General features: G+C 52.7%; 28 protein-coding genes and 1 pseudogene. 16 read left to right on the top strand and 13 right to left on the bottom strand.

Features of this window, described 5'->3' with window-relative positions; translation table 11 throughout:
- The first annotated feature begins 383 nt into the window (after positions 1 to 383).
- Positions 384 to 3,419, top strand: a complete 3,036-nt coding sequence (priA, locus tag MXE41_RS08815) for a primosomal protein N' (RefSeq protein ID WP_247100234.1) — start codon at positions 384 to 386, stop codon at positions 3,417 to 3,419.
- A gap of 200 nt (positions 3,420 to 3,619) precedes the next feature.
- Here priA and MXE41_RS08810 read toward each other — a convergent pair whose 3' ends face one another.
- A complete protein-coding gene (locus tag MXE41_RS08810) occupies positions 3,620 to 4,564 on the bottom strand; it encodes a glycosyltransferase family 2 protein (RefSeq protein ID WP_247100233.1) in 945 nt (314 codons plus the stop codon).
- Between the two features lie 361 nt (positions 4,565 to 4,925).
- Positions 4,926 to 6,002 carry a hypothetical protein gene (locus MXE41_RS08805; RefSeq protein WP_247100232.1) on the bottom strand — a complete coding sequence of 359 codons (1,077 nt, stop codon included), beginning with the start codon at positions 6,000 to 6,002 and terminating at the stop codon, positions 4,926 to 4,928.
- 560 nt (positions 6,003 to 6,562) lie between these two features.
- On the opposite strand from MXE41_RS08805, the gene argS reads away from it, so the two are divergent.
- The 5 genes and pseudogenes from argS (at position 6,563) to MXE41_RS08780 (ending at position 12,651) form a co-directional block, all read left to right on the top strand.
- Positions 6,563 to 8,299 carry an arginine--tRNA ligase gene (gene argS, locus MXE41_RS08800; RefSeq protein WP_246978601.1) on the top strand — a complete coding sequence of 579 codons (1,737 nt, stop codon included), beginning with the start codon at positions 6,563 to 6,565 and terminating at the stop codon, positions 8,297 to 8,299.
- A 318-nt stretch (positions 8,300 to 8,617) separates the two neighbouring features.
- On the top strand, positions 8,618 to 9,310 hold the full coding sequence (locus tag MXE41_RS08795) for an SPOR domain-containing protein (protein ID WP_247100231.1): 693 nt from the start codon (positions 8,618 to 8,620) through the stop codon (positions 9,308 to 9,310).
- Positions 9,311 to 9,851: 541 nt separating this feature from the next.
- Positions 9,852 to 10,379 (top strand): annotated as a pseudogene (gene hslV, locus MXE41_RS08790) (ATP-dependent protease subunit HslV); the annotation flags it as partial.
- An 89-nt stretch (positions 10,380 to 10,468) separates the two neighbouring features.
- On the top strand, positions 10,469 to 11,803 hold the full coding sequence (gene hslU, locus MXE41_RS08785; RefSeq protein WP_246978605.1) for an ATP-dependent protease ATPase subunit HslU: 1,335 nt from the start codon (positions 10,469 to 10,471) through the stop codon (positions 11,801 to 11,803).
- A 590-nt stretch (positions 11,804 to 12,393) separates the two neighbouring features.
- On the top strand, positions 12,394 to 12,651 hold the full coding sequence (locus MXE41_RS08780) for a hypothetical protein (protein ID WP_246978607.1): 258 nt from the start codon (positions 12,394 to 12,396) through the stop codon (positions 12,649 to 12,651).
- Between the two features lie 148 nt (positions 12,652 to 12,799).
- Here the strand turns inward: MXE41_RS08780 and MXE41_RS08775 are convergent, their stop codons facing one another.
- Complete coding sequence (locus MXE41_RS08775; RefSeq protein ID WP_247100230.1) at positions 12,800 to 14,254, bottom strand: AraC family transcriptional regulator N-terminal domain-containing protein; 1,455 nt, start codon at positions 14,252 to 14,254, stop codon at positions 12,800 to 12,802.
- 404 nt (positions 14,255 to 14,658) lie between these two features.
- On the opposite strand from MXE41_RS08775, the gene MXE41_RS08770 reads away from it, so the two are divergent.
- Both MXE41_RS08770 and MXE41_RS08765 read left to right on the top strand, forming a co-directional pair.
- On the top strand, positions 14,659 to 15,969 hold the full coding sequence (locus MXE41_RS08770; RefSeq protein ID WP_247100229.1) for a flavodoxin: 1,311 nt from the start codon (positions 14,659 to 14,661) through the stop codon (positions 15,967 to 15,969).
- A gap of 1,090 nt (positions 15,970 to 17,059) precedes the next feature.
- Positions 17,060 to 18,691, top strand: coding sequence for a flavodoxin (locus tag MXE41_RS08765; RefSeq protein ID WP_247100228.1), 1,632 nt, complete (start codon positions 17,060 to 17,062; stop codon positions 18,689 to 18,691).
- Positions 18,692 to 18,784: 93 nt separating this feature from the next.
- On the opposite strand, the gene MXE41_RS08760 is transcribed toward MXE41_RS08765, so the two are convergent.
- Positions 18,785 to 21,106: a fructose-specific PTS transporter subunit EIIC gene (locus tag MXE41_RS08760; protein ID WP_247100227.1), complete on the bottom strand. Its 2,322-nt coding sequence runs from the start codon at positions 21,104 to 21,106 to the stop codon at positions 18,785 to 18,787.
- 843 nt (positions 21,107 to 21,949) lie between these two features.
- On the bottom strand, positions 21,950 to 23,425 hold the full coding sequence (locus tag MXE41_RS08755; RefSeq protein ID WP_247100226.1) for a cation diffusion facilitator family transporter: 1,476 nt from the start codon (positions 23,423 to 23,425) through the stop codon (positions 21,950 to 21,952).
- A gap of 1,192 nt (positions 23,426 to 24,617) precedes the next feature.
- Here MXE41_RS08755 and plsB point away from each other — a divergent pair.
- Positions 24,618 to 27,269 carry a glycerol-3-phosphate 1-O-acyltransferase PlsB gene (gene plsB / locus MXE41_RS08750; RefSeq protein ID WP_246978613.1) on the top strand — a complete coding sequence of 884 codons (2,652 nt, stop codon included), beginning with the start codon at positions 24,618 to 24,620 and terminating at the stop codon, positions 27,267 to 27,269.
- 485 nt (positions 27,270 to 27,754) lie between these two features.
- Positions 27,755 to 28,225: a flagellar basal body-associated FliL family protein gene (locus MXE41_RS08745; RefSeq protein WP_246978614.1), complete on the top strand. Its 471-nt coding sequence runs from the start codon at positions 27,755 to 27,757 to the stop codon at positions 28,223 to 28,225.
- A gap of 247 nt (positions 28,226 to 28,472) precedes the next feature.
- Here the strand turns inward: MXE41_RS08745 and MXE41_RS08740 are convergent, their stop codons facing one another.
- Together MXE41_RS08740 and rfaD are read right to left on the bottom strand one after the other, a co-directional pair.
- Positions 28,473 to 29,375, bottom strand: a complete 903-nt coding sequence (locus MXE41_RS08740) for a rhomboid family intramembrane serine protease (protein ID WP_247100225.1) — start codon at positions 29,373 to 29,375, stop codon at positions 28,473 to 28,475.
- Positions 29,354 to 30,319, bottom strand: coding sequence for an ADP-glyceromanno-heptose 6-epimerase (gene rfaD, locus MXE41_RS08735; protein ID WP_247100224.1), 966 nt, complete (start codon positions 30,317 to 30,319; stop codon positions 29,354 to 29,356). The genes MXE41_RS08740 and rfaD overlap by 22 nt, the downstream gene beginning before the upstream one ends.
- Positions 30,320 to 30,872: 553 nt before the next feature.
- Here rfaD and waaF point away from each other — a divergent pair.
- Both waaF and MXE41_RS08725 read left to right on the top strand, forming a co-directional pair.
- On the top strand, positions 30,873 to 31,931 hold the full coding sequence (gene waaF, locus MXE41_RS08730) for a lipopolysaccharide heptosyltransferase II (RefSeq protein ID WP_247100223.1): 1,059 nt from the start codon (positions 30,873 to 30,875) through the stop codon (positions 31,929 to 31,931).
- Between the two features lie 252 nt (positions 31,932 to 32,183).
- The gene (locus tag MXE41_RS08725; protein WP_247100222.1) at positions 32,184 to 33,473 is read left to right on the top strand and encodes a 3-deoxy-D-manno-octulosonic acid transferase; all 1,290 of its coding nucleotides are present in this window, start codon (positions 32,184 to 32,186) and stop codon (positions 33,471 to 33,473) included.
- Between the two features lie 2,286 nt (positions 33,474 to 35,759).
- Here MXE41_RS08725 and MXE41_RS08720 read toward each other — a convergent pair.
- From MXE41_RS08720 to MXE41_RS08705, 4 genes are all read right to left on the bottom strand, one after another.
- Positions 35,760 to 36,299, bottom strand: coding sequence for an NAD(P)H-dependent oxidoreductase (locus MXE41_RS08720; protein ID WP_246976865.1), 540 nt, complete (start codon positions 36,297 to 36,299; stop codon positions 35,760 to 35,762).
- An 805-nt stretch (positions 36,300 to 37,104) separates the two neighbouring features.
- A complete protein-coding gene (locus MXE41_RS08715) occupies positions 37,105 to 38,763 on the bottom strand; it encodes a 3-deoxy-D-manno-octulosonic acid kinase (protein WP_247100221.1) in 1,659 nt (552 codons plus the stop codon).
- Between the two features lie 17 nt (positions 38,764 to 38,780).
- Positions 38,781 to 40,763 (bottom strand): hypothetical protein, encoded by a 1,983-nt coding sequence (locus MXE41_RS08710; protein ID WP_247100220.1) that lies wholly within the window; start codon positions 40,761 to 40,763, stop codon positions 38,781 to 38,783.
- A gap of 786 nt (positions 40,764 to 41,549) precedes the next feature.
- On the bottom strand, positions 41,550 to 43,580 hold the full coding sequence (locus tag MXE41_RS08705) for a sulfatase-like hydrolase/transferase (RefSeq protein WP_247100219.1): 2,031 nt from the start codon (positions 43,578 to 43,580) through the stop codon (positions 41,550 to 41,552).
- Positions 43,581 to 44,412: 832 nt separating this feature from the next.
- On the opposite strand from MXE41_RS08705, the gene MXE41_RS08700 reads away from it, so the two are divergent.
- Entirely contained in the window at positions 44,413 to 45,474 is a 1,062-nt protein-coding gene (locus MXE41_RS08700; RefSeq protein ID WP_247100218.1) for a glycosyltransferase family 9 protein, read from the top strand.
- Between the two features lie 165 nt (positions 45,475 to 45,639).
- Positions 45,640 to 46,113, top strand: a complete 474-nt coding sequence (coaD, locus tag MXE41_RS08695) for a pantetheine-phosphate adenylyltransferase (protein WP_246976880.1) — start codon at positions 45,640 to 45,642, stop codon at positions 46,111 to 46,113.
- 249 nt (positions 46,114 to 46,362) lie between these two features.
- Here coaD and mutM read toward each other — a convergent pair whose 3' ends face one another.
- Positions 46,363 to 47,181, bottom strand: coding sequence for a bifunctional DNA-formamidopyrimidine glycosylase/DNA-(apurinic or apyrimidinic site) lyase (gene mutM, locus MXE41_RS08690; protein ID WP_246976883.1), 819 nt, complete (start codon positions 47,179 to 47,181; stop codon positions 46,363 to 46,365).
- A 1,402-nt stretch (positions 47,182 to 48,583) separates the two neighbouring features.
- Here mutM and MXE41_RS08685 point away from each other — a divergent pair.
- Together MXE41_RS08685 and ygjK are read left to right on the top strand one after the other, a co-directional pair.
- A complete protein-coding gene (locus tag MXE41_RS08685; protein WP_247100217.1) occupies positions 48,584 to 49,720 on the top strand; it encodes a hypothetical protein in 1,137 nt (378 codons plus the stop codon).
- 211 nt (positions 49,721 to 49,931) lie between these two features.
- Positions 49,932 to 53,294 (top strand): alpha-glucosidase, encoded by a 3,363-nt coding sequence (gene ygjK, locus MXE41_RS08680; protein ID WP_247100216.1) that lies wholly within the window; start codon positions 49,932 to 49,934, stop codon positions 53,292 to 53,294.
- Between the two features lie 1,100 nt (positions 53,295 to 54,394).
- Here ygjK and MXE41_RS08675 read toward each other — a convergent pair.
- Positions 54,395 to 57,671 (bottom strand): transposase (locus tag MXE41_RS08675; RefSeq protein ID WP_247100215.1); only part of this gene is annotated, 3,277 nt, incomplete at its 5' end.

Raw genomic sequence — 57,671 nt, 5'->3', positions numbered from 1 at the left:
TTAAATTTGACAGAAAGGCAACATATTCATTCACTAAGACTTAACTTTTATCTGGCAGCAGTTGCGCCTCATATTTACCGGCTGCATGCCGCGCCTGGCTCTGCAGCATGGAATGGCAGCGCCAGCTCCTGCAGCTCCGCCCTGGTGGTGCCTGGCCGGGCCTTACTGTCCCGTACGTCATCCGGGGCGGGACTGCAGATTAGCTGTCGGCGGGCTGAGCACAATGCGATCGGATAAATCATGTCCCAATATGTTAAAAGGACCATTACAATTAGCATCCAGAAAATTCTCTGTACCGATCTGGTTTGCTATAACTGAAGACAGCTGGTGCCGCTCACAGTGAGCCGCGCTTTCCTTTCCCACAGCTTGATAAGGAGTTGTCTATGACCGGTCAGAATAATGATTCCCCTGCCGCAGCACCGGGCAGCAATACTCTCCGTCACTTCGGTCAGACCAGTATGGACCGTGAAATTGCCGAGATTTCTGAGGCAATGAAGGATCTCAGTTCTGACGAGGCCATGATGCGTGAGGCTGTAGGCAAGGGCAGCGAACTGGAACTGCGCGTAGCTGAAGCACTTAAGACTCAAAAAGTGCCTCTGCCCAAAGCCGCTCCTGCCGGCAGGGGCCGTCGCCGGAGCCGTGCGGCCGTTACAGGCGCTGCAGCAGCCCAGACTGAGCTTAAGGATCCTCAAGGACGTTCACTTATGACCACTAATGACAGCAAGGACAAGACTGCCTCAGCCCATGGCAAGGCTGCAGCTGACATCACGGCCGTTCCGGCAGCCGGTCGATCTGCCGGTGGCTCTGATGCAGCAGGTACAGACAGCAGTGCTGCTGCATGCGCTGCCACCGGTGCGTCTGCTGATGAGAGCAGCGCTGCTGCCGGCAGCAGCACCGGTCGTGCTCGTCGTGGCACAACGAGCGGCTCACAGACTGCTGCAGGTAAAGGCAGGGGGCGCAGGAAAAAAGATGCTGATGCCGGTGCTGTTGAAGCTGCCAGGGCTTTGGGCATGGACGAGGAAGATGAGGACAGTTTTACCCTGACCCCTCAGAGCGCCCGCCCGGCTCAGACCGGCAAGACCAGGAAAAAAGGCGCGCGCGCATCCGGACGTATATCTGTGACCACCACTGTCGAAGAGGACTTTGATGAAAGTGAGTGGACTGTAGTTCAGGTTGCTATTAACCGCGCCCTGTACCAGACCTATGACTACCGCATGTATGGCAGATACGGCAATGAGATCATAGGCTGCCGCGTCCATGTGAGCTTTGGCTATGCCAAAGGCAATAAAGAGGTAGGTGTAATTACCGCAACAGGCGCCATGTCAGGCATGCCGGTCAGGTCACTCAAGGAATGCTCACTTATTGATGCAAAGCCTGTGATTGTGCCTGATGTGATGCAGACCCTGCTCTATGCGGCCGCCTACTATCACTACCCTGTAGGTCAGACTGTTCCTGTGGGACTGCCAGCAATTTTGCGAGATGGCGGCCATGCCTCCTATCGTGAGATCCCGGGACTTGCTTTAACTGTACCTGAAGATGAACTTGAAGATGCTCTTAAAAAGCTGCGCTCTGTCGGTCAGAAAGAGCTCCTGATGGCATTGCGTAACGGTCCGCGCAAGAATACCGATCTGCGTGAGCAGGGCTGGACCTCAGCTCAGGGCAAGGCCCTGATCAAAAAGGGCATGGCCCGGGCCATAGACTTTGCCCATGATCTGCAGCCCTATGACCTTGAGGCTGAAGCTGCAGCTGACAATATCATTGCTGACAAGCCTTTTATCCTCAATGATGAGCAGCAGGCCGTGCTTGAAGCCATTAACTCCCAGCAGGGCTATGGCGTCTTCCTGCTCAATGGTGTTACCGGTTCAGGTAAGACCGAGGTCTATCTGCAGGCTATTGAGCACACCTTGAGACAGGGCAAAAGAGCTCTGGTAATGGTGCCGGAAATTGCTCTTACCCCTCAGACTTTCAAGCGCTTCTACCAGCGTTTTAAAGTACCTGTAGCCACCATTCACTCAGGACTTAGCGACCGTGAGCGTCTTGATGCTTTCCTCGACATGTACACCAGCAGAGCAGCCATTCTCATTGGCACCCGCTCCGCCCTGTTTACGCCGGTGAACAATCTTGGGCTGATTGTCATTGACGAAGAGCACGACAGCTCATTCAAGCAGGGTGACGGTCTGCGCTATCATGCCCGCACCCTGGCTGTATACCGTGCCCGTCTTAACAACTGTGTGCTGCTTCTGGGCTCTGCTACTCCATCACTTGAGTCAGTCCACTACTGTCAGCTGGGCTTTTTCCGCAGACTTGATCTGGTAAGACGAGCTCAGAAGGCAAGGCTGCCGCGCATGCACCTTATTGATTTGCGCGCCGATGAGCTCAATGAAAATGTGCTGGCCGGTGTGGGCGAGGTGGTGGAAAAGGCCGTAGGCATTGCTACTGCACAGCACCAGCAGGCACTGCTCTTCCTTAACCGCCGTGGCTTTTCCAGCGCACTGATCTGCCCGCACTGCGGCTATGTGGTCATGTGCCCAAAGTGCGATGTTGCCCTTACCGTGCATAAGGAAAAGCATCAGATGTGCTGTCACGTCTGCAACTCGTTTTTCCAGCTGGTAAAGCACTGTCCATACTGCCGCGCCAAGACAGGACATCTGTACCCACTTATTGAGATAGGCGTTGGTACCGAACAGGTGGCCGGATATCTGAGCGAGCGTTTTATGGACGTGGGCATTGAGCGTATCGACCGCGATGTCATTACCTCAAAGGAGGGACTTGATCAGAGTCTGCAGCGTATCCTGCAACATGAGAGCGAAATCATTGTAGGAACCCAGATGCTGGCCAAAGGTCATGACTTTCCAGATGTGACCGTGGTAGGCATTCTTGATGTTGACGGAGGTCTGTTCTGCGATGACTTCCGTGGCTATGAGTACACAGCTCAGCTTGTTACCCAGGTAGCCGGACGTGCCGGACGAGCTGACAAGGAGGGTGATGTCTATATTCAGACCCGCCATCCTGATCACCTGCTGCTGCAGTCACTGGTAGATCCGTCCTTTAACTACCTGCGTCTTGCCTGCGAGCTGCTGACCATACGCAAGGACAAAATGCTGCCTCCTTATACTTTCCAGGCCATAGTCATGGTCAACTCCACCGACCGTGACCTTGCTTTCTACACTCTGCGCGACATCATGACCACGTTTGAAAACCGTACCGACGGTGTGCTCAATGAGGTAAGGCCAAGCATTATCTTCTCAGACCGTACTGAAAAGCGCTTTAACCGCTTCCATTTCCACTGCAATATCATTGCGCACAGCCGCAGTGCCCTCGACCGTGTTCTTGATGAAATCACCACCGTTTACAGCGGCATGAAAAACCTCAAGGACCTGCGCTTTGCCATCGATGTCGACCCGGTATCTTCAGTCTAGCGCCCGGCCAGCACTGCCCTTGCCTGCCTGACTGTCCGCCATGCAGGAACCATGACAAAGGCAGGAGCTGCGCCCGCCCATAACCTGAGCATGATTCTGCAGCCAGATCGGCCGCCATGGCTGCATGGCCTGCAAAGCAAAAGCCCCCGTATTTCTGCGGTGGCTTTTGCTGTGGAGCTGTTGCCATGTCAGCTTCGGACTCAGTCAGATCCTTTGTCCTTGCAGGCATCTACTGCTGACTGAGGAGCATTGGACCTGTTGATGTGAACTTCCATTGGATTGTCTTTGAGCCTGAGGCCTGCCTCCCACAGGAAGTAATATTTGAGCAGGGTATACATGAATGCTGACTGAGCAGCCAGATAGCCTGCACGGCCATCAAGAAAACCAAGCTTGATAAAGTACAGTTTGATGAAGCTGAACACAGGGCTGAAGATGATCTTCATCAGTGAGGCTTTCTTGCCTTTGACCATATAGCTCTGAGCTGACATGCGGGCATAACGTATTGTGCGGCGGAAGTGGTCATCAATATCACGGTAGGAATAGTGAATGATGAAACCATTGAGGCGCTTTACCGGGACATCAGAGACCAGAGCCTCATGAACAATTTCACCTTCCCAGCGCGGATTGCTGTCACGGCGCACCAGACGCAGACGGTAGTTTGGCTGCCATGCATGATCTAGAAGCTTTCCCAGATAGTGGGTCTTGCGGTTCATCTCAAAGCCGGCCAGCTCATTGGCCTCAATAACACGGATGATGTCATTGCGCAGATCGTCATTAAGTACTTCGTCAGCATCAAGAAAGAGAATCCAGTCCTGGGTGCACTTGGGAATAAGAGAGTTTTTCTGCTCCACATACCCCTTGAACTCCTCGGTATAGACCCTGGCACCAAATGCCCTGGCCACATCAATGGTGCGGTCAGTGGATACCGAGTTTATCACCACAATCTCAGAGGCCAGATCAGCTGCAGCTGCCAGAGTTGCAGGCAAACGGTCCTCCTCATTATGAGCAATGATGGCAATGGTCAGCGGCAGTCTGCCACCTGGCAGCGGAGCGCTGCCGTCAGCTGTAACTCCAGGCGCAGCCTCATGCTCAATAACCTGAGATGTAGCAGCTGCGGTTAAATCATTTTGCTGTGTACCTGGCATGTCCGGGCCTCTTGTTTCGTTGCTGTTCTGTGGTTGTTCTGATGATTATATATACCTGCAGTCCTCATCGGACCATGCGTGACCTGCAGGGGCATATCCCGGTAATGGGGCCATACCTCATGCATGGGCCCAGATCTCCGTCATGGGGCCATGCCTCATGCATGGGTCCAGATCTCCGTCATGGGGCCATGCCTCGTGCATGGGCCCAGATCTCCGTCATGGAGCCATGCCTCGTGCATTGAGCCATATGTCAGCATGGGGCCGCAGGTCGGGCATGAGCCATGAGGCCAAGGCTTGAACCGGGGCTGCCGGCGCTGGTGACGGAGCCGGGACTGCCAGGCAGCGCCGCTCGTCATGACCTTCATGAAAGCAGGCTCTTAAGTGCGCTCATGGCCGGGGCTACAATCTGCTGCTTAATCTCTGGGGTCATGGTAATGAGCTTTTTGGTCTCAGGGTGAAGATCTTCAAGCCTGAGGGTCACAGGGTGCTCATCCCTGTCGCCATAAAGGGCCCAGCGAGTATGGGAGTTGGAGATGCGGGTAGAGTAAAAGCAGATACAGGCCTTGCGGTAATTGCCTGCAATCTGGGTGATGCCTGTGCTTGGTCCAATAAAGAATGTACAGCGATCCACCATGGCAGCTGCCACCATAAGACTTGCACTGTTGATAAACAGATAGACCCTTGATCTGGCCTGCTCATCAAGACCAGCCACCATCTGCTCCATACTCTGAGCGTTTTGCTCCATGCCCATGATAATCACATCAAAGGCGTGATCGGCAGTATTGATGCCTGCATCCTGAGCCGTCCTGGGATCAAGCAGAGTGGCAATTACCTGAGCATAGTGCTCATCGTTGATATTAGAGCCCGAGCCACCGGTAAAAGGATTGATCAGAATGAAAGGTCGCGAACCGGCGCCCTGCTTTTTGAGCCAGCTGTCGACCAATGCAGCATCATCTTCACTGTAGTGTATGCGTGAGGCCTGAATACCCACCTCATCAAAGCGTGCCGGATCGAGCGAACGCACCAGATCAAGATTGTACTCAGCCTCACTCTTTATGCTCCGGGAGCGACGCTGTCTTACCCCTCTGTTGTAATGGAAAAACGACATCATCTTTGAGTATGGGCCGATACGAATCGGGGCGCCGCTCTTTTTAGCCAGCGCGGAAATCTCGTTATTTGATACCAGGGCCACAAATACATCAGGCTCAAGAGCCCTGATGGCAGCAAGAAGCTGATCTTTGTCCGCGTAATCATCTATATTCACACAGTGATCGATACAGTCGACATTGCGGGCAATGATGTGATTGTTTTTGCTCACCAGAGCGATGATGCGGGCCTGAGGATACATGGCCTTCATGGTGGCGTAGGAAGGTATTGAGACGACAAAATCGCCTATCTTGTCGGTTCGGGAAATAATGATATTGCGATACTGTGCCATTAATTACTCTTCCTGTGGCTTGAATCCATATTTGCAGCCAGCGCCGCCAGCAGCGCCTTACCCGGCCGCTCAGGCGCCATAGCCTTGCCTGGGTCTGATCCGGGCATGGATATCGGGAATGGACCTTGGGCATGGAACTCGGGCTATGGCCCCGGGCCTGCAGCGCTGTGGTATGACAGGCAGGTCTCAGGGTGGGCCCCATGCTATGCATCAGGGGCGTCATAAAGCATGAATAAATCGGATCTGTTAGCGCTGTGCTTCAGTCTTGCCGGCTGTTTTGCTGCAGGTAAAAGCGCCATATGAGCGCATGGTGCTATGTTATAATATGATATTTTGGTTCTGACGGTAATCACAAGCCTCATACACCCTGCAAAGCTGATAAACATGCATTTATCAGTCTGGTTTGCATTCTGGTAACAGGCGCTGCTGTCAGCACTGCGAGTGCCCCGTATGTCAGGCTGCTTTTGTCGGCCTCACCGGGGGAATAACATCCTGTTGTGCCCAGTATAGGAGACCTGCAGGCTTATATGGCAACCACCATATCCGGCCTGCGATTTTTTATGAAAGATATTGTTGCTTCTTCAGTTCTTGCAAGTCTTAACAGCTTAAAAGCAGATTTTGCCATCCCTGATGATGTTGAGAGCAAAATCCGAATTGACCGAACCAAGGACAAGAGCCATGGCGACTTTGCTACCAATATCGCCATGATGCTGGCTAAGCCACTGGGCAAAAATCCCCGCGAACTGGCTCAGCTCATTGTAGATAATCTCCCTGACGACAGCCGTATTGCCAAAACCGAGATCGCAGGTCCAGGCTTTATCAATTTCTTTGTCAACTCAAGCCACACAGCCTCCCAGCTTGAGGCCATGCTCGCCGATGAGCGCCTTGGTGTAGCAGTTGCTGAACAGCCTCAGAACATTGTAGTTGACTACTCAGCTCCAAACGTTGCCAAGGAAATGGCCGTTCACCATATCCGTTCTACTGTGATTGGAGATGCCGTAGTACGCGTTCTGGAGTTTCTGGGCAATAACGTTATCCGAGCCAACCATGTTGGTGACTGGGGCACCCAGTTTGGCATGCTCATCGCCTACCTTGAAAAGTGTGAAAAGGAAAACGATGATGCCCTAAATCTCAGCGACTTTGAGGCTTTCTACCGTGAAGCCAAGCGCTGCTATGACGAAGATGAGGAATTTGCTGTCAAGGCCCGCTCCTATGTAGTACGTCTGCAGGGCGGTGACAGCTACTGTCACGAAATGTGGCAGAAGCTGGTCAAAATCACCATGGATCAGAACCAGCTTATCTACGATCGCCTGAATGTAACTCTGACCCAGAAAGACATGATGGGTGAAAGTATCTACAACGACATGCTCCCTGAGGTGGTTACAGACCTGCTCTCACGCGGCATTGCTGTTGAGGATAAGGGCGCTGTAGTTGTTTATCTTGATGAATACAAAAACAAGGAAGGCGAGCCACTGGGCATTATCATCCGCAAGAGTGATGGCGGCTTCCTGTATGCCACTACCGATCTGGCCTGCGTCAAGTACCGTGTTGAAAAGTTCAATGCCAACCGTCTGATGTACTTTACTGACTCCCGCCAGCATCAGCACCTTGAATCTGTGTGGCAGATTGCCCGTATCGCCGGCTACCTGCCTGAGAATGTAAGCTGCGAACACGAAGCCTTTGGCATGATGCTGGGCAAGGATGGCAAGCCGTTCAAGACCAGAACCGGCGGCACCGTAAAGCTCAAGGATCTGCTCGATGAGGCCGAAAAGCGCGTTGACGCCATGCTTACCGAGCGTGGCTCTGTCTACGAGCCAGGTGAGCGAGAGCGTGTGATTCATGATATTGCCATTGGCGCCGTCAAGTATGCTGACCTGTCCAAGAACCGTCTTACCGACTATATCTTTGACTGGGACATGATGCTCTCCTTTGAGGGCAACACTGCTCCATATCTGCAGTATGCTTACAGCCGTATTCAGTCCATCTTCCGCAAGACCGACAGAACTCCAGGTCAAATCGTGATTAATGAAGAGGCTGAAGAGGCACTGGCTACCCGTCTGCTGGCTTTCTCTGATACCGTAAACTCAGTAGCTGCCAAGGCCATGCCGCACCTGCTGTGTACTTATCTCTTTGAGCTTTCCGGTACCTTCATGCGCTTCTACGAGGCCTGCCCGGTTCTCAAGGAAGGCGTTGACGAGCAGACCAGCCGCTCCCGTCTTGCTCTGTGCGCTCTGACCGCACGTGTGCTCAGGCAGGGCCTTAACCTGCTGGGCATCCAGGTAATGGAAAAAATGTAATACTCCCTGATTTCAAGGAGTTTCACGCCTTTATCAGCACTGACAGCCAGAGCATGAGCCTGCGTTACAGGCAGCCTGTACTGGCTGAGAAGCTGCTGTGCAGCTGCAGTAATTCCGGCCTGCCAGCAGGTTCAGCCTGTACCGGTTACCTGGCTGAGAGCGGCATTGCTGCAGCGCTGATAACGACTGGCACTGGTCCCTTATGGGATGATTGAGGCCCACTGCCGGCGAAAGTAACATTGAACTGCCTTGTGCAGCCATCATGACCAGATTTCTGCAGGCTGAGCCTGACAGATGGTCATCATTGAGGATAGAAAGGTGAAACTGATCGACAATCTGCTCAATGGCAAGGAAATGCCACCTCAGAAAAAGCGCGTACTTGCACTGGGCGGCATAGCCTTTATCGTTCTGCTGTTTGTAAGCTTCCTGCTGTCTCTTACTGAAGATGACAGCAAAACCCCGGCTGACAACGGCTCAGGCAATGTAGTCGAGCAGGTTCCTGCCAGTGGCCAGGACGGCAGTCTGAAGCTGCCAAGCTCACAGCGCTATGATTTTGAAAATGACGGCAATCATGTGGGCGGCGGTCTTGAAAGCCTGCTCAACGATGCTCCTGCCAGTCCATCAGATCAGGGCATGAACAATGATCCTTTTGCCGGCATGAAGGGCGATTACTCCAATGAGTCTACCGTTCCTGGACCTGCTCCTCTGCCAACAGAGGACGACTATGACGAAACCACTCTTGCAGCCCCTCAGGGCCAGAGTGCTCCTCAGACCCGTCCTGTTGCTGAAAAGACCATGCTCTTTTGCGACAGCTACACTACTGTAGCAGCAGCTGAAAGCCAGAAGGCTGTACTTGCTTTCCAGGGCATCAGCGCCAGCGTCATCAAGAATCAGGATGGCAGCCATGGCCTGCAGATTGGTCCTTTTGACAAGGCTGAAGAGGCCCGCAAGACTTTCAATGATCTGGCCAACAAAGGCCTGCTGCAGCGCTGCGCTCTTATCAAGCAGTAACCCGCTCCGGGATTTCATGCGCTGTTTACCTGCAGCGCACATAATAAGAGCCGGTCCCCGCAAGAGGACCGGCTCTTATTTATTTGCAACCCTGCACTCAGCCCCAGGCCCGCCCTGCCAGGCATACCGGACAACAGCAGCGCTGCTGCCGGCATGCTCGACCTGCCCTGACACTGGCGGCGCGGCTGCCCGGCATATCCTGGTTGCCCTGACACCGGCGGCGCGGCTGCCCTGCATATCCTGGTTGCCCTGACACCGGCGGCGCGGCTGCCCGGCTGCCTTATTGCCAGGTGGCCAGGCCTGCGAGGCTTTTGGGGCATTCTGGGTCTTTCCCAGGCAAGATGCACTATGCTCAATAAAGTACTGCAGCTGTCGAAGTCAAAGCCATATGTTTGCTTTTTGATGGTCATTGCAATGGTGCTTTTGCATCTGACCTTGATATTCGGGCAGTGCGCCCCCACTTAGTTAAAGATATTATTGCCAGATCAGAGTACTGACGGGCATTGAACTAAGGCTCAGCCTAAATTGGAATTATATTGCTATGACAACTATTGTTTCCGTACGCAGAAATGGTGTGGTTGCTGTCGGTGGTGACGGTCAGGTTACCATGGGACAGAGCACCGTCTTAAAGGACAATGCCCGTAAAATCCGCCGTCTTTTCAAGGGCCGTGTAATTACCGGCTTTGCCGGCTCCACTGCCGATGCCTTTACCCTGCTTGACCTCTTTGAAAAGAAGCTTGAGGCCCATCAGGGTATTTTAGAGCGCGCCTGCGTTGCTCTGGTCAAGGACTGGCGTACCGACAAAATGCTGCGCAAGCTCGAAGCTATCCTGATCGTGGCTGACAAGGAAAGCAGCTTCCTCATTTCAGGCTCGGGTGATGTTGTGCGCATGGATGATGACATCCTGGCAACAGGTTCAGGCGGCAACTATGCCCTGTCAGCAGCACGTGCTCTGGCGCGCAATACTGATCTCAGTGCTGAGGAAATTGTCCGCCAGTCTCTGAAGATTGCAGGCGAGATCTGTGTCTTTACCAACCAGAATCACATCATCGAAACCATTGATTTCAATGAGGGTGCTGAAAACAAAGACAGCAGCACAAGTGAAAGCAAGCCTCAGGAGTCCGGCTCCTGGAGCGCCGATTAATAAGGATCGACACCATGTCAGAATTAACCCCACGTGAGATTGTCAGCGAGCTCGATCGCTATATTATCGGCCAGAGCGAAGCCAAGCGTGCCGTAGCTATTGCCATGCGTAACCGCTGGCGCCGCATGCAGCTTGATCCCAAGATTCGTCAGGAAATCTACCCTAAGAACATACTGATGATCGGACCTACCGGTGTGGGCAAGACTGAAATTGCCCGCCGTCTGGCAACCCTTGCCAAAGCTCCTTTTATCAAGGTTGAAGCCACCAAGTACACTGAAGTGGGCTACGTAGGCAAGGAAGTTGACTCCATTATCCGTGAGCTCATGGAAGTTGCCATGAAGCTGGTCAAGGAAGAGGCTTTCAAGCGCAACAACACCCGTGCCCAGGAAGCTGCCGAGGAGCGCATTCTCGACGCCCTGCTGCCTAATCCTTCAGCTACCGAAGACGAGAAAATGTCCAATCACACCCGTCAGATCTTCCGCAAGAAGCTGCGTGAGGGTGAGCTTGATGACCGTGAGATTGAAATCCGCACCCAGGAAAAGACTCAGGGCTTCAGCCTGATTGGTGGCGGCAGCTCTCCTATGGATGACATGAGCAATCAGCTCCAGTCCCTGTTTGATACCCTATCTCAGGGCCGCAGTGTCACCAAGAAAATGAAGATCAAGGATGCTTTCAAAGAAGTCTGCCAGGAAGAGGCTGAAAAGCTCACCTCCTCAGATGATCTGCGTGCCGAGGCCGTAAAGCTCTGTGAAAACCAGGGCATTGTCTTTATCGACGAAATCGACAAGATCTGCGGTGGCGACAGCAGCAGCGGCGGCTCCCGTGGAGAAGTGTCACGCCAGGGCGTACAGCGCGATCTGCTGCCTTTAATCGAAGGCTGTCAGGTCAACACCAAGTACGGCATGGTACGTACCGACCATATTCTCTTTGTAGCCTCAGGTGCTTTCCAGATTGCCAAGCCTTCTGATCTCATACCTGAGCTGCAGGGACGTCTGCCAATACGTGTTGAGTTAAAGCCATTAACCGCTGAAGACTTTGTACGTATTCTCAAGGAGCCACATGCCTCTCTTACCAAGCAGTATGAGTACCTGCTGGCCACTGAAGATGTAAAGGTTACCTTTACTGAAGATGCCATCAGACGCATTGCCGAAGATGCTTTCACCGTCAATGAAAAGACTGAGAACATCGGCGCCCGCCGTCTGCACACTCTTATGGAGAAGCTGCTCGACAGCATTTCCTTTGAGGCCCCTGACATGCCAGGCACAGCTGTTGAGATTGACGCCGAATACGTCAACAGGCACCTGAGCGACATTGTCCAGGACGAGGACCTGTCCCGCTACATTCTCTAAAGTCCCCCAAAAAGACCTCCGCTCGCGCCGCCACTGCCGCCCGCGCCCCTCAGGCACGACCCCGCCCGGGGCGCCCGCGCAGCCGGCCTCTGCCCCAGGCTGCCATCAATGGCAGCCATGGGCGGCCTGACGGTCTGGCCTGACGGTCTGGCCTGCCATGCCCTGCCCGACTGTCTGTCCTGCCAGGCCATGACGGACTGTCTCCTGCCCGGGACTCAAACTCTGCTGTTTCCATTCAGACAGCAGAGTTTTTTTATGCCCGCATACGGGGCACAGATGAGAGCTGGCATACAAAAGTAAGCTCTAATTTGACTTTGAACGTACGCGTTCGGCCTGAAAATGCTACTATTACAATGTCTCAGTCCGTGCCTGGTCGCCGCTGAGTCCGATCTGTCATAATGTCCGCCCTCATAGCTGACATGCCACTGTGCAGGTGACAGTGATTCATCTGTCTGCTGCAATTGAGGATCTGTATTTTCAGAGCACCATTTCACAGAGCACAGGCAGTTAAGAAGAACCTTATTAACGCAACAGCGCAGGGAGACCGCCCGGCTGACTGAAATCACAGGCAGTACCGGCGCCGCAATTTTATGAATAACCGTGAACAACTGAGCCTCAGAGAGCTTGAGATGATTCAGGAGCTTACTGAGATTGCTGCCAAGACTGAAAACATGAATGACAGCCTTGATGAAAAATTCCGCAGCCTCGATCAGAAGGATATGGAAATAGCAGCACTCAAAAGAGAGCTCGAAGAATACAAGCAGGAAAATGCACGTCTGTTTGAGATTATCCAGACCTGGCGTTCCCGCATGGACAAGGTGCTTGTGACCCTGGGTCAGATTAACTGATCGGCCCCGGCACATACGCAGCATAAGGCAGGAATATAAGCTCCCTGCTGACCGTCACTGCCGCGCCAACTAAGCGGTTTTATAAAGCACCATAACAGACAGGCCCCGAAGAACTAATCCTTCGGGGCCTGTTTTTTATTCTCAGATCTCAGGCATCGGGGTATATAAAGCCATGCGGCCCGGCCCCGGCAGGCAACGTGCAGCCCCTGTCTCCTGCACTGCCACTGAGGGCGGCAGTGCTGTTGCCAGGAGTGCCACTGGCAGCAGCGCTGGCTGCGGTGCACGCGCCAGTGCGACCTGAGGCCTTATTTGCGCCGGGGATGTAACCTGACTTCTCAAGCTGCTTTTTAAGGTTTTTTATATCGCGTACCGGCGGGCAGCCAAAGAACTGGCGATAGGCGGTCAGGGTCTGGGAGCTGCAGGGCATTTTCATAACCCTGAGAGCCTTATCAAGGGACATTTTGTGCTCAAGCATCAGTATTCTGAGCTTGATGAGCCTGATCCTGTTATACCAGCGCAAAGGAGTCATGCCGGTCTCAGCACTGAAGTGGCGGGTGAACAGATAGGGGTCCATGCCATGCACCTTTGCCAGCTGAGCGGCATCAAAGCTCCAGGTGAGGTCGGAGGCCATAAACCTTACAGCCCTGTGCATGGTCTGAGCACTTTCATCCTTCATGGCGCGCAGGATCATAAAGCCGGCCTGTGGATGGCGCAGCAGATGATAGGTCATAAGATTGACAGCCAGTTCAAAAGGCACTTCATCTGGACAGTCACCAAGGTACATGTCCACAATTCTTTCGAGCATGCAGAGCATGTCATAACTGCAGGCCATGACCTCAGTGCTGCGCCCGGTCTCAAGCTCATCAGCAGCAAGAGCTGTATACACCCTGAGCTCATCATCTGGCGGCGCAGAGCAGCCTGCAGCCCCTGCAGTTGCCACTGCAGCAGTCCCTGCAGCCGCACCGGCGCCAGCGCCTGCAGCGTCAGACAGTGCAGCGCCGTGCTCCCCGTTCCTGCGTGTTGCGGCCATGGTCCTGACCCTGGCCTTGTACTTGAGGTGCTCGCGCGAGGAAAAAGAGGCGCGCATATGGTCGCAGCGGCGCATATCAAAACGCAGCGCCAGGGAAATAAAAGCATGGCTGTTGCTGTCAGGTATGTTAACCACTTCCACAGGCAGAGGCACACAGGTAATGAAAAACTCACCAGGACCAATGCAGAAGCGGCTGTTACCGGCTGTAATGTACTTCCAGCCTGACAGCACAAAGATAAAGCAGGGCTCATAAAGCCAGCGCCCGCCCATGCACCTCGTTGCTGGCTGTACTGCACCAAAGGAGCCGCCACCGGCGCCCACTGCGTCCAGGGCTGCAGCACCGGAGCCCGCTTCGTCCAGGACTGCAGCACCGGAGCCGCTGCTGCCTGAGCTCACAGCAGCGCCCTGAGCTGCGCCTGCCTCATGGCCGGGCCATAAGCTCTCGTATTCAGGAGTGCAGTACAGATTCAGATCCCTGTGCCTGAGGTTGATTAGTCTGCCTGGCTGAGCAGCCCTGAGAGCTGCTTTTTGCAGGCGCTCGAGTACCTGACCTTTTTCCTGTAGCGTATCCATGACTGCCCTCCTCTTAAGGGCACTTGCCCCCACTTCCAGACACAGTGCAGTCATCATAACCTGCACAGCACCTGATTAGCACCCGGGCACAATTATGCAGCCTGGCAGAGCATCATTAAGCAGCCTGCTGCCAGGTCATGACCAGTAAACTCATTTCGCAGCTGTCAGTGCAGATCATGCGACGCGACCGGCTGCTGCAGCTCAGCAAGGCTGCGCATGGCGGCATGGTCAGGCAGAGCATGACGCCGTACTGCTGATATCGTAACGCCCTTAAATCAGGGATTTTGTTCACTTAATCTCATAGGCTGAAACTTTTCGTTTACAATATTGGAACGTTATTTTTGCCGGCACCGGTCACCTGAGCCGCACAGGTACATCAACTGGTCATAATTTAAGGGTTAGCGATGCATTCCGGAAAAACTGTTTTTCACGCACTTACAGCACCTAAGACTCTGGCAGCACTTGCTCTGAGCTCCATTCTCTGCGTCTCTGGCGCATATGCTCAGACTGGCGCTGCAGCTGACAAAGCTGCCCCTGCCCCTGCCGATCCCGGCGCTGTTAAAGCTGAAATCATGCAGGACGCAGACAGCACCCTGCGCGCACTGAGTGACAAGAACACTGCTGTAAACGAAAATACTGCACTGAGAGAAAGCTCCCGTGAAAAGTCCCGTGTTTACCGTGACCCTTACGGCAATCGCATCAGTGCTCCGGTAAAGCGTGCTGCCGGTGACAAAGCAGACAAGACCAGAGACAAGATCCCAGGTACACGTACCCAGGGCAAAAAGACCAGCAATACCTCTGTTCCGTCTTCATCACTGCCGGCATCTGCCAAGAAGACCACAGCTGTTGCTGCAGCAGCAACTGCCGGCTCCTCTATTGGAGCAGCCATGGAAGCTGATGACAATGCTCCACTGAAAGTGGCTGTACTGTATTTCAGCCAGCCGGAGAATGAAAAGAGCACTGATACTGACGTGCTCAGCGGCGCCTCAGTAGTAGTTACCTCAGAGGGCAAAACCCAGGGCTCTGTAGAGCACCTTGCCCGTCTGGCCGCAGATCGCCTCAAGGCCGATGTCTTTGCCATAACCCGTGCTGAGCCATATTCAACTGAACACGATGAGCTTATCTACCAGGCAGCCGAAGAGATCGACAGCAAAGCCCGCCCTGAAATTCAAATCAGCCCTGATTTCAGCATCGACCGCTACGATGTGATTTTGCTGGGCTATCCAATCTGGTGGTACGACCTGCCAATGGCCGTGTACTCATTCATGGACCAGTACGATCTGTCAGGCAAGACCATAGTTCCATTTTGCACCCATGGCGGAAACCGCCCTTTCAAAACCTTTGCTCTTATCGCCCAGAACGAGCCAAATGCCCAGGTTACCATCAACAGCGGGCTGATTGTTAACCGCTATGATGTGCCATCCCGTGGCGGAAAACTGGTAGACAAGTGGCTGACTGCCCTTGCCTCAGGTGTGATTGATCAGCAGTACCTGCGTCATTTCATCAAAAATCATAACCCTCAAATCACTGCACCGGCCCCTGACAGCGCCAGCGATGCAGGGCAGGCTGCTGCCCCTGATGAGCTCACCAGTGCAAAACCAGCAAGACCAGCTAAAAAGGATAAGGCCGAGCCTGATGCCGACGCTGCCCCTGCAGCTGCCAAAAAACCAGCCACCAGCAGCCTCACTGCTCCAGCTGCCCAGACAGCATCATGATCCCGTCATCAGGCCCGGCTGATTATAGCCGTTCCTGGCTCAGGTCACTCTGCCTCTGTCAGCTCTGACCTGAGCATAATCTTCGCGCCATGGCCGCGTATCACCTTTTAATTGCTCCAGGCTTTCCCTGCCGCTGCATTACACTTCTTTCACTGCTGATTGCTCCCGTACTCCACACCTGCTCCTGAGCCCGCCTCTGGATCCGCCCGGCCCCCCGCATCAGTCATGGCACCAGAATCTGTCCCGGCTCCAAATCTGAACCGGCGCTCGCATATGTACCTGCACCCGCGCTCGCATCTGTACCGGCACCTGTACCTGCACCTGCTCACTCTTCTGTCTATGCGTTCAGGCCAGATTCCGACACTGGAGCCTGTCTTTGCCCCTGTCTTTTTATGGCACCGGCCCCGTCTTTGTCCCTGTCTTTTTATGGCACCGGCCCCATCTTTGCCCTGGTCTTTTCCGGCACCTGAACCCTGGCCAGGCACAGGCCTGACCTGAAGCCTTCCCCCTGATATCTGTGCCTGACATACGGCCATAACCAGGCTCTGATTTTTAACGGTCAATATGACGGAAATACTCAGGCACAATGTCTGCATAAGCACTTGGGTTGACGTCATCTGCTGGCTTGAGTGGCCAGGTTTGTTATATCTAGATTTTTCTGAAATAACGCCATACAATCGGATTTACAGCTGTATCCGCACCTGAGGATCACCCTGATCCTGACTGTTTGCTGTCTGACAGTCATGTATATGGATCAGCTGCCTATAACACCGCCCTGACCTGAGTACTCCGACCTGCAGGAATTATTGTCACAATCAGCTGTATCTGCGCCTTACCAGCATGTCTTCAGTCCTGTGAGCTCCCGCTCCTAACCTGTATTCCGGACCTGTTGGGCATATACAGCCACACTCACGACCTGACATGAAGAGAGAGCTGTCAGGAAGATTATCTCAGGCTGTAAGGGCAATGTGTCATTACTGCAGCCATTACCCTGTGCACCATACCAAAGCCGAGAGCTCAGCTCCCCTGACGGGCTGACCGGCCTGTAGTTCCTATCTGGCGCTGCTGCGCCTGTCCACCAGATTGCGTTATGACTTCTTTGTTTAAAAGCAGATTTTTCCAGCTATGCGCATTTGTACTTGCAGGCGTTGCAGGTACCAGCCCATTCTGGCTTTTTAACAGTGATCAGCCCGCTGCCATTGCCTCTGACAGCAAGGACCAGGACTCGTCAGGTCACGACATAGCCGTGGGCGCAGCATCGAAAAGACCTGATGAAAGCACAGCAGACAAGTCTGCCGAAACTCCAGCTGACAGAACCGCAGCCGGTGCTCATTCCACATCCGGAGACAAGACTTCAAAGGGCAGCTCCAGTGACAGCAATAACTCAGCAGAGGGCAAGAGCGCTGACAGCAAGAGCGCCCAGAGCAAGGACTCAAAGAGCGACCAGAGTGCAGCCGTCACTGGAACTGACAGCAAGGATTCAGACGGCAAGAGCACCAGGGATGGCAAGACCGCCGATAAGACCGGGGCAGATGCTGATGCAAAGGCCAAAGGTGCTGACAGCGCAAAGGGTAAAGATGCTGACAGTAATGATGACAATGGTTTAAGTGAGAGCAAAGGCAATCCAGGCGAAATCATCAGCGCCCTGTCTGCCGATAACATGCTCGAAGAAACAGTGATTGAGGAGCACCAGGCTGATGCCAGGGGTGTGGCCGGTACAATTGATATCAAAGGTACTGCCAAAGGCAGCTCTGACATCAAGGCACAGGAGGTGGCTAATGAATCCTCAGTCACTGGTAAGAAAGATTCAGTTTCAGCTGGAAAGGCTGATCCTGCTGATAAGCTACAGGCTCAAAGCTCTTCGGGCAAAGAGCAGAAAAAAGACGGTTCGTCGGGACAGAATGGATCAGATGAAAGCAAAGGCAAGAGCGGCGGGAATGATGGCAAGGGAGAAGACCAGTCAGCTCAGACAAAAGGCCAGAGCCTGGAACAGAAAGTAAAAGCCCTGACCGAATCTCAGACCCGTGAGCAGAAAGACGCCTATGAGCGCTCCCTTGAGGAACGTCATGAGCAGGTCGAGTCGGCTATTGCATCAATTGCAGAAAACAGCCGCATGTATCTGCCACCTCTTATCAGCTCCCGTGCTCTGGTGGTCTACTATCCGGCTCCTTCCATTGACAGCCGCCGTACGCCAAACAGCTCACGCGTTGATGCTGTTACCGGCCCTACCAGCGTCAAAATCGATGGCAAGGCCGAGCCTGCCATTGCAGGCATTGCCCGCACCATAAGCAATGAAAGCGGCGCTCGTCTGTACCAGATAAACGCAATTTCCAGCTACCCTAAAAATGGCTATGAGCTGTACGAATACGCACTCAACGAGCTCAACACTAAAAACTATCCTGAGCTTACCGATGATGAGCCGCTGCATATGGAAGACTACGATACTGTCTACCTGTGCTATCCGCTGTGGTGGGATGATCTGCCAGGCGCCATGTACAGCTTCCTCATCAAATACGATCTGTCTGACAAAAACATCATTCCGGTCATTATCCATGCCGGAGACGGTTTTGCAGCAACGCTCGACAATATCGCCACCTATGAGCCTAATGCCGTGGTCTACCGTCAGGGTCTGTCATTTTCCATCAATGAAAATCTCGAGGACGATCACTTCACAAGAAGAGTTCGTCAGTTCCTGACCAGACTGAGCACCGACTTTAACTGACAGGCATTAAGCCCTCCAAAAGCAAAGCCCGACCTTATGGTCGGGCTTTGCTTTTGGAGCTGACGTTATGAACATCAGCGCTCACGGCTGTCATCAGATGACAGGCTTTGTCTGCTCTGTGCCTTCTGCCCGCTGACCGCTACTCTGTTCAGACTCCTGATTTTGAGACTTCTGGCCGTTAGCTGACAGCGGGGCTGCCTGATGAGCAGCAGCACAGGCATCAGCTGACAGAGGATCTGCCTCATGGGCTGACTGAGCACAGCCTGCAGCACCTGCAGCGTCAGTTGCTACGGCTGCGACGGCTGCTGGTTCTGCCGCCCCGGCCGGGGCTGAAGGAGCTTCAGCCTGGCTGTCCTGAGCTGGCTGAGTGGCCTGGCCGGTTGCAGCTGCATCAACCTGAGCTGCAACAGTAGCAGCTTCCTGAGCCATGGATGGGCCGCGCTCAGGAAGCTGACCTGAGGACAGGGAGCTTGCGGCCTCGCGTGCCGCTTCGTCCTCAGCTGCAGCGGCCGCAGCAGCTGCCTGAGCTTCGGCCTGAACTGCAGCCTGATTAGGGCTGAGCATGGCAAACATCAGGGCACCGCAGAGCACGCCGCCCAGCAGTGAAACTATATAGAACAGCGGCTCTGTTGCCAGAGGGAAAAGGAATATACCGCCGTGAGGAGCACAGATTCCACAGTGGAAGAACATGCTCAGACCGCCTGCCACAGCCGAACCGGTGACACAGGCCAGACGCAGACGCTTTAAGGTCAGGAATGGCAGTACGGCTTCGGTAATAAAGAGCAGGCCTTTGAATATGGCTGAAAGGGCGGCTTCGCGCTCGCGGGCTGCAAAGTGACCAGGGGCAATAAAGCGTGCAGCTACACCCGCCGCCATTGGGGGCACCATACCGCCTAACATGACGCTGGCCATAACCATCGAGCCTGGTCCGTTTTCTGGCAGACAGTCAGCAAGCAGCAGTACGCCTGAGGCATAGGCCAGCTTGTTAAAAGGTCCACCCATGTCAGCTGACATCATGCCTGCCAGCACCGCTCCTATGGCTACCAGGGTAATGGTGCTGGTATCAGAGATAAAGTCGTTGATAACATTGTCGATCAGGGCCGCCGGCAGATTGGTAATAAACTGGGCTATCAGCGTGGTCAGCACCGCGCCTGCCAGAGGATAGACCAGCAGCGCGAACATGGCATCATGTCCTTTGAGAAAACGCTGGGCTATTCGCGCCACCACAAAGGCTACGCCGCCTCCTACAAAGCCGTTGAGCAGAGCTCCTATCACACCGGCGCTGGCCATATCAGCCATAACACCGCCGGTAAAGCCTGCTACCAGAGCCATACGTCCGGCCATGGAGAAAGCAATAAAGGCACTTAGTACCGGAAAGAGCAGACTGCCAATACTGTAGCCAATGGAATCAAGGAACAGACCAAGGCTGCTGGTCTTCACAAACTCAAGACGGGCTACAGCCGAGAGAATACCTGCAGTGGCAGCAAGAGGAAGAATGTAGGTCAGACCGCTCATCAGATGGCGGTAGAGCTTCATCGGCAGGTTGGTCGATTCAGTCGACATTCCGCCTATCCTGTATACAGGACAGTCAGGTGAGAGGGCCTTTTTGATGAGCTCTCCAGGACGGTGTACGCCATCGACCACCCCGGTACGCACCATTGGCTTGCCGGCAAAGCGGTCAATATCCACAGCACGGTCAGCAGCCACAATAACAGCACGGGCAGAGGCAATATCCTCAGGCATCAGGCTGTTGCGGTTACCGGCAGCGCCGTCAGCCTCTACCTTGATGGTAAGTCCCATTTCTCTGGCCTTTTGCTCAAGAGCCTCAGCGGCCATGTAAGTATGAGACAGACCTGCCGGACAGGCAGTCACGGCTACAATGTCATAGCCCTTTTTCTGCTCGGGACTGTCAGCCTCTTCCTCCTGACGTGCCTGCTCACTGGCCTCTTTTTCATCCTCCTCAGACTCGGCGCTGTCGATAGCCTCAAGGAACTCATCTACGCTGTGAGCTGAAAGCAGGGAAGAGCGGAAGTGCTCGTCAATAAGAAGAGTGGACAGGCGGGCCAGCACATCAAGATGGGCATCTGATGCCTGGTTTGGCGAGGCGATCATGAAGATGAGATGGACAGGCTCACCATCAATGGAATCAAAATCAACTCCATTAGGCACAACCATGGCTGCAAGGCCTGGACGGTCTACGCCAGGGCTCTTGGCATGAGGTATGGCAATGCCCTCACCAAGACCGGTAGAGCTCTTGCGCTCACGCTCAAATACATCTTCACGGAAACGGTCAATGTCATTGATGCAGCCGGTTGAAGCCATGGCATCAACAAGCCTGGATACAGCATCTTCTTTACTTACCGGGCTGGCGTTGATACAGACTGACTGTCTTTCCAGCAGATCCCGAATGCGCATATGCCTACCTTAAATTAATCTTTCTGTGTGCCGGACCATGCCGGTTTAATGTCCCCATATGTATGGACCGTCGTGCCGCGCTCCACCTGTGCAGGCTCCAGCCGTGCCAGCCGTGCCACGTACCGGCCGTGCCAGCCGTGCCACGTACCAGACGTGCCACATACCGGCCGTGCCGCGCACAAAAGACCGGTACTTATGCATATGCATGCACCACTATCATCTGCATATGCTGCGACCGCAGAGCCGGCTGCCACTGCAACTCAGAGTGCTGGTGCTGCAACTCAGAGCGCTGGTGCTGCAACTCAGAGTGCTGGGGCTGCAGCTTGTGCGCTGGTGCTTCGGCATCTAAAGTGCAGCTGCAGGTCCAACTGTGAATGCAGGGCAACGCACTGTAATGACGTGTCTGGGGAATGTCTGTACTTGAAGGTGCTCACAGGCAGGCTCTTAAGAACTTGGATTGAGCATCTGGTCAGTTATGTTCCGCTGACCTTGCGGATAACAATAAAGCCTTACGCATGAAAGCATGGCTCTCATACGCCCATACGCCTGCTGCCTGCGGTCAGACCGGCTGTCTGAGGCCGGGACCACGATATCTGACAGCGCAGGATGATTGTGGGTGAAATGGCCCTACTGTGCTGACTGTATGAAAATTGATCCCTGATTCTAACATTTTAGACAAGTGATGGTGCAAAACACCGTTACATCAATGTTACAAAAGCCAGCATCAGGACTAAAAAAGGGATAACTGCGACAGTCATCCCTTTTTCATATTTATCCTTTACTATGTTACCAGGTAACAGAACTTACCTCGGTCAGGACAGCGCCCAGGTGCACCATATCAGGCTATGCCATGGAGGCTGAGCCGTGCTGTGCAGCCTGTGCTGCAGAGGAAGCTGGCGCAGCAGCTGGAGCACCTGCAGCCTGGGCAGCGCCCCTGTCACTGTCACCTGCTTTGGCGCTGGCAGCGGCTGCAGCATCGGCTGCTGGCTGCGTGTCGTCAGCCGAGGCGCTGCCTGAGCGGCCATAGAAGTTGACTGGCACCTGACAGAACTGACTGTCGATAAAGGTAATGTCCTTAAAGGTCTCGTTATGATCCGGCTCCATATGCAAAGAGATGTCAGCATCAGGGAAGAAGCGGCGGATATTGTGCTCGGCCTCGTCAGCAAGATCATGAGCCTGACCAAGTGGCATTGAGTGATCAATTACGATATGGCACTGAATATAGTGCTGAGGACCGGCCTTACGGGTACGCAGATCATGGAAAGAGTCGATGCCGTCCACAGCCAGAATGGAGCGGATAATCTTGTTGTTATCCTCAACACTCATGGACTTGTCCAGCAGAGTACCTACAGCTACATGGCCAATATGCCAGGAGCTCTTCATGATGTACAGACCAAGCAGAATGGTGACCAGACCGTCAGACCACTCATAGCCCATACGGGTCAGTACCAGAGAAACAATAACGCTCAGGTTCAGTCCGACGTCAGAAAGATAGTGGAAGCGGTCAGCTGCCACGGCCTCTGACTGGGTAAGCTTGCACACATAGCCCTGGAACATGGTCAGCATTATTGTGAGCACAATGGAGGCTATGGACACATAAATGGCTATGTCGATAAAGCCAATGGCCACTGGCTTCATCAGGCGCTCATAACCGTTGAAGATCAGCAGCAGGGCTGATCCGCAGATAAATGCTGCCTGAGACAGGGAGGCCAGAGCCTCGGCCTTGTAATGACCAAAGCGGTGCTGCTTGTCAGCCGGCTGCAGAGCATAACGCAGTGCCAGCAGGTTGATAAAGGAAGCACCAAGGTCAATAAGAGAGTCGGTAAGAGATGCCAGAATGGTGGCCGAACCTGAAAAGAGCCACACCACAAACTTCATGACAATCAGAAGTACGGCTGTTACTACTGATGCGGTACCGGCCAGCAGTACCAGCTTTTTGTAGCGCTCAGGAATAACTTCGGCACTGCTGCTCTCATGTGAGCAGCCTGAGCTTTTACCATCAGGACAGCCCTCACCTCCTGCAGAGGCAGCGCAGCTCTGACAGTTTTTCATGTCGGCCGGGGCACACTTGCAGTCAGTAGCGCCGCTGCCACTGGCAGCACCGGCGGCGCAGTCACTGGTGCAGGCGGTATTTTTGATTACTTTGATCTTTTCAATGCGGGCCGCTTCCCTGACGGACATGCTTTCACTGTCCGAATCGTCATCAGGCATATGCCCGGCAGCGCCCTGCATGTTGCCTGCAAGCCCCTTACGAGCCAGAGTCTGAGCTACATGAGAGGGAGCGTCTTCAGCCTTGCTGAACTGTTCTAACTTTTCCACTGCTCTTTTCCTGTTTTTACTTTCTTCCATGCCTGTTCCTGCCCGCCTGCGCCACCCTTATGTGCAGCGCACAGCGGCAATGCCCGGCGGCCCCGATGGCGCTCGCCTCAACGGCGGCCTCGATGGCGCCTGCCTCAACGGCGGCCCGATGGCAGTAGCGACGGCGGCCCCGATGGCGCCTGCCTCAACGGCGGCCTGATGGCAGTATCGACGGCGGCCCCGATGGCGCGCGCCTCGACGGCGGCTGAGTCATCTTTCAGAGGTGCGGGCCGGTAAACTTGTCATTGTGGTTGCTGCAGGCCCGGGACTGAGCATAGAATAAGAGTTTTATATTGCGGGTTCTGAGCTTACCGTTACTGAAAAAAGATGCAAGCCCACAGCAACAAAAACTCATTTAAAGCCTTATCTTACCGGAGTTTTACAACTCTAACCCCCATTGTGCACCTCTAATTTTAGATACTGAGAGCTAACGGTTTTCCTAATGCTGAGCTTGCTTTGTCCAGTTACAATAAACTGCGACTGACAGGCCGATCATGCCTGTGCACCAGGCGCAGTACTGCTGTTGATACCCGTAAGCTGTTCCCGGCTTTTTCTGCCGGTAAGGCTGCAGCTCATCATAAGCCTGAGTGCGTCCAGATGTCATAATTTTTTTAATGACTTTATTAATTGCAGTTAAAAAATAATATGACCCAGGAATGCAATAGCTTTGCAAAGTACGCGCTTATGCATCACGTTTATGGTTTTGCAGACATTGAAACCACCCTGGACCGTAATGACATGGACAGGATAATCAAGCTCTAAGGACAAAAAATTCTGTCTATTTTTGAAATATGTGAGATACAACCAAAAAGCAGTAAAAGGCCCTCCCCATAAGGGGTAGGATGTGGAATTTGTGCCTGCATTGTGTACATTGTAGGTATTGACTGAGTTATGGCCGATGCGTGGGGACATCAGGCCAGTCAAGCATGTGATTTTTACGGCTGACAGCTCTCCCCAGCGACGTGGCAGTGATAAGGAGTCTGAGACCACGGATTCCCTGCCTGACCTTTCTCTTTTATTTCCCGCCCCGGTAAACCTGTTTAATGCCGCTGACAATAAGGAAAGGGGCCTTACTTGCTTTATACCGGCCTGTCACGCCTGTAAGAGCAATTGCGATTGAGCAGCTCTCTGCCAAATGAGGAGCCTGACTAATATGATGGTTAATCGTTTTCTACGCGCTCTTTTTTACTGGCCTATCAGGATCACTGCCACATGTGAGCCTATTCCTTTTGAGCCGCTCAAGCACTTCAAGATTAATGACTCAAAGCAGATTGTCTACATCATGGTGTCCTCATCAGTAGGCAACATGCTTACTGTCGAGCGCCTTACCAGCAAGCTGGGCTGGCCAAGTCCTTTTGACAATATCATCATTGGCGATCGTGAGCTGCCACGTACCGCCTATCTGCGCAGTCCTTCTTTTTTCAGCTCCAAGGCCTATGCCAGGGATATCAGTGAAGTCATTTTTGAGTGGTTTGATGCCTGCGAGCACTTTAAAACTGACGTTCAGATCATTCCTATTTCCGTGCTCTGGTCACGCGACCCTTCCATTGAAGGCAAGGCTATCCGGGGCATCGATCTGTCTACTCCGGGCTGGCGCAAATTCCTTACTCTGACCTTTGCCGGCCGCGATAACAGCACCATCATTTCCGATCCCTGCCTTGCCTCGGTTCTCAAGGGGCGTCTTGATTTGATTGAAAACCCCGAGACCCGCCGTACTACCTTAAAGCGTCTTATCTCTTTTCACTTTCTGAGTAAGGCCCGCTCTATTGTCGGACGCCCTTTCCCTAACCGTACCCGCCTGCTCCAGGAGCTGGTTCAGCGTCCGGGAACTCAGAAAGCCATTGCCGCAAGCATGGCCAAAACAGGTGAGAGCAAGGAAATTGTGGAGAAAAAGGCCTATGACATCTTTGATGTCATGATTGCTGATACCCGCTATCCGCTGCTGCGCTTTTTCAACACCATAATATCCCTTATCTGGAAGCGTATTTACCATGGCCAGAGCATTGTAGGCGCCAACAGAGTGCGCGAGCTGGTCAAGAACGGCTATGAAATTATCTACATTCCCTGCCACCGTTCGCACATGGATTACATCCTGCTGCTCTTTGCCATATTCCATGAAGGCCTGCCTATTCCTCAGGTGGCATCAGGTGACAACCTCAACTTCTTCCCTGTAGGTCAGATTATCCGCCGCTGCGGCTCCTACTTTATCCGCCGCAAGATGAAGGGCGACTCTTTCTACACTGCCCTGTTCCGTGAGTATCTGTTCGTGCTCTTTGAGCGCGGCTATGCCACCGAGTTCTTTATTGAGGGCGGCCGTTCCCGTACCGGACGCACCCTGCCGCCACGTACCGGCATGGTATCCATGACCGTACAGGCTCAGTTGCGCGGTATTGAACGACCTATTGCCTTCATTCCAACCTATCTGGGCTATGAGCATGTCATGGAGGTGGGCTCCTACATGCACGAGCTGCAGGGCGCCAAGAAGCAGAAGGAAAGCATCAGGGGCCTGCTGGGTATTTTCAAGCGTCTGCGCTACTACGGACGCGGCTATGTCAATTTCGGCGAGCCTGTTATTGTGCCGCGCTTCCTGTCTGAGCATGTGCCTGACTGGCACAGCTGCATTGACCCTGAGGGCAACTCACGCCCTGAGTGGCTCTATGACACGGTCAATCAGCTCAGCCATGAGATTATTATCAAGCTCAATGACTCAGCCTCGGTCAATGCCATTAACCTTTGTGCCCTGGCCATCATTGGTGATGCTGACCACACCATGAGCATTCACATGCTCAAACGCTGTCTCAAGCTCTATCTCATCGTGCTCAGCTGCGATCCGCGCCGTAAGAATCTCATGCCTACCTCAAGCCTTGAGACTCTGATTTCTCAGGCTCTCGAGCTCAACAAGTTCAAGGTCTATGATGTGGGCGATGACATGAAGTTTGTACGCCCAAGCCGAGGCCAGACCCTGCAGCTGACCTATTTCCAGAACAACATTCTGCATCTTTTTGCTCTGCCGGCTCTGATTGCCAACATCCTCATCCGCAATGGCCACATCATGCGCGAGGATGTCATTACCAACACCCGCTCCCTGTTCTACTTTCTCAAACATGAGCTCTTTGCCCCTGTGCGTGAAGAAGAACTGGACCATATGATCAACAAGTACATCAATGCCTTTGTCACCGGCGGCTATATCACTGAGCTGGAAAATCACATGCTCACTCTCTCCGGCGACGGCTTTGAAGAACTGCTGATCCTCTCAAGCTCCATTCGTCTGAATCTGGTGCGCTACCTCATTGCCGTATCCATTCTCAGACAGACTGGCGACGGTATGATTCAAAAGCAGGAATTTATTGATACCTGCGTTGATCTGTGCAAGAAGGTACCATCAGACATTACCAATAACTCTCCTGAGTTTGCCGATCCCATCATGTTCAACATCATGTGTGACACCTTCATCCGTCACAATTACTTTGAATACCATGATGATCAGACTATCTGCCCTCATCAGGAGAAGATCATCCGCCTTGCTCATGCAGCCGAACCTCTTCTGGCAGCCAAGCTGGTACGCCATCTCAAGCGTGAAATTGCCGAGATTAAGATCTCCAATGCCCGCCGCCGTACCGAGAAAGCTGCAGCCGATGCCGCTGCCCAGGCAGCTCAGCGTTCAGCTGAAACCGCAGCCCGCATAGCCGACGGCCGTGCCTCAGCCATACGCCCGCTGCGCCGGGACCTCTCTGACGACAAGGCAGCAGCCGGCGCTGCCAGCGCCGCTGCTGGCGCCGCCACCGCAGGTCAGGACCAGCCATAAGTCCTGGCCTGAACACGGCCCGCGCCCTGTCCGGTGTTGGCAAAACCAGGCCCACGCCCTGTCCGATCTGGGCAAAGCCAGGCCCGGCCCAGGGAACGGGCCCGGGACCCGGGCAAAGCCCGTGATTTGTTGCTGACAAAGCTGATACATACGCCGGGCCTGCAGGCACGTTGCGTGGCTTTGTTGGCAAAGCTTTTGCAAAAAATGTAAAATCAGCCCCTTATCGGGGCAGAATCACATATTTTTGACATCCGCAGAGCCATGTACCTGCAGAAGTTAATTTATGTGCCGATTAATTCCATGATGGTTTGCTTATACCGTCAGGACGTGCAGCCCTGCCTGGCAATGCCTTGCCCCGCCGTTAAGGACAGGCAAAAAGCTCATGGTCGAAAATTTAGATCAAGTCTTGTTCATCATGATGCGTTTTACATGCATCAGGTTTATTATTAGGCAAGTCTTGTTAGCAATCAGGAAATTAGTCCGTCATGTACCAGAAGATTTTGCTCACTGCCGCCACTGCGCTGCTTTTAAGCTCCACTGCTCCTGCATTTGCAGCAGCACCACATGAACCAATTGATATAGCCACCGAGGCCCAGGATCCTGCAATGGCTCTGGCTGAAGCCATGACTCCTGAGATTGGCTACTATGATATGACCCCGGACTTTACCACCAACCTGGCAAACTCCGGCGGCGGCCGTCTCCACTATTTACGTGTTCATGTAAATGTGATGGTCAAGGACAGCCGCGATCTTCCGCTGGTAACCGAGCATGACGCCCTGATTCGCGACGCTATCATTACCATTATCGGTGCCAAGGAATACAACGCCATTGCCACCGCTGCAGGCCGTGAGGCTCTGCGTGCCGAGTGCCGTGCCCGCGTTGCCGAGCTGCTGGCTTCCAAGAAGAACGGCCCTGTTATCCAGGATCTGCTCTTCACCAACTACATCTACCAGTAGTCTCAAAGTTTCTCTGCTCAGGTCCTTTGCCTGATCCAGTGCTTCACCTGGCTGCAGCCTCAGGGCAGCAGCCATGAAAAAAGCGTAATCTCCCATAGAGGGGGATTACGCTTTTTTTATGGTCCGCTAAGGCACAGGGCCGTCTGACGGCCCGTCCAAACGGCCGGTACACCTGCCTGCGCCGGTCAGGGCCAGTACCATCAGAGCCATCGGACCTGATGGTGCTGGCCCTGGAGGCACTGGAGTCTTACCTGCTCTGGCGTCGGTTGAGAGGACGACGGTAGTCAATAAAGCCAAGGGCCAGACCAAGGAGCATGCCACCTACGTGACAGAGGTTGGCAATGCCGCTGAAGAAGAAGCCTATACCGATGAAGATAAAGCTTACCAGCAGCAGACCCTGAGGCAGCCTGAGATCATCTGGCAAATCCTCACGACGTGAGAGTATGCCCATATAGCCGATAAGGCCGTAGACCACACCTGACATGCCACCAAAGACCGCTCCCTGAGGAATAAACATGACCTGCAGGAAGTTGGAAACAATGGCGATGGAAATCATTATGTAAGCCAGTTTCCAGGCACCGAAGTGACGTTCAATCGGACGGCCGAAAGCCTCAAACATCACCATGTTAAAGGCTATATGGAAGATGCCAAAGTGCAGAAATACCGGGGTGATGACACGGAAAATCTCAAAGTTGCCTGTTATCTCATACACAGAGGTCCAGGCAAGAGCACTGAGGAACATGTCCTCCATATCAGGAACCAGACACAGCAGATAAATCGCTATGCAGAGTACCTCGGTAATTGAGGTCAGGCTCATGAGCTTCCACTGGTAAGTACCCATTGAGAAGCTTAAAAAACCGCTGCCCTGAGTCTTTTCTCTTTTTACTGTGCGACCCTGAGCCCAGGATGCCCTGTTATAGGCCCTGGCAAAAGGATTGTCGCCAAAACGCAGCAGCTCAAGCTTGGCCTTTGAGACATCGGACTCGTTGGCTACATAAATTGAGTAGCTGGCACCAAAGCCCGGTTTGGCCGTGGCCTTTATGCCTATGGAGTTGAGATAGTCAGCAAAGGTCAGAGCCTTGCTTCTGTCTTTTAAAACTCCAATCTCAAAAGGGAAGTTGTAGTCGTCTATTTCTTTGAATTGAGCCATTTCATGTACTCGGCAACGCCCTGAGCCACGGTCTTGAACTCAACATCGCAGCCGGCAGCACGCAGTCTGGTCAGATCGGCCTGAGTAAAGCTCTGGTAGTGACCCTTGAGGTGATCAGGGAACGGGATGAATTCAATTTCACCACGGCCATGATGGTCAATAACAGCCTGAGCAACATTGGAAAATGGCTCGGCACGACCGGTGCCGCAGTTATAGATACCTGAAGGGCCATTATGCTCCCAGAACCACAGATTTACCTTAGCTACGTCCTCAACGTAAACGAAGTCACGGGTCTGGCCGCCATCGGCATAGCCGTCACAGCCCTTGAACAGCTTTGGATTTTCACCCCTGAGCATCTGATTGTTCAGGTGGAAAGCAACTGAGGCCATGGATCCCTTGTGGCCCTCGCGTGGACCATAGACATTAAAGTAGCGGAAGCCTACTACCTGGGACTTGAGAGTGGCAAGTCGAGGGCGCAGATACTCGTCAAAAAGGAACTTGGAGTAGCCGTAGACATTGAGCGGTCCCTCATGGGCGCGGTCCTCAACAAAGACAGTTTTGTCGCCATAGGTGGCTGCAGAGGATGCGTAGAGGAAAGGAATGCGGTGGGAGGTGCAGAACTCAAATAGGTCTACTGTGTACTGGTAGTTATTGTCCATGACATACTTGCCGTCCCACTCGGTGGTAGCAGAGCAGGCACCCTCATGGAAAACGGCATCGACACTGGCACAGCCGTACTTGCTGTTAAAGGCGCGCTCATCCTTAATCAGAGCACGGAAGTCCTCTCTGTCCATGTAATCGGCAATATCAAGATCTACCAGATTGACGAATTTGTGGCCGTTTTTCAGGTTGTCTACTACCAGGATGTCACGACGGCCGCGCTCATTTAACAGCTTTACGATATTGCTGCCAATAAAACCGGCACCACCAGTTACGATAATCATAATTACACGCTCCTACTGTCATTTCGGCTCAGGCATTGTATGAGATCCTGCTCTCATGCCCACTGCCATGATGCTCACTGCCCCTCCCGGAAAACTGACAGGAAAAGACCTGACGCCCGGGCCTGGCAGCTCCATCATTTTCGCCGCTGCAGCACTCATAAGCAAGCTGTTTAATCCCGCCCGCCTGCCCGCCCGCCCGCCAGGGCAAGCAGCCGCGCCTGCGCAGCCAGCACCCGCGCACTGGCAGCCGCGCACTGGCACCGGCGCCCGCACAGCAAGGCCCTGGCCAGGCGGTGCCACCTGCGCAGGGAGCGATGCCGGCAATGCCTGCAAGGCCGTCCAGCGCAAGCAGCCGCCCTGCCTGAAAATGCCGCCATGCGCGGCCGGGCCCTTGAAGTATGGTGTTCTGTCTTTAAGGACCTAATGCTGATACACTAATCCCATTGCTTGATTAAGGCCTCCGGCAGAACTGCGTCAGCCGCAGCGACGGTGATAACAGGATCTGAACTCGTGCACCGGACGGCTTATGGCTCCTCTCTCTTAAGTGGTACACATGTCTGCTCGTATTCTCATCGTCTCACCTGCCTGGCTGGGCGACATCATCATGTCCCAGAGCCTGCTCAAAACCCTTAAAAAGCAGGATCCTTCCTGCACCATCACCATGTATGCCCCTGCCTATGCCCACTGCATTATTGAGCGCATGCCTGAAGTTGATGAGATTATGGAAAACCCTTTTGCCCATGGCGATCTGCTGCTGTCAAAACGCATGCAGGAGGGTAAAAAACTCGCTGCGCTCAAGTTTGACCGTGCCTTCATCCTGCCCAACTCTTTCAAGTCAGCCCTGATTCCTTTTTTTGCCGGCATTCCTGAGCGCATAGCGCTCAAGGGCGAGTCACGTTATTTCATTGTCAACAGAATGCGCTCGGACAAGAAGAATTTTGCCCGTATGGTCAACCGCTATGTGGCTCTTGCCTGGGTTGATGACAAAACTGTTACCGGTGATGAAAGCCTGCCGGCCTTTGACTATCCTTTACTTCAGACCCGTCGTCCTGACGAGGCGCTGCTTGAGCGTCTGGGACTGAGCCTGGACCGTCCGCTGATGGTCCTTGGCTGTGGCGCCAACTACGGTCCTTCCAAGCTCTGGCCACCTGAGTACTTTGGCCGTGTCAGCGCTCATTTCATTAAAAAGGGCTGGAGTGTGCTTGGTATGGGCTCTCCAAAGGACAAGCCTACAGTTGAGCTCATCAAAAACAGCATAGTCAGTGAAGATCCGTCCCTTGAGCCATATTTCCATGATATTGCAGGCCTTACTGATCTGACTGAAGCCCTTGATCTGGTGGGTTCATGCAGTGCCGGTGTCTGCAATGACTCGGGCATGATGCATACCGTGGCTGCCGCAGGTGTGCCTCAGGTATGTATTTTCGGCTCCACCTCCACCCTGTATACCCCGCCACTTTCTGACAGAGCTGTATGTGTAGAGTCCACTCAGCCATGCCATCCCTGCTTTAAGCGCACCTGCCAGTATGGCCACTATAACTGCCTGAAAGAACTCACCCCGGAGCAGGTCATTTCCAGCCTGGAAAAACTGCTGCCAGCCATCCCTACAGCCTGACAGGCGCCCGCACCTGCTGCAGGACCTGCCTGCTGCAGGACCTGCCCCGTCAGGGCAGGCCTGGCAGGCTGCCCGGCCGTCTGCCGCGCGCAGCTGGGCAGGCCCGGATCAGGCCAGAGCCTTGCCGCTGGCATACGGGCACGCAAGCTGCAACATAAAATGACAATGGCCACTGGCGTCTTATTCCTGGCGCCGGCTGCCTGATACTGTGCCTGAAACAGTAATGTTCTCTCCCAACGAATAGCTGTGATTATGTCCTTAAAATCCCGACTGATTTACTGGCTGTATGGCCTGATCACCACCGTGATAGCCCCGCTGGGCATGCTGTACCTCATGTACAAAAAGAGACGTGATCCGCCTTATGGCCGCCGTGCCTGTGAGCTTCTGGGCCACTACAGCACAGGCTTTCGCAACTGCATCTGGTTCCACACTGTAAGTGTGGGCGAGGCTATTGCTGCCCGCCCGCTTATCAAGGCATTCATGCGCCGTCATCCCAAGCTTACCGTGCTGGTGACCACAACCACTACCTCAGGTGCCCGTGAAATTGAAAAGATCGAGGGCATCAACCATGTCTTTGCTCCTCTTGACTCCCCTCTGGCTGTATGGCGCTTTTTAAGAAACTTCAACCCTTCTGCTCTGTATATCATGGAAACAGAGCTGTGGCCATCTCTGCTTAATGTCACCCATGCATGGGGTACCCGCATCTGCATCATCAATGCACGCATGCCTGAAAAGACCTGCCTTAAGTACCTGGAGCACCGCACTCTGACCCTGGATCTCATCAGCAGCAAACTTGATCTGGTACTGTGCCAGACCGCTGATGATATGGAACGCTTCAAGCGCATTGGCGTACCTTCTGACAGACTGCGCATGACAGGCTCACTAAAATATGATCTCTCACCTGACGAGCCCCGCTTCCGCGCTGCCCGTCACGTGCGCATGCAGTGGTCTGACCTTAAGATTATCGGCGCCATATCCACCCACGATGGTGAAGAGGCCATGATTATTGAAACCTTCTATGCCATGAAGGAGCAGTACCCTGATCTGCGTCTGGTACTGGTACCGCGCCACCACGCCGGTACTGCCCGTGCTGTCAACTTCCTCAACAATATCCATGGTTCTTTTGCTCTGAGGACCAATCTCAACCCTGATCTGAGCAACTTCACCCAGGATGTGCTCATTGGCAACTCCATGGGCGAAATCGAGCTCTACCTGGGCCTGTGCGACATCATCATCATGGGCGGCAGCTTCGTTGATGTAGGCGGTCATAATCCTCTGGAACCGGCCTTTTTCTCCCTGCCTGTCATTACCGGTCCTTTTTACTACAACTTCGATGAGCAGTACGATAATCTCATAGAAAACGGAGCGGCCTATGTCGCCAATGATCATCGCCGCCTGTTTGCTGTCATCAAGATGTTTCTTGATGACAATGAGCTCATGGTCACCACGGGCATGCGCGCCTTTGACATTCAGCAGAACGGCCGTGGTGCCACGCGCAAGACCCTCAACGAAATGGATGGCTGCCTGCGCATGCGCAACTGACCGCCAGGCGGCACCTCCGTGCCCATCCACGGTCCCGGCTCCTGGCACCTGGCCACTGGCCCCAAGCGTGCCCGGCCGGGCCAGAGCCTGGCCCCGGGCAAAGCCCCGGTACCCGGGACGCTGCCTCAGCCTCAGCTTCAGAGTCCCAGTGACTGCAGACAATTAAGCCTCATGCCTTGAGGGCGCGATCAGCGGCCCCGTGCATGAGGCTTTTTTCTTTATCCCGGTACTGATGAATATAACAGGACAATCCGTCGGATTTCGTGCACTTTTCGCTATTTACGTGTCGGAGCACTTGTGACAGTTATCAAGATTTAGCTGTTCCGTTTTTGAGATTTCTTGCTTTTAGATACATAAAGTGTGAGTATTTCAACCATAAGTTTATAACTATGGATGCTGGCTGATGGCCTGTATATCTGTGTTTACAGACTGAGTACCATGAAATTGTCATGAAGTTATGTACAGATCGCTGGGCACAGACGCCGTCATGGAATCACACATGTGCAAGGACACCTGAGCCACGTAAACACCTGGAAGTGACATCAGAAGGCACGCTCCTTGTTCAAGGCTGTAAGGCCCCCATTTCAGTAAGGCAGACTGCGCACTGAAAGATCAGCCAGAAAGACAAGCCGGAACCCCCGGACAAAACTCTCCGCCGGAAATACCGGACATAACTCTCCGCCGGAAATCCCTGACTTAATATCCGCCCTTAAAGCCAGGATAAAACTCAGGACAGACAAGGAGTCGCAATAAGGATCAGGGTTTAGATTCATGTATGGCCCTGTTTGGACATCAAGAGGGACAAACCTCATCCCCGGATAATTATCACACTCTGCCTGAAACAATCATCACTGCAACATCAGGAAGTTCTTATCACAATGCAGCCCTGGGCTGCATTATTGCGCGTGCCTCCGTGCATTTTTTGCATTGAGTGCCTCGTGCACTTTTGCACTGCTGCGTTTGCGGCACAAGGCCAGAGCCAGGGTAGCACCAGCCATGAGAGCTGGCCTGGGCCTGCAAATAGAGCCCGGGCAACAACGGGCATTTTGATGACTGGCAAGGACGTACAGGCAAGAAATACTGTACCTGGGCTGCGCAGTATCAGCAGCACAAAAACAATCAGCAAATTAAGGATCAGGTCGGCTCAGCCGACCATTTGAAAAACTGGACTGAGATGCCCGCAGTCCGTGGCACAGTCAGCATAATGTCTGTCCGCCTGCAGCTGCATCAGGCCAGAACAAATACATCAGAAGGACATCGCGACCAGGCATGGAGACTCATACCATGAGGATCAGGCCATATGGCTTTTCAAACGATATTAAAAGGTCCTGCCTGCAAATACTGGAATTATTACTGAAATTTACCGCCTCAGATTAAGGGCTGTACGGCCATGGCAGTACTTTGTCTGCTCCTGTCAGCTGTGACCACTTAAGGCTCAAAAGGTCACTGCTGACAAAAGATAATACGCTTTCCATAACTGCATATAAAGAACAATACATAAACAGGTGCAGCCACCGGCTACCCCTGTCATGTACTCCGGCTCGAAAGTGTCTGCCCCTGAAGAGCTGCCGGCGTATGGCTCATGACCATGGCTATTGCAATGGCTGTAGCCATGGCCATGGACTTGGCCCATGGACTATGGGCTGAGTGCTGACAGCTGAGCGGTATTGATTAATTAAGTATTACCAGACAGGATTTGAGAGGCCTGCAGAACTCAGGCTATTATCGACAGTACTGTAACAGTACTGCGCTCACTGCGTGAGTCTGTAGCCTACTTCAACACCCGTTCCCGCCCTGAGCCATAGCCGCTTGAGCTGACAGTCTGCAGTTATTTGGAGCAGCACGCCTGTGTCATAAGACTTAGCCTGACTCATCCTGACTCAGCATGACCAGGTATTGCTCATCCTGACACGGCCTGATCAGGGTGTCTCATTCTGACAGGCCCTGATCAGGGATGTCTCAGCCTGACTCATCATGACCAGGGCTGCTCCCTGAAGCCAGACAGATAAGACTTCAGGCTGCCGCCCTGACAGACGTTAAGGCAGCTGTACGCTGCAAGGTGTTCATCTGTATACCCTGTCAGTTCCCCTTGTGACTCTGAGCCGGGGCAAGCGGAAATGACAGGGCCGGCCCCAGGGTACACATGGCTTTCTCAAGGCAATTCGCTCCTGCTACGAGGCAGCTGCGAGCACAGCGGGACCAAATCAGGACAAAATAAAAGCCGGATCCATTCACTGGAATCCGGCTTTTATTTTGCTGTCATGGTAATGCCCTGGGGCTGTGTTCCTAAACGCTTACGGAACGCAGGAACTCAACATAGCCACGTGCACTTTCAGCTACAGCAGCGCTGTCTGGGGCACCCTTGGCTGGCTTTGCGTTGTAGAAAGTGTACAGTCCGGCATATTCAGCGTGGCAGCGCTTGAAAGCTGCAATGTATGAGTTGAGGAAGTCCTCGACTGAGTAGCCCAGATCGCCATCCTTACCGTATACGCTCTCTGGAGAGCCACAGGTTACTGCAAAGGCAACCTTGCGTCCGGTCATGTGTTTGCCGCCTGCAAAAGCCCATCCCGGGGTCAGCACTGAATCGACCCATGACTTGAGCATTGGAGGGCTGTTCATCCAGAATAACGGGAACTGCAGCACTACAGTACCGTTGTTATCGATAATGGAGTGCTCTAATGCCGGATCAATGGCGCTTCTAGGATAAGAGCTCTGTAAATTATGTACAAGGAACTCTTCAGGATACTTACGAACTTCATCGAGCCAGCGGCGGTTTACCACTGACTGATCGTAGTACGGATGATCCACAATAATTAATGTTTTCATCTTCAAGTCCAAAGTGGCATAGCAAAAACAGCATCCACTTCCTAAACACGAATTACAAAATCAGAGAGACTTCAGGGCGCGCTGACCCTGGTTAAGCATGCAAACGGTCCTGCAAGCTCATTGCAGGCCTGTCCTCACTTTGAGTGAAAGGAAAGTCTCTGTCAGATACTAATCACAGACACCTGGGCGACTGACTGACAAAAGGAAGCTGAGACTGCTCTGCCTGGAAACGTTACAGGTACGCTACAAGGATAAACACAAATATGTACCTTTGATGGAAAAGGGGCGTGCACTGACCGGCATCAAGCCCGTCTGGTCATACCTCAACAGGGCAGCACTTACAGGTAAACTGGTAAACTTGTCTTTTCCTGCTATTCCCATGTATGTTCCACTATCTTCTGCTCCCGGCTATCAGGCCGTTTATGCAGAATGATCATTTCCTGATTTTATCTTTTTTTTGATTATCACGCAAAGAAAACACAGTAACGAACGGAATAAAAGGGCAAATGCATCGCCTTTGGCAGTACTTTTAGCCTGTCACTGTATGTATATCTATAGCCTGATCTCAGGGAACAAAACAGCCATTACGGGCTGACTAATATCCACGGCCAGCCCCGGTAACATCCACGGCACATCTGCACAAGCCCCTCGGCACATCCACGGCACATGTGCAGCAGCCCTGCGGCACATACATGACAGGCCTGCAGTAAAACCCGTGGCCAGTATCAGCTCAAAAGCCAGTCGGCACAGGATCTCTCAAACGCTGTGCCCATCAGGCTGCTGTCATGTGCAGCAGCCCCGGCCATTATTTTCTTGAGCGGCGACGACGCGATGACCTGCGACCACCAGATGACTTCTCATCGTCAGAGCTGTCGCTGTCATCAGCCGACTCAGCGGCCTTATCAGTCTCTTCCTTTGACTCAGACCTGTCAGCTTCAGTCCCGGCATCCTCTGCCTTGTCATCATCAGGCTTTTCGTCCTGTTCCCTGTCAGTCTCAGGATTTTCGTCCTGCTCCCTGTCGTCATCATCCTGGTCAGCACCAGAACTGTCTGACTCAGAGGAGCTTTCCTTTTGGGCTTTGACGTCCTTTGCATCATCTGACTCAGCGGCCACGGCCTTGTCATCCTTTGCATCGTCTAAGGAAGCATCATCCTTGTCATCACTGGCAGCATCAGAATCAAGGATGTCAGCCTTCTCTGCCCCGGCCCCTGAGTCAGCATGTGCGGCGTCAGATGCGGCGCTGTCAGCGGAGGTGGAGACTGACTGGTCTGGGGTGACAGTCGACTCGTTCCTGTCGGCGTCAGCGGCTTCTGCAGCGTCAGCTGAGCTTACGGACTCAGCCCTGGGTTCTGATTTGTCCCTGTTGCTCAGGAGAGCTGCCGGAATGCCCGGTACTGATGAACGTTCAGAGACACTGCGCCGGGCAGACGCAGGCTGCACAGTATCAGCGGCTGCACGTACAGATTCAGCTGCTGGCCTGGAGGTCTGAAGATCATCGTCCTCATCCTCCCCCTGGTCGTCCTCATCAAGAATATCGTTTTCATCAGGAACATAGGCCACAGCCGCTCTGATGTCGTACATGATGGCGTCAACGTCAAGCCTGTCAAGCTCACGCAAACGCTTCTCCTTGTTAAAGGAGCGCTCGAGGCGTTCGAGCATTTCGACCTTGTCGCTGTCGCTGAGCGGATTACGGATTTCGCACTTGTCAAAATCGATAATCCAGCACTTGTCCTGCTCGTCGACAAGAATATTGCGGATGTTGAGATCGCTGTGCCATACGCCCTCGGCAAAGAATTTTGCCAGGGTAGAGCCAATAGACCAGCGCAAACTGTCAGTAATGTCCTCTTCCTGCTCAAGCACCTCGGCTATGTTGCGGGTACCAGGAATTTGCTCGACCACAATATCGTTGGTGATAAAAAAGCTGCCGCAAATCTCACGGGCAATCAGCGGACGTGGAACCGGCAGACCACGACGGTAAAGCTCAGTGCACAGCTCAAATTCAAGGCGGGCTCTGCAGGCCCAGCTGTCAAAGCGCCAGAAGCTGTCCTTGAAGAAGCGGGCCATGCCACCACGGCAGTAGTGACGCAGCACCAGGTGGTACTCTTCGCGGATATTCTCAAGATCAGGCAATACGAGATTGCCCTCTTTCTTGATAATACCGGCGTTTCTCTGAGCCTGAATGGAGGCGGCCAGATCAAGATCTTTCTTGGGACCGTACAGTCCGCCGATAAGCTTGTAAGGCAGGGTGTAAAGCAAAGTCTCACCACGTCCGCCCTTGGTAATTACCCTGGAGGCAGACCTGTCGATGTACTCATGCTCAAAGAAACGGTTTATGACCTCATAGCTGGTACTGAAGTTGAAGCCACTGCGACGACTGATCAGAAACTTTACCCGACCTCCTGGGCGATCAAAGCTGAGCTCACGGATTTCATCATCACGATCGGGCATCTGATACCTGCTCATGTTACGTTTTCCTCCAGCTAACGAAGAATCAGCTCGCCACTTTCGGCATCACTGGTGTCAATCACAATCTCACCCCAGGCGCTGTTGGCACCGTCTTCAGGCTTGTCCTTAACCTCAGGCTCACTTTCCTGTGCCTTGCGCTCAGCCTCAGCTTTAGCTCTGGCATCAGCAGCGGCCTTTTTTTCAGCCTCAGCTCTGGCTTTTGCCTCTGCTGCCTTTGCCTCGGCATGAGCTTTGGCCTTGGCTTTGGCATCAGCCTCTGCAGCCTTTATCTTTGCCTCAGCCTCAGCCATTGCCTTGCTGTCGACTCCTGCCTTTTCCTTTAAGGCAGCCTTGTCATCCTTATTCTTTGCTGCAGCATCAGATGCGCCGGCCTTGCCCTCAGCTGCGCCGTCCTTGCCCTCAGCTGCGCCGGCCTTGCCATCCTCAGAGGCCTTTGCAGCTTCATCTGAAGAAGCCTTACCACCTGCTGCAGCATCGTCAGCAGCTGCCGGGGCAGCTGCGGCACCCTCAGCCGCTGCTTTTTCCCGGGCTGCACGTTCTTCTTCAGCCTTCTGGGCTGCAAGACGAGGAGGCAGAGGAATCTGGCCCTTGATTACACGATTAATGGACTCGTGATCAAGCTCAGGGTGTCTGCTCTGACTTTCTGCCTGATCCGCAGCGGTCAGATGGGCGGCAAAAGGCTCGCACTTGTCCTTGCCAAAGCCTCTGAGGCAGTCCTCGTAAAAGCCCTGTACCGGACGGTAGCTGTAGTGGAACTTGTCTGAGTTGACAGCTGCAATGGAGTTGGCCGCAGCAAAGAACAATATGGCAGTAATGGTGTAAGTGCGAATGTACTGATGACGTACCGAGATAAAAGCCAGTACTGGCATCAGAGCAAAAGGCATGATGGCTGAGATCTGCCAGAAATTGAGCACTACAGGACTGGCACCGGCGGCCACAATCACCGCAAACAGACAGCTGATGGTCATGCCACGGACAAAATGCAGTCGTTCCGAACTGGCAGAGGAGCGGAAACGGGTGATAACAAAGTAGTTACCGTAGGCTGAAAACAGCACAGAAGCCACACCAATAACTGAGGCAATGCCAATCCATCCCCAGGATAAAAACTCCCATATGCCCTCAGGTTCACCAAACTGCTCGTTGGTTGTAATGGCCTTGTTGGTAACCATCAGAGAGCCAAAGCGCAGCCAGTAGAGAATGCCCTTGAGTATTGGATAGACATGGGTAAAGCCATATCCAATGTAGCGATCGACAGCATAATCATCGCGGGGACTGAGCAGCGTTGGATTGACCATGATCTCCTGGACATATGGGACCATGGAGGCGCCAAAAATTGCAAAGCCCAGAATCAGACCTGTGTAGCTGACCTTGATATCCCTGCGCAGCCACATGAAAAAGCAGATAGCGGCAATCACTGTCCATGAGTAGTGCAGCTGCAGTATGAAACCAATGCCCAGAATCACAAACATGGAGCTCATGATACGGCCACCACCGCTGCTGACAGGATTGTTGCGCTCGACGCGCAGACGCACCAGCGCATTGAAGACAATGGCAGAACCAAAGTGAATATAGGCCGGGTTATAGAGCATGGTCATGTACATGTACCATGGGCTCAGAGCAAAAAGGAAAGTTCCCAGAACCACAATGACGCGGCCAAAGATCTGTGCCAGAGCATTGGCAAAGATAAACACCGCCAGCAGTCTGATAATCAGCTGCAGGGCTATGACAGATTCAATGCCGGCATAAATCTTCAGCGGAAATCCAATCAGCCATGATGAGAGCATGCCCGGTACATTACCCATAGAGCTCGCTTCGTTACCAAAAGGCAGATACTCGTCATTGAAGTAGGCATGAAAGCCCTTGAGAGCCATTTGCAGCTGATCGCCGCTGTATACCTGGTTGAGTTCATATACCAGTGACAGCGGTACAAAGACGATGGCAATAGCTAAGAGAGCCAGGTAGTCTCCAGGTCTGAGAAATTCTTTGTTCCTGTACATGGCCAGAAATATTCCTCTGTTTCAATTCTGCCAGGCATTGGCCGGGCAACTGGTTTGGCTCACAGCCGCTGCCATGAGAAAACCGCCTGCTGACAGGGCATCGATGCACCTTATGTCACAGCCGATGTCTTTCACACCCGCTGCGCATCACTGCCGGTGTGTATGACATCCACTGTCTGTCACAGCTGATGGGTTTCACACCCGCTGCGCATCACTGCCGGTGTGTATGACATCCACTGTCTGTCACAGCTGATGGGTTTCACACCTGCAGCGCCTCACAGGTACTGCCTGTCACATGTACTCTGTGTTATCTGCATCTAAAAGGGCTGTCAGCCAAGTTATGTGTGCACTCACTGTCAGAGGTGAATGCCGGTGAAATCTGCTGCCTTTTGTACCTGACAATACTTAGGGCAGGGCACACTGCCATGTGCCTGCTGTTATACACCCTGTTTTCCGGTCTGACCGGATCACCAGACGTAATTCGTTTTACTCCTTATGACAGAGGAACATCTGCATGGAGCCCTGGCATCAGGGACTCATATGCCAGTTACTGCAGAGACGGGAATCCCTGATATACAGTTGTAAAAGTTCCTGTCTGCAGGCCCTGATGAGGTCTTTTCCCTCCTGGCAGCGCCTGTGACTATTGTCCTTATGTTTACAGGCACCAGCAGCCTGGCCTGTATACTGGAGCCGCTATCTTTATAACGGCAAAGTATCAGCAGGCTGCAGCATCTGCCCCTTAATAGACAAAGCCCGAAAGCATGAGCCGCTCAGGCATATTACATCCTATGCTGCCGGTTCACTGGCCACAGCTTCCTGCTCAGCAGCTGGTGCTGCTTCAGGGGCCGCCATCTGAGCCCCACCGGCTGCCTCTGCAGCGGCATCTGCAGCAACGTCTGCAGCTGCTGGCGCTGCTGCCGGTGCGCCAGCATCAGGAGCCTGTGCTGCCGCTTCAGGAGCCCTTGCAGTAAGGCGCTGGCGGGCCTTTGCGTCATCACGGGTCATATAGAATGACATGTCCTTGATAGCCTCAAACAGCCAGGCATCACGACTGCGATCCCGGGCAGACTGATAGCGTTTGTTCTTGAAAACAAGCATACCTACTCTGTCAATAAGAACAATGCGATTGCTCTCAATAATGGCATTTTCCAGGTCAGAACCTGCCAGAACATACTTCCTTGGTATGGCATTGAAGAGATCCTGACCCACTGTGTAGTCAGAAGCATGATTGCGCACGCCAAAAACATGAGGCAACAGGGTGGCAGTAATATCGTAGGCCGAAGTCATTTCCTCAACCTTACCTGAGCCCTTGCCCGGCCATCTGATGATGAGCGGAACCTTTACCTGGGCATCAGTAAAGTTGCTGTCATGTCCCCAGTAATTGTCCCTGTTGTCATTAAACTCCTCACCATGATCAGAGGTGATGATGACAATGGTATTGTCAGCCCGGCCATGCTTTTCCAGCATGTCCAGTACTTTTCTTACGTTACCGTCAGCATAGTAGACCGCGTTGCGGTAACGGTTGAAAATAGGAGCCGGATCAGTGTTATTGTTCAGCTCCAGCTGATGTACTGCTCCCAGCACCGGCTGGAAAGGCTCAGGTGATCCATCCGGATAGTCATAGGAGTTGACACTGTCCAGATAAATAAAGGACAGGAACTTCCTTGAGCCGTCCAGACCGCCAAGGAAAGAGTCAAAGTCTTTCATGGCATCGAGATCGCGCTCTATGGCATTGCCGCCCTTTGAGCGTAGCCTCAGGTTTTCAACACCTGAAAATACTGTCTTGTTTAACTCGGATCTGATGAGACTGGATGAGCTGAATACTCCCAGATCGTAATTTCTGTCCCTGCCAGCTGTTATCAGAGCTGCCCGAATGCCTGATGACAAAGCCACCTCCCAGTATGAAGGAGGGATACCGTAGAACAGACCGAAAATTCCGCCCCGGGCAGCATTTGATGATGAATAATGATTCTGGAAGATCCATGCATCCTGGGCATATTTCCAGGTCTGAGGCATGTTCTTCCCGTTAAACACATCGTGGCGCAAAGTGGCAACGGTAAGAACGAGCACATTGTATGGCTCGCGTACGTTTTCAAAGTAGTAAAGCGGCTTTCTTGGGTAGTCAAACAGACCGGAGGAAATCGGTGCTGCCCTGGTAGCGTTGAGATCATCTCTGGTGATAACGCCCAGACGCAGCAGCAGAGAGTTCATGGTCAGAGGACTGTACAGAGGAATGCGGCTTTGCAGCTCGACCACTGGCAGAACCTGACGGGCCGATGAGTAGGCATGGACCAGATTGGCTACGGCATAGGAAAGCAGCGCCAGAGTGATAAACAGACGGCACTTGACCCCATGGTAGGCAAGGAGCATGGACAGGCCCAGCACCACAGCACTGTAAACCACGCAGACTATGGCCTGAACGTATATGGCAACCCAGGTCTCAGCTGAAAATGAAATGACCTCTCCTCCTGTATTAAAGAAGAGATCGAGCATGGCATAGTTGATATGAAAGCGGTAGACCTCATAGACACCGGCGTCGGCTGCAATGATGATGTGCAGCAGCGACAGCACTGCGGTAGCATAGCTGAACCGTATCCACCTTACCTGAGGGCGGGCCGCAAATACTGGCAGAATCAATACCAGGGAGGACAGGGCAAAATACAGAAAGAAATGGCCAAAGACAGCGGCACCAAATGCTGCAATCACAAAGCCCGGCACAATACCAGGAGCCGGAGCATAGGCAAGACCGAAATACAGAGCCAGCGGAAGATTGAGAATACCCAGCCACATAGCCAGGTAAAAATTCTTTTGAAACATACAAACTCTCCACTGACAAAGCCACGGAACTCTCCAGATGAGTCCTGTCTGACCGTCATTCAAACTGCCCATGACAGCCCAGGACCATTTAAGGCCCTCTTACGCTGCCCCCTGGCCCTCATCACAGCAGGGCCCTTCAGAAGAGTTTTAAGACAGCATGAACAGGCTCTTGCAGGCCTGAAGCTTTACCGCTCTCCCCTGAAATAATTTGTCCATAAAGCATGAGTCAAACTGTTTTGAAATCATCAGATGACAGCCCTGAAACTCTCAGACAACAGTCCTTAAATATTCTGGCAACAGCCCCGGAAAGCGGCCTGAAAAAACCGCAATGACAGCCATTATGGAACAGAGTGCACATATTATCATACGGCCTTGCCTTGTGCCCGGCTGCCCCTTTATATGCCCGTTAAAAAGCCCTTGCCTCACAGCCTGTCACAACTGCCGCCCCACAGCACACCACAAAGCCTGCACAGCCGGGAAACCAGGTACCTGCTTTACAAATCAGACAGCCACCTTGTGACCTGCAAGTGCAATACTCGTCTGCAGGCCCCAGCCTGGTGCATGCCACAGAGCGTGGCTGTGTACCAGCTTTCTGCAGGAGCCATGGACAAGCAACTGCACCGTGCTGTATGCCTGCTGCAGTCTGCATTGTGCTGCAGGCCGTGCCTGGTGCCGCAGGCCGTGCCTGGAGCCAGTACTCATTGCCAGGAGGTCCGAGGGGTGCATGTTATAATGCCGCCCAGCGGCAGCCGCCGTTAAATCATGGCTGCAAGGTAATGTCAGAGGGTTTTGTGCCTGTCTGATAACGGATCAAACGCTCTGCGGAGGACTCATGGAGCATAACAAGTCTGTCTGTATCTTACGTCTGTCAGCTCTGGGCGACTGTATTAATGCCTTTGGCATGATTGGCGCCATCAGGCAGACCTGGCCTGGCACCAGTCTTACCTGGGTAATAGACAGGCGTTTTGCCCCGCTCTTTTGTGATGAGCAGGAACATGATCTTGTGTCCATGCACCGCGTTGATTTCAAGGGCAATGTCCTGTCAGCGGCACTGCAGCTGCGCCGTGAGATGAAAGATGAGCTTGCAGGCATGGCAAAGAGCAGCTTCGATGTACTGCTCAATATGCAGACCTCCATCAAGTCATCGCTGTGCTCACTTGCCATTGCAGCTGACAGCCGCTATGGCTATGACAGTGAGCGCTCCCGTGAGGGCCAGAAGTTCTTTGTAAACCGTCAGGTTACCTCCCCTGAAAACCCTCATGTTCTGGCAGGATTCATGGCCTTTGCTCAGGCCTGCGGCCTTCCTGTAGCTGAGCCTTACTGGAACTTCAATCTCGATCCTTACATAGTAGACCGCGCCCGCTGCCTCGTTGCCCACGAAAAGGTCTTTGCTATCTGCCCATGCTCGGCCAATGCCAGCAAAAACTGGAATGTTGAGGGCTATGTGGCCATGGCCCGTCACTCCCTTGATCACGGCATGTGCCCGGTACTGCTTGGAGGTAATGCCCAGATAGAGCATGAGACCTGTGCGGCCATAGCCGCCCAGTGTCCTGAGGCAGTCAATCTGTGCGGTCGAACCACCCTGCGCGAACTGGCAGCCATGCTTTCCATAAGCCGCCTGGTGCTGGCACCTGACTCAGGCAGTATGCACCTTGCTTCAGCCCTTGGCACCCCGGTAATAGGTCTTTTTGCCCGCCATGACGATCACAGAGTAGGCCCATGGAACTTCATGGACCTTAACGTCTCCGTATATCACCGTCTGGCCCGTCAGGAGATCAAAAATGGAGAGATTCCATGGCGCTATCGTGTCCGTCAGGACGGAGCCATGGATCAGATCACCCTGGACATGGTGCAGGCCTCCTTTGAGCGCGCCATTGATGTCTACCGCATCTGACCGTCATAAGGCTGTTCAGCCCGCCCGTACGGGCATGGACTGAAAGGCCCCGGCCGGCCATATTGCACGGCATGGAGTGCCACAATGCAAGCTAAGCCTCCATGCCAGCTATGTCCTTTTGCTCCTGCTTTGCCCCTCTGGATTGCCCCTGATTTTGAGGCCCTTATGAATATTGCTGTTTTTCCTGGAACTTTTGACCCTGTAACTCTTGGTCATATGGACATTATCAGACGCGCCGCCCGACTGTTTGACAGGGTAATAGTCGCTGTTGCAGCCAGTCCGTCCAAAAAACCGCTGTTTTCTCTGGAAAAACGCGTCGAAATTATAGAAAAATGCACCAGTGAGCTCGAAAATGTCTCAGCCATGGGCTTTTCAGGCATGCTGGTAGACTTCCTGGCAGAGCATAAGGCTACAGTACTGATCCGTGGTGTTCGTACCGTGGCTGATTACGACTATGAAATGCAGCTTACCGGCATGTACCGCATTGCCGTACCTGATCTGGAAATTGTAATGCTGCCATCTAATGGCAACCTTTCATTCATCAGCTCAACACTGGTACGCGAAATCATCATCCACAAGGGCAATGCTCAGCCTTTTGTTCCTGAGCCGGTGGTCGAAGCCATCAAAGAATGTCTCTGATCTGACAACTGACAGCAGCGGCTGCAAATGCAGTCGCAGCCAGCACCGCATGGTCAGTGCCCTGGGGCACAGACACAAAAGCCGACCTCAGGGGTCGGCTTTTGTGTTTTAGTGCTGCGGTGCGTGGCGGCAGCCGGTTGTGCAGCCGCCGGGCAGCCGGTTGTGCAGCCGCCGGGCAGCCGGTTGTGCAGCCGCTAGGCTGCCAGTTGTGTGACGCCAGGGAAACCGGGGTGCAATGGCTCTGAGCGACTACTTCTGGCATTCAGGGCAGAAGAAGGTTGAGCGGTTCCCCTGAACAATGCGTTTGATTCGCCCACCACAGCAAGGACACTCCTCGTCACAGTGGCCATAGACCTTGAGGTTCTGCACGAAATAGCCCAGCTTGCCATCAGCACCTTCAAAGTCACGAATGGTGGTACCGCCACTGGCAATGGACTCAGTGAGAGTTTCCTTGATGTTTTTGACCAGATCTTCAGCTTCATCTCTGGTGATGGAACTGGCCCGACGGCGCGGATCGATATGGCAGGCAAAGAGCACTTCACATGCGTATATATTGCCAACACCTACTACTACAGCCGAGTTCATCAGAGCCTGTTTGATAGAGAGTTTGCGTCTGCTCAGATTATGGAGCAGTACCTCAGTAGTGAAGCTGTCTTCAAGTGGTTCAGGGCCAAGTTCAGTAAGAGCCTTGTACTGATAAGGGTCTTCATCAGGACCAATGTAAACCACCAGACCAAAACGGCGGGCATCGTTGTAGCGTACGCTGGTGCCGCTGTCGAGCATGATTTCAAAGTGATCGTGCAGTACGCGGTCGCTGCTGCTGTCGACAATACTCAGGTGACCGGTCATACCCAGATGAATAATGAATGAGCCTTTGTCGGTAAAGACGATGATGTACTTGCCTCGTCTTTGCAGACGCTCAATTCTTGCACCCACCAGCTTTTTAAGGTCCTGGCTCATAGGAACTCTCAAAGAGAGGCTGCCGATAAACATATCGGTAATGGTATGGCCCACAAGAACCTTTTCTACACCTCTTTTAGTGACCTCAACCTCTGGTAACTCAGGCATAAACTCCCCCGCCTACAGAACATAACCTGGGCCGCCATGCCGCTTATAAACACAGGATTAAAGCATGCCTGGCCTGAAAAAGGCCTCATTAAATCTGTTTACATACAGACAGGCCATAAATGCTAATAACATATCAAACCATGGCAAGATCAGATCCCTTTCTCATTCCAGCTGAAAATTAATAGCATCTGCCCCTTATTCTGGCCATCTCATAGATCCACCATGATGCATTTAAGTACTTTCTGATCCCAATACCTGAACACCACCCACCTGATCAGCCCCTCTGCCATGCCGACGCCATGACTGCATCATGAGTCTCCGCCTTACAGCATCCGGCAGTCGGCTCAACAACAGTCGTAATGTTCAACGCAAGAGCAGTAGCGATAGTCGGAGCGACAGGAGGGGCCACGGTCTTAGCAGCGGCTGGAACAATAGCCAGGCTGCAGTCGGAGCAGTGGCCGACGCAACGGGCTTTGGTACTGTCCAATGCTGCAGTTATGTTCTGTATGAATGTGACCGCATATGACAAGTATGTGCAGCTGTAGCCCCGATATCGCCCTGAAATCTCTGAACCTGCTGAGTTCATCCCGTCAAAATGCCCCAGAATTCTGCGCAACTGCGCATGGAACATCTGTTCACAAATGATACTCCTGCATACATTGACAGGCCTGTAAACCCTGCTGGCCTTAACTGCTCCCCGCCCTGCTCTCACTTGCCAGGCAAAAATAACTGCCCATGGTGTGCAGTGCTGTACAGTTTTTCAGCTGTATTTTTCCGTACTTTTACAGCCCTTTTCGTGCAGATCTGGTACCTGTTAAATGCAAACATTCTTATATATTTCGATGTATTTGAAGACAATAATCCCAAGCTAAAAACATCTAAATTAAAAATGTTTTGATTAAAAAAATAAAAAATACATGAAAGATCAGGTTCAGGTGTGAGACCGGCACTGGATCATAAAATGGCCTGCTTTCAAGGCTTGTTATCATAAAATGACGAATACAATGTCACTTTTAAATATATTATGTCGGTTTTTGGTGGCAAAATTTCTGACTTATAAATAATAAAACAAAGTTATTTTTAGTTTGGAAAAAATAAACAACGATAGATTCAAACTTTGCACAAGTTCACAATTTTGCAGATATTGCACGTGCTATTTTAATTACAGTTTTGTGTTTGGACAGCCTGAGAATGATCAAGGCTGTGTGTGTGTTTATTACCAGGCAGCCCTGTCAGAACAGCTGACAAGGAGCGCTCTGGACATCGCAATCGGAACTGCTGCGGCAGAGCCATTGCGATTTATTTATAGCGAGGAATGTAAACGTTGCCACACCTCACTACTGCATCAGCAAATTTAAGAAAAACTGCTCTGGCACTAGCTCTTGCAGCCTGCTCAGGATTAATGGCCTCACAGGTTGCTGCTGCCGATATTGCCGGCAGTCAGGACAACATTTTTCTGGCCTCAACCGAGCCTATGGCCACCTCATCAGCTGTAACCCATAACACTGATGGCGACCATGAACGTGTTGCTCCAGAGCTTAAGCTCAAGGACAGCAAGTTTGACTGGAAAATCTACGGTGAGATTGGTCTTGGCGGTTATATGAAAACCGGCGGCGAGTATGCCCACAAGTATGAGGCCAATAACTACGTGGAAGCCGGTCTGGAGCTCAAGTACGGCGGCTGGTACAGCCTGTGGTATGTAGCCGCAAACCCTGTTCAGACCAGAGATGGCGAGAGCTATGTACCAGGACATGGCTATGGTGGCTTTGAAATGGGCACCAACAGCCTGTATCTGGGCTATGAGTTCGATAATGGAACCAGGCTCCAGTACGGTGTTTTCGGCTCCTCACCTCTTGATGACGTGGCCTACTGGACTGACTTTACTCCTGAATTTGGCTATGGCCACCCTATCACTCCTGATCTGTTTAACTACGTTAAGGTAGAAAACCTCAAGGGCAAGTTCAAATGGTCCGTTGCTGCCTCTGATGCCGGCGACTTCAATGAAGAAGACGACGCTCTGATCCATACAGGCAAGCATGACAGCTCATCTGACAAATTTACCTATCCAACAGCTGTTATCAATGGCTATGCGCGTTATGACTGGGCTGATGGCTACGGTGTAATGTTCGGTTCTGAAGTGACTGACGGTACCGGCGCTTACTTTACCCTGGCTGCACTCATGGGTGACTACGGCCTGCGTGTCTGGCACCACACCGGTCGTGGCGGCAAGTCAGATATGTCCATGTTAGGCGATGAAACCGGTGTAATAGCCTCCATCAAGTATGAGATGTTCACCAAGTTCTGGCTGTCAGCCTCTTACACTCACTATGTAAGAAACTTCGATCAGATCCAGGGCGATCCTGATGGCGAATTTGGCGAGTACGACAGCACTACCTCCTCATTTGTAAACGGAGGCTTCTGGTGGGAGTACATGGGCGGCAGCATGGCCAGCGCCTTTGATATCAGAACTTACACCGGCGCCAGCAAGAACCGCCCTGAAGAAACCATGATCTTCCTAGAGCAGTTCATCTACTTCTAAACGTAAGTGCTCTATTTTTTTGACCTGGTCCGCGCTTTCATGTAAACGCTTACATTAGACGGCTGCAAAGCAGATTTTTATTTGAGACAGGGTTATTCTGCCCATGAATTTCATGGAGCTCCGTCATGTTCCTGAATGCCTGGACTGGTTAAAAACATTTACGCACTATATATTCTTGAAGAGCATTTACCAAACAGGGAGATTAAAGCTGATGAATTTAAGGAAATCCGTTCTTGCAATGGCAATACCGGCAGCACTGGCAATGGCCAGCAATGCTTTTGTCGGCACCGCACAGGCAGCAGTTCCGGATCAGACTGTCAGGCCACAGGCTCACAAGGTCATGGCTATGGGCAATTATGCAAATGTAATTGACCGTCGTGGTGTACCTGCTTTCATGCATGATTTTGACAGCGACGCTCATCAGCGCTTCAGCCCGCTGTTTGACATGGGCGCCTGGCACGGTCACCTGCTGCCTGTAGACAAGGCATCAGCAGGCGGCTTTCCTGGACCAGCCGTCCTTACTGAAGAATACATAAACTTCCTGGCCTCCAACCTCGATCAGCTCAAGGTATATGCCGATGGCAAGCTGGTTGATTTTGAATTCAGTGCCAGCTCATATCCAGGCGAGTTAAAGCAGAAGCTGGTCAACGTTCCTATGTCTCTGACCATCGACATGGAGCTGGTATTCGTAAACCCACGTACCTCTTTAATGAAGACCACTGTCCACAATCCAAAGGGTCTTAACCTCACTCTTTCCTGGAGCGGTGCCCTGATGGACAGATATGAAGGTGTCGACGGCAAGGACACCAGTGGTCTGACCGTAGCTCAGAAGTATCCTGAGCTGACCCGCAATATCGCTGGTAATGAATTAAACGGCGTTACCATACACCTCTCCAAAGTAAGACAGTCCGGCTCCCTTATGACCTCCGGCACCTCGACCTATGAGATCTGCCGCAGTGCTCCGGCCGGTGCTGCTGTTATTACCTCTGACGGTCTGAGCTACGAACAGGTAGCACGCGTCAAGGACACCCTTCTTACCTTCCACACCGCCTATTCCTACTTCCTTTCTGATGAAGACAGAAAGACCCATGAGCAGTTTGCCGACATCATGGCAAATGCTGATGCACGCATTGAGGCTGCCCGTGAGCGCTGGCAGGGCTACCTGATTAAGGGCCTTACTAATAATGAAGCCTCAGATCGTCAGGAAAGAGTAGCTGTAAAGGCCATTGAAACTCTTAACGGTAACTGGCGTGGTGCCGCAGGTGCCTTAAGCTACGACACCGTTACTCCTTCTGTTACTGCCCGCTGGTTCTCCGGCAATCAGACATGGCCATGGGACACCTGGAAGCAGGCCTTTGCCATGGCACACTTCAACACTGAAGTTGCCAAGAGCAATATCCGCGCAGTCTTTGAGCATCAGATCAAGGCTGATGACCCGGTACGTCCTCAGGATGAGGGCTTTATTCCTGATCTGGTAGCCTACAACTTCAGCCCTGAGCGTGGTGGTGACGGCTCCAACTGGAATGAGCGTAACACCAAGCCAAGCCTTGCTGCATGGGCTGTATGGGAAGTTTACAAGGTTGAGCAGGACCAGGCATGGCTTGAGGAAATGTATCCAAAGCTTGTTGCCTACCACAACTGGTGGCTGCGCAACCGTGACCACAACGGCAATGGTATTCCAGAGTACGGAGCAACTCTGGACAAGGCCCACAATGATGCCAACGGTGACATGATGTTTACTGTTACCTATCCGGGCATGGCCGAAGTCTCCACTCTCAAGTCAATTCTGACTGCAGAGATGTTAAGACAGCTGACTCAGGTTGCTGCAAGCCACGCTGATGATAATGACCGCCAGAACGCCAACAAGATTGTGGGCGCATTCAGCTCCTACTATCAGGACTTCAAGGAAACTGCCAGACGTAATCCAGGCATCTCCCGTCTGCTCAACAGCATTGGCAGCCAGGCTGCAGCTCCTGCTGAGGACGGTACCATTAGCCTGACTGTATACGGCATTGATGCCTACAATGTGGTTACTGCCATTGGCGGCTACAAGAATATCGATCTGCCAGCTCAGGTTGCTGCCTCATGGGAAAGTGGCCGTGACGATGCTGCAAACTTCGGCTTTATTGATGAAGAGCAGCTTGCTGCCTACATCGAGGCCGGTGGCAATCGCAATGACTGGACCGTCAAGTTTGCCCAGAACTTCGATGAAAAGGGACAGGCCCTTGGCTACTCCCTGATGCAGGAATCTGTAGATCAGGCTTCCTACATGTTCTCTGACAACAGGCTTCTGGCCGCGATGGCCACTGTGCTTGAGCGTTATGAGGACGCAAAGAAGTTTGATGCTCTGGCCGGCAATATCAAGGACTACATCAACAAGTGTATGTTCGACAAGGACAGCGGCTACTACTATGACATTGCCATCAATGATGAACCAATGGCCAACGGCTGTGCCGGTGAGCCTCTGGTCAAGCGCGGTATGGGCCCTGAGGGCTGGTCTCCATTATTCAATGGTGCAGCCGATCGCGAGCAGGCAGATGCCGTAGTCAAGGTGATGATGGATCCTGAGAAGTTCAACACCTTCGTTCCTCTTGGCACCGCCAGCCTTGATAACCCTGCATTCGGTCCTGACATCTACTGGCGCGGCCGTGTCTGGGTAGATCAGGTCTACTTTGGCCTTAAGGGTATGGAGCAGTATGGCTACCGTCAGGAGGCCCTCGAGCTTGCTGACCGCTTCTTCCAGAATGCCTATGGACTGACAGGCGATCGCCCAATTCAGGAAAATTACAACCCTCTCAACGGTGCTCCACAGGGTGCCCCTAACTTCTCCTGGTCCTCAGCTCTGCTGTACATGCTCTACTACGATTTCTTCCGCGACTCTCAGAGCTACCAGCAGGATGCTGAAGCCCAGGAACCACAGGTCTCCGCTGCTCCTGCAGCTGACGCTGCGGCCCCTGCCACAGCTGCAGCCGGCGTTGCAGCTGCTGTAAAGGCTGCCCCAGCCCCTGTTAAAGCCGCCCCAGCTGCTGCACCAGCCCCTGTTAAGGCAGCCCCAGCTGCTGCTCATGCACCGGTTAAGACTGCTCCAGCTGCCGCCCCAGCCCCTGTTAAGGCTGCTCCAGCTGCCGCTCCAGTCCCTGTAAAGGCTGCTCCAGCTGCCGCTCCTGTACCTGTTAAGGCTGCCCCAGCTGCTGCCCCAGCCCCTGTTAAGGCAGTCCCAGCTGCTGCTCATGCACCTGTTAAAGCCGCCCCAGCTGCTGCTCATGCACCAGTAAAGGCTGCTCCAGCTGCCGCTCCTGCACCAGCCCCAGTAAAGGCTGCCCCAGCCCCTGTTAAGGCAGTCCCAGCTGCTGCTCATGCACCAGTAAAGGCTGCCCCAGCTGCCGCTCCAGCCCCTGTTAAGTCTGCCCCAGCTGCTGCTCATGCACCAGTAAAGGCTGCTCCAGCTGCCGCTGCTGCACCAGCCCCAGTAAAGGCTGCTCCAGCTCCTGTAAGGGCCGCACCGGCTCAGGTTGCCACTCCAGCTGCACCTGCAGCCCAGGCTCCAGCCGCTGCACCAGCTCAGGCTAAATAAAAGTCAGGACCGAGGCAGCTTGCTGTTCGGACTATCTTGCTAATATTTTCTTCCCAATTAATTAAGGCAGCCTTCGGGCTGCCTTTTTGCTCTTAATAATCACGCTCAAGTATTCTCTCCCGGTTAAAGGTCTGTCAGCTGTTACCTGCTCCCCGCAGAGCCTCAACAGAGCCATTGGCTGGCCCCAGTCATGCCATAGCCGCTCGGGGGCATGCAGTCTCAGGTGGTGCGCAGCTGCGGAGCTTTCGGAGCTGGCGGCGCTGATGCCGGGACGCATTGTGAGTGCAAGGGCTTGAGCGGGTCGATTGTCTGTAGGCTTCCTTAACGGTAACATATTGATGATTATCTTAGGTAAAATAGTGCCATGCTAACAGGGGGTGATATGCCGCATGGCAGTTCCCAGGACGAATGACGGGGGGCATGTCCGTCGGATATTTGGCTTGCAGGCCGGGTTGCCATGACAGGTAGCTCGGCCGGTGACCGGATGACCGACATGCCTGGCATCCCTGACTGATGGCACGGACGCTGGCTGGATTGCCAGCAGGCCTGGTTGCCATGACAGGTAGCGCGGCTGGTGACCGGATGACCGACATGCCTGGCATCCCTGACTGATGGCACGGACGCTGGCTGGATTGCCAGCAGGCCGGGTTGCCATGACAGGTAGCGCGGCTGGTGACCGGATGCTCGGCAGGCGGGCGGCCCTGACTTGTAGCGGGACCGATGACCGGATAGCCGGCAAGCCAGTCCACAGACTGGTCACATGTCCGGTGGCTGGCAACTGGCAGGCCGGACCGACCTGACGGGAGGAAAGGCGGTGCCTCATGCACCCAATCGACAGTGACAGATCCCTGTCTAAGGCTGGAGGAAAAATATTTGACCGTTCAGGAAAGGGGTTTTAGATTTAGAGGCAAAGGTGGTTCGATGGCAGGAAGCGGACGCACAAAACCCCTGGGTCGGTATCCCTTCCCAGAGGTAATAGACGGTATCAGTACTTTGGTTCAGGCATAGTCAACCGGTCTGACAGCAGCTGCTGAAGACGTAGTCAACCATACCTGACAGGTAATAAAATGTTTTGGAAAGCGCCTGAACCCAAGAGACATCTAAGGTCTTGGAGGCAGCTGAATGTTCAGGGCTAAAGCCCTGTCCTCGAGCCTTTTAACCATGGCCTCCATAGCAACGCTCCTTGAGCGGGCATCTTCAGCTATCTGGAAAAACACATCATTCATGTGCTCTCGGCAGTCCTGAAGAAAACTGGACAGCCAGTTAATGCTGTTGACAGCAATCTTCCTGAGTTCTTCACGACTTTCTCCTGTTGCTTTCTGAGCGTTATGCCAGGCTACAGACACATGGTCGATCAAGAAGTTTATGCTGTATGAAAGATTTGATCCTGCCATGCCCCTGCTTCTCAGGCTGCTGTTGGTATTTGAAAGGAGATTTTGTTCACTTGTAAACTTTTTGAGAACACCAGGTTCGATGACCTCTTTAACAAGCTTTAAATCATACTCTCCTGAGCTGGTGTCACTTTCAAGATCATTGTGCATCAATGTACATATGTCTATCCCGTGACTGATTTTATTGTTTATATGACTTAAAAAGCTCTTGACGGAAATTGGGCGGTTGTTCGTGCCTTTGTCATATTCATCATCAGCTAACAGTCCGCACTCCTTTGCAAATTCATCAGCTTTAGCGTTTTCAGTTTCAGCGTCCGTGCCGCGTTCACCGGTCAGAGCCTTCTCAAGTTCACTGGACTTAATCCTCGCTATCTTGTTTGCATTTCTGGCTCTCTTAACAATCTCTATTATCTGGTTGGAGCGAACTGCCTGATTAATTTCTTCCTCTTCTGCTTCAGATAATGACTGTGTCTGATTATCCTGAGCCTGCCCGGATTGAGGTCCTGGCGCTCCCCCAGGGTCAGTTTCAGGCCCTGGCGACGTACCCTGGGCAGGGTCGGTGCCTGAATCAGGCTGACCACCTGAAGCCGCAGCAGAGGATTGTGCATGCTGCCTATACTCATCAGCAACGCTGTTAAACTCTTCTTCACAGTCATTTAAATCTGATTCATGACGATCTATTGAAGCGTAGATTTTGCGGAATTCCTGCTCATGAAACCTGTTTAGCCACTCCTTAAGGAGATCATGGGCTCTGTCATTGATCTTTTTGTAAATTTCTTCACCAGAGCCATTGGAGCTTCCAAGTTTTTTTATGGCTGACTGAGCAGTCTCATTAAAAAGTACCGGGATAAGTTTCACAAAGTCTATGCCTGGCATCATCTCAAGGAGGCGATTTTCATCGGGCATTGGCAGCACACCCTTGCTGTATGTAGTATCTTTTTCTTTGTTGTAGCCGATATTTCCTTTCATGATTTCATCATTCATGATAAGGGTAAGCAGCTGCAGGTAGCAAACAAATGACAGGTCTTTCAGGCCCTGATAAATGTCAAGTCCATTAGCTTTCAGAGTTTCAACAACTGTGCGGGTAGCGCAATCAAGCTCAGCACCTTTGACAGATACTGTCAGGTATCCATTCTTGCGCTGTAAAGCAATACCGCTCATAACCTGCTCAGTATCATTGTTATGAATAACCATGTCGACATTATTAATGCAATTATAAAAATACTCCTTGTGGTTGAGCAGATACACGCATGGTGATGCATAGTCATTGCCTTTGACGGTGCTTACCCACTTGCCTTTCTTAAGTGTGTACTGATCCCTCATAGTATCAATAACATCATAGATCAGGTCCAGAAGCTCGCACATAGGTCCTAAGCGCAGGGCCGCAGCCTCTTCACGACAGGCATCAGCTTTGACAAGGTCCTCGTCAGTGACGTTTTCGCCGTTCTTAAGGCTTCTTGACTCTTCAAGCAGATCCTGAACTTTCTGATCAATGGCAAAGAATGATCCGTACAGCGAAATAACAATTGTGCTTGCAATATTGCTGTTGCCGCCTTTCAGGTAGCTCTTAATCTTATTAATGCGCTCTTCTTTATCAAACTTATCGATAAACTTTTTGAGTCCCTTGGGATTGGCAGATTTAAAGAACTCACTGCGTCCATGGGCATGACACATGAAAAGCTCAATACCAAGCCTTGCTGACTCATAGACATAAGGCTGGTAGCCATCAGTAAGCATCTGCTTCAGGCACATGAGGTCTCCGCCATTGAGCACACTTTCCACATCAGTCCAGAACATGTGAGTTGATGTTTCAAGGCTGAAAACACTGCGTCCGAATGACAGTGTACAGGCAACAGCCGGAATCTCGGGCTCATTGCTTTTCCATACAATGCTATAAGGCTGAGAAGTATCAGTTATATGGGAAACATCGTCCTCAGACATGTTTGACCTGATTTCGTCGCTTACCTTGGAGCGCCCCTGAATTGACAGCACAGAGGTAGGGGTTTCATCAGTCGATGCCCTTGGAAGGAGTGACACAACTGCCCTGATAAGGCATTGAGCAAGTAATGAGGTAAACTGCTGATGCTTTCTGACAAGCCTGTTTACGTAATCCTGGCTTATGGAGAATTTCGCAGCTATTTCAGTGGCATAGCTGTTTATTGAACGCCTGCCATTGAAAACTCCATTGAGGATGTCATTAACAACCGCCATGCTCAGCAGGCCGTTTCCAGCAGCCGGGTAGTCCATACCCTTTTCAAACTTGAGATCAAATTCTTTTTTGACCTTGTCGAACAGAACAAGGATTGTGTTCTTGGCTACTGTATACCTTTGAATAAACAGAGCAAAATTAGTCAGGTAATTGGTGCATCCAAAAGAGGTCACCATATATAAACATGAGCCGTTCTCCTGGCGGCCAATAACGAACTCTTTTGGGCATAAATCCGACTTATGGTAGGAAAAAATAATGCTCCTGGTATCATCATCTCCATATGATTTAAAAAAATCGCCGTAATGATGAATGAGGGCATCAGGAAGAGAGATCGCAGGTAAGTCCCTTATTCGAGGCTTACTTCTTTGACTGGTTTTGCTTTTTTTCCCGGCCTTCTTTCTGGAAGATTTGTGTTTCTTATTGGCTTTACAGGCATTTACAAGTTTCTTTGCATCTTCTGAAAGCTCTTCCTCCTCGTTTTCAAGCTCAGTAGCAGCCTGATTCACATCATCTTCAAGGTCATCATTGGCCTTTCCCTGGGACTTTGCAGATTTGTTTAACTTCTCATCACCATGAGGAATGCCAACAGGATTACGTCCAGAGGAGTTTACAAGCTGATCCGGATTACCTTCAGAATCGGTTCTGACTGACTTGGTGAACTCAAATACATCCTGCTGATCATGGGTCTTATCGTACTGGGCGACCAGCTTGCCGACACTGGTGGCAAATCCGTTTCTGTGGTCTTTGAAGTCAAAATATTCCTTACGCAGGCCATGT

The sequence above is a fragment of the Anaerobiospirillum sp. NML120449 genome, assembly GCF_023051105.1.
Lineage (GTDB): Bacteria > Pseudomonadota > Gammaproteobacteria > Enterobacterales > Succinivibrionaceae > Anaerobiospirillum.
This window is presented reverse-complemented; position numbering and strand designations above follow the sequence as displayed.

Bases quoted from the DNA above. Each gene is read 5' to 3' on its own strand.
- priA (WP_247100234.1), top strand. From the start codon at position 384: ATGACCGGTCAGAATAATGATTCCCCTGCCGCAGCACCGGGCAGCAAT.
- MXE41_RS08810 (WP_247100233.1), bottom strand. From the start codon at position 4,564: ATGCCAGGTACACAGCAAAATGATTTAACCGCAGCTGCTACATCTCAG.
- MXE41_RS08805 (WP_247100232.1), bottom strand. From the start codon at position 6,002: ATGGCACAGTATCGCAATATCATTATTTCCCGAACCGACAAGATAGGC.
- argS (WP_246978601.1), top strand. From the start codon at position 6,563: ATGAAAGATATTGTTGCTTCTTCAGTTCTTGCAAGTCTTAACAGCTTA.
- hslU (WP_246978605.1), top strand. From the start codon at position 10,469: ATGTCAGAATTAACCCCACGTGAGATTGTCAGCGAGCTCGATCGCTAT.
- MXE41_RS08780 (WP_246978607.1), top strand. From the start codon at position 12,394: ATGAATAACCGTGAACAACTGAGCCTCAGAGAGCTTGAGATGATTCAG.
- MXE41_RS08775 (WP_247100230.1), bottom strand. From the start codon at position 14,254: ATGGATACGCTACAGGAAAAAGGTCAGGTACTCGAGCGCCTGCAAAAA.
- MXE41_RS08770 (WP_247100229.1), top strand. From the start codon at position 14,659: ATGCATTCCGGAAAAACTGTTTTTCACGCACTTACAGCACCTAAGACT.
- MXE41_RS08765 (WP_247100228.1), top strand. From the start codon at position 17,060: ATGACTTCTTTGTTTAAAAGCAGATTTTTCCAGCTATGCGCATTTGTA.
- MXE41_RS08760 (WP_247100227.1), bottom strand. From the start codon at position 21,106: ATGCGCATTCGGGATCTGCTGGAAAGACAGTCAGTCTGTATCAACGCC.
- plsB (WP_246978613.1), top strand. From the start codon at position 24,618: ATGATGGTTAATCGTTTTCTACGCGCTCTTTTTTACTGGCCTATCAGG.
- MXE41_RS08745 (WP_246978614.1), top strand. From the start codon at position 27,755: ATGTACCAGAAGATTTTGCTCACTGCCGCCACTGCGCTGCTTTTAAGC.
- MXE41_RS08740 (WP_247100225.1), bottom strand. From the start codon at position 29,375: ATGGCTCAATTCAAAGAAATAGACGACTACAACTTCCCTTTTGAGATT.
- rfaD (WP_247100224.1), bottom strand. From the start codon at position 30,319: ATGATTATCGTAACTGGTGGTGCCGGTTTTATTGGCAGCAATATCGTA.
- waaF (WP_247100223.1), top strand. From the start codon at position 30,873: ATGTCTGCTCGTATTCTCATCGTCTCACCTGCCTGGCTGGGCGACATC.
- MXE41_RS08725 (WP_247100222.1), top strand. From the start codon at position 32,184: ATGTCCTTAAAATCCCGACTGATTTACTGGCTGTATGGCCTGATCACC.
- MXE41_RS08720 (WP_246976865.1), bottom strand. From the start codon at position 36,299: ATGAAAACATTAATTATTGTGGATCATCCGTACTACGATCAGTCAGTG.
- MXE41_RS08715 (WP_247100221.1), bottom strand. From the start codon at position 38,763: ATGAGCAGGTATCAGATGCCCGATCGTGATGATGAAATCCGTGAGCTC.
- MXE41_RS08710 (WP_247100220.1), bottom strand. From the start codon at position 40,763: ATGTACAGGAACAAAGAATTTCTCAGACCTGGAGACTACCTGGCTCTC.
- MXE41_RS08705 (WP_247100219.1), bottom strand. From the start codon at position 43,580: ATGTTTCAAAAGAATTTTTACCTGGCTATGTGGCTGGGTATTCTCAAT.
- MXE41_RS08700 (WP_247100218.1), top strand. From the start codon at position 44,413: ATGGAGCATAACAAGTCTGTCTGTATCTTACGTCTGTCAGCTCTGGGC.
- coaD (WP_246976880.1), top strand. From the start codon at position 45,640: ATGAATATTGCTGTTTTTCCTGGAACTTTTGACCCTGTAACTCTTGGT.
- mutM (WP_246976883.1), bottom strand. From the start codon at position 47,181: ATGCCTGAGTTACCAGAGGTTGAGGTCACTAAAAGAGGTGTAGAAAAG.
- MXE41_RS08685 (WP_247100217.1), top strand. From the start codon at position 48,584: ATGGCCTCACAGGTTGCTGCTGCCGATATTGCCGGCAGTCAGGACAAC.
- ygjK (WP_247100216.1), top strand. From the start codon at position 49,932: ATGAATTTAAGGAAATCCGTTCTTGCAATGGCAATACCGGCAGCACTG.